The 57671-nt window shown below is 70.4% G+C and carries 47 protein-coding genes and 1 riboswitch (1 of these 48 running past the window's edge); of the genes, 27 read left to right on the plus strand and 20 right to left on the minus strand.

The genetic code is table 11. The features are described 5' to 3' along the window. Positions 1–202 precede the first annotated feature (202 nt). Positions 203–934, minus strand: coding sequence for a class II aldolase/adducin family protein (locus tag CLM62_RS22725; protein ID WP_095751750.1), 732 nt, complete (start codon positions 932–934; stop codon positions 203–205). 196 nt (positions 935–1130) lie between these two features. Between CLM62_RS22725 and CLM62_RS22730 the strand changes: the two genes are divergently transcribed. The 10 genes from CLM62_RS22730 (at position 1131) to cobI (ending at position 14980) form a co-directional block, all read left to right on the plus strand. After that, a complete protein-coding gene (locus CLM62_RS22730; protein ID WP_095751751.1) occupies positions 1131–1880 on the plus strand; it encodes a lysozyme in 750 nt (249 codons plus the stop codon). Between the two features lie 153 nt (positions 1881–2033). Next, positions 2034–3281, plus strand: a complete 1248-nt coding sequence (locus CLM62_RS22735) for an inorganic phosphate transporter (RefSeq protein WP_095751752.1) — start codon at positions 2034–2036, stop codon at positions 3279–3281. 44 nt (positions 3282–3325) lie between these two features. After that, positions 3326–3547, plus strand: a complete 222-nt coding sequence (locus CLM62_RS22740; RefSeq protein ID WP_095751753.1) for a hypothetical protein — start codon at positions 3326–3328, stop codon at positions 3545–3547. 109 nt (positions 3548–3656) lie between these two features. Continuing rightward, a riboswitch (cobalamin riboswitch) is annotated at positions 3657–3799 on the plus strand. A gap of 99 nt (positions 3800–3898) precedes the next feature. Further along, on the plus strand, positions 3899–4921 hold the full coding sequence (locus CLM62_RS22745) for a cobalamin biosynthesis protein (RefSeq protein WP_095751754.1): 1023 nt from the start codon (positions 3899–3901) through the stop codon (positions 4919–4921). Further along, complete coding sequence (locus CLM62_RS22750; RefSeq protein WP_095751755.1) at positions 4918–6453, plus strand: cobyric acid synthase; 1536 nt, start codon at positions 4918–4920, stop codon at positions 6451–6453. Before CLM62_RS22745 ends, CLM62_RS22750 begins: the two co-directional genes overlap by 4 nt. Beyond that, the gene (gene cobN / locus CLM62_RS22755) at positions 6450–10106 is read left to right on the plus strand and encodes a cobaltochelatase subunit CobN (RefSeq protein ID WP_095751756.1); all 3657 of its coding nucleotides are present in this window, start codon (positions 6450–6452) and stop codon (positions 10104–10106) included. The genes CLM62_RS22750 and cobN overlap by 4 nt, the downstream gene beginning before the upstream one ends. Further along, positions 10103–12100, plus strand: coding sequence for a putative cobaltochelatase (locus CLM62_RS22760; protein WP_095751757.1), 1998 nt, complete (start codon positions 10103–10105; stop codon positions 12098–12100). Before cobN ends, CLM62_RS22760 begins: the two co-directional genes overlap by 4 nt. Then, positions 12100–12699 (plus strand): cob(I)yrinic acid a,c-diamide adenosyltransferase, encoded by a 600-nt coding sequence (gene cobO, locus CLM62_RS22765; protein WP_095751758.1) that lies wholly within the window; start codon positions 12100–12102, stop codon positions 12697–12699. The genes CLM62_RS22760 and cobO overlap by 1 nt, the downstream gene beginning before the upstream one ends. Beyond that, complete coding sequence (locus CLM62_RS22770) at positions 12696–14252, plus strand: cobyrinate a,c-diamide synthase (protein WP_179382193.1); 1557 nt, start codon at positions 12696–12698, stop codon at positions 14250–14252. Before cobO ends, CLM62_RS22770 begins: the two co-directional genes overlap by 4 nt. Next, complete coding sequence (gene cobI, locus CLM62_RS22775) at positions 14249–14980, plus strand: precorrin-2 C(20)-methyltransferase (RefSeq protein ID WP_095751834.1); 732 nt, start codon at positions 14249–14251, stop codon at positions 14978–14980. The genes CLM62_RS22770 and cobI overlap by 4 nt, the downstream gene beginning before the upstream one ends. Positions 14981–15003: 23 nt before the next feature. Here the strand turns inward: cobI and CLM62_RS22780 are convergent, their stop codons facing one another. Then, positions 15004–15732 (minus strand): ZIP family metal transporter, encoded by a 729-nt coding sequence (locus CLM62_RS22780; protein ID WP_095751760.1) that lies wholly within the window; start codon positions 15730–15732, stop codon positions 15004–15006. A gap of 115 nt (positions 15733–15847) precedes the next feature. Between CLM62_RS22780 and cobM the strand changes: the two genes are divergently transcribed. Genes cobM through cobC form a run of 6 tightly spaced genes read left to right on the plus strand, consistent with a single transcriptional unit; the run spans position 15848 to position 22180 of the window. Next, entirely contained in the window at positions 15848–16666 is an 819-nt protein-coding gene (gene cobM, locus CLM62_RS22785; protein ID WP_095751761.1) for a precorrin-4 C(11)-methyltransferase, read from the plus strand. After that, positions 16663–17907 carry a precorrin-6y C5,15-methyltransferase (decarboxylating) subunit CbiE gene (gene cbiE, locus CLM62_RS22790; protein ID WP_179382194.1) on the plus strand — a complete coding sequence of 415 codons (1245 nt, stop codon included), beginning with the start codon at positions 16663–16665 and terminating at the stop codon, positions 17905–17907. The genes cobM and cbiE overlap by 4 nt, the downstream gene beginning before the upstream one ends. Then, positions 17904–19616 (plus strand): precorrin-3B C(17)-methyltransferase, encoded by a 1713-nt coding sequence (cobJ, locus tag CLM62_RS22795; RefSeq protein WP_095751762.1) that lies wholly within the window; start codon positions 17904–17906, stop codon positions 19614–19616. The genes cbiE and cobJ overlap by 4 nt, the downstream gene beginning before the upstream one ends. Then, on the plus strand, positions 19613–20203 hold the full coding sequence (locus CLM62_RS22800) for a precorrin-8X methylmutase (RefSeq protein ID WP_095751763.1): 591 nt from the start codon (positions 19613–19615) through the stop codon (positions 20201–20203). The genes cobJ and CLM62_RS22800 overlap by 4 nt, the downstream gene beginning before the upstream one ends. Then, positions 20200–21129: a sirohydrochlorin chelatase gene (locus CLM62_RS22805; RefSeq protein ID WP_095751764.1), complete on the plus strand. Its 930-nt coding sequence runs from the start codon at positions 20200–20202 to the stop codon at positions 21127–21129. Before CLM62_RS22800 ends, CLM62_RS22805 begins: the two co-directional genes overlap by 4 nt. After that, a complete protein-coding gene (cobC, locus tag CLM62_RS22810; RefSeq protein WP_095751765.1) occupies positions 21104–22180 on the plus strand; it encodes an Rv2231c family pyridoxal phosphate-dependent protein CobC in 1077 nt (358 codons plus the stop codon). Before CLM62_RS22805 ends, cobC begins: the two co-directional genes overlap by 26 nt. Here cobC and CLM62_RS22815 read toward each other — a convergent pair. From CLM62_RS22815 to CLM62_RS22840, 6 genes are all read right to left on the minus strand, one after another. Then, on the minus strand, positions 22128–24071 hold the full coding sequence (locus tag CLM62_RS22815) for a DUF2264 domain-containing protein (RefSeq protein ID WP_095751766.1): 1944 nt from the start codon (positions 24069–24071) through the stop codon (positions 22128–22130). The genes cobC and CLM62_RS22815 overlap by 53 nt on opposite strands. Positions 24072–24213: 142 nt before the next feature. Next, positions 24214–25287 carry a LacI family DNA-binding transcriptional regulator gene (locus CLM62_RS22820; protein ID WP_373559179.1) on the minus strand — a complete coding sequence of 358 codons (1074 nt, stop codon included), beginning with the start codon at positions 25285–25287 and terminating at the stop codon, positions 24214–24216. Positions 25288–25324: 37 nt separating this feature from the next. Then, complete coding sequence (locus tag CLM62_RS22825; protein WP_095751767.1) at positions 25325–26974, minus strand: extracellular solute-binding protein; 1650 nt, start codon at positions 26972–26974, stop codon at positions 25325–25327. 59 nt (positions 26975–27033) lie between these two features. After that, on the minus strand, positions 27034–27921 hold the full coding sequence (locus tag CLM62_RS22830; RefSeq protein ID WP_095751768.1) for a carbohydrate ABC transporter permease: 888 nt from the start codon (positions 27919–27921) through the stop codon (positions 27034–27036). Continuing rightward, on the minus strand, positions 27918–28772 hold the full coding sequence (locus CLM62_RS22835; RefSeq protein WP_095751769.1) for a sugar ABC transporter permease: 855 nt from the start codon (positions 28770–28772) through the stop codon (positions 27918–27920). Before CLM62_RS22835 ends, CLM62_RS22830 begins: the two co-directional genes overlap by 4 nt. A 255-nt stretch (positions 28773–29027) precedes the next feature. Further along, positions 29028–29939, minus strand: coding sequence for an SCO1860 family LAETG-anchored protein (locus tag CLM62_RS22840; protein WP_179382195.1), 912 nt, complete (start codon positions 29937–29939; stop codon positions 29028–29030). A gap of 263 nt (positions 29940–30202) precedes the next feature. On the opposite strand from CLM62_RS22840, the gene CLM62_RS22845 reads away from it, so the two are divergent. Then, positions 30203–37153, plus strand: a complete 6951-nt coding sequence (locus CLM62_RS22845; RefSeq protein ID WP_095751771.1) for a polymorphic toxin-type HINT domain-containing protein — start codon at positions 30203–30205, stop codon at positions 37151–37153. Positions 37154–37162: 9 nt separating this feature from the next. After that, positions 37163–37459 (plus strand): hypothetical protein, encoded by a 297-nt coding sequence (locus CLM62_RS22850; protein ID WP_095751772.1) that lies wholly within the window; start codon positions 37163–37165, stop codon positions 37457–37459. Between the two features lie 29 nt (positions 37460–37488). Here the strand turns inward: CLM62_RS22850 and CLM62_RS22855 are convergent, their stop codons facing one another. From CLM62_RS22855 to CLM62_RS22870, 4 genes are read right to left on the minus strand one after another with little or no spacing between them, the layout of a single operon-like run. After that, positions 37489–38580 carry an amidohydrolase family protein gene (locus CLM62_RS22855; protein WP_095751837.1) on the minus strand — a complete coding sequence of 364 codons (1092 nt, stop codon included), beginning with the start codon at positions 38578–38580 and terminating at the stop codon, positions 37489–37491. Positions 38581–38590: 10 nt separating this feature from the next. Beyond that, positions 38591–39403, minus strand: a complete 813-nt coding sequence (locus CLM62_RS22860; protein ID WP_095751773.1) for an amino acid ABC transporter ATP-binding protein — start codon at positions 39401–39403, stop codon at positions 38591–38593. After that, entirely contained in the window at positions 39400–40233 is an 834-nt protein-coding gene (locus tag CLM62_RS22865; RefSeq protein WP_095751774.1) for an amino acid ABC transporter permease, read from the minus strand. Before CLM62_RS22865 ends, CLM62_RS22860 begins: the two co-directional genes overlap by 4 nt. Beyond that, positions 40230–41099, minus strand: coding sequence for a transporter substrate-binding domain-containing protein (locus CLM62_RS22870; RefSeq protein WP_095751775.1), 870 nt, complete (start codon positions 41097–41099; stop codon positions 40230–40232). Before CLM62_RS22870 ends, CLM62_RS22865 begins: the two co-directional genes overlap by 4 nt. A 216-nt stretch (positions 41100–41315) precedes the next feature. Here CLM62_RS22870 and CLM62_RS22875 point away from each other — a divergent pair, with 216 nt between their 5' ends. The 6 genes from CLM62_RS22875 (at position 41316) to thpD (ending at position 46580) form a co-directional block, all read left to right on the plus strand. Then, positions 41316–42416: an alanine--glyoxylate aminotransferase family protein gene (locus CLM62_RS22875; protein WP_095751776.1), complete on the plus strand. Its 1101-nt coding sequence runs from the start codon at positions 41316–41318 to the stop codon at positions 42414–42416. A gap of 94 nt (positions 42417–42510) precedes the next feature. After that, entirely contained in the window at positions 42511–43038 is a 528-nt protein-coding gene (locus tag CLM62_RS22880) for a DinB family protein (RefSeq protein ID WP_095751777.1), read from the plus strand. A gap of 306 nt (positions 43039–43344) precedes the next feature. Then, positions 43345–43887: a diaminobutyrate acetyltransferase gene (ectA, locus tag CLM62_RS22885; RefSeq protein WP_095751778.1), complete on the plus strand. Its 543-nt coding sequence runs from the start codon at positions 43345–43347 to the stop codon at positions 43885–43887. Between the two features lie 34 nt (positions 43888–43921). Then, the gene (ectB, locus tag CLM62_RS22890; protein WP_095751779.1) at positions 43922–45193 is read left to right on the plus strand and encodes a diaminobutyrate--2-oxoglutarate transaminase; all 1272 of its coding nucleotides are present in this window, start codon (positions 43922–43924) and stop codon (positions 45191–45193) included. A gap of 60 nt (positions 45194–45253) precedes the next feature. Beyond that, positions 45254–45658 carry an ectoine synthase gene (locus tag CLM62_RS22895; protein ID WP_095751780.1) on the plus strand — a complete coding sequence of 135 codons (405 nt, stop codon included), beginning with the start codon at positions 45254–45256 and terminating at the stop codon, positions 45656–45658. A gap of 22 nt (positions 45659–45680) precedes the next feature. Further along, complete coding sequence (gene thpD, locus CLM62_RS22900; protein WP_179382197.1) at positions 45681–46580, plus strand: ectoine hydroxylase; 900 nt, start codon at positions 45681–45683, stop codon at positions 46578–46580. Positions 46581–46635: 55 nt separating this feature from the next. Here the strand turns inward: thpD and CLM62_RS22905 are convergent, their stop codons facing one another. The 7 genes from CLM62_RS22905 to CLM62_RS22935 all read right to left on the minus strand — a co-directional run bounded on the left by CLM62_RS22905 (position 46636) and on the right by CLM62_RS22935 (position 53412). After that, positions 46636–47658 (minus strand): maleylpyruvate isomerase family mycothiol-dependent enzyme, encoded by a 1023-nt coding sequence (locus CLM62_RS22905; RefSeq protein ID WP_095751782.1) that lies wholly within the window; start codon positions 47656–47658, stop codon positions 46636–46638. A gap of 43 nt (positions 47659–47701) precedes the next feature. Then, entirely contained in the window at positions 47702–48316 is a 615-nt protein-coding gene (locus CLM62_RS22910) for a sigma-70 family RNA polymerase sigma factor (RefSeq protein WP_257004025.1), read from the minus strand. Positions 48317–48598: 282 nt separating this feature from the next. Beyond that, positions 48599–49648 carry an aminotransferase class V-fold PLP-dependent enzyme gene (locus CLM62_RS22915; protein WP_095751784.1) on the minus strand — a complete coding sequence of 350 codons (1050 nt, stop codon included), beginning with the start codon at positions 49646–49648 and terminating at the stop codon, positions 48599–48601. A 107-nt stretch (positions 49649–49755) separates the two neighbouring features. Further along, complete coding sequence (locus tag CLM62_RS22920) at positions 49756–50472, minus strand: DsbA family oxidoreductase (RefSeq protein ID WP_095751785.1); 717 nt, start codon at positions 50470–50472, stop codon at positions 49756–49758. Positions 50473–50570: 98 nt separating this feature from the next. Continuing rightward, positions 50571–51086: a GNAT family N-acetyltransferase gene (locus CLM62_RS22925; RefSeq protein WP_179382196.1), complete on the minus strand. Its 516-nt coding sequence runs from the start codon at positions 51084–51086 to the stop codon at positions 50571–50573. Between the two features lie 57 nt (positions 51087–51143). Next, positions 51144–51752 (minus strand): DUF1349 domain-containing protein, encoded by a 609-nt coding sequence (locus CLM62_RS22930; RefSeq protein WP_095751786.1) that lies wholly within the window; start codon positions 51750–51752, stop codon positions 51144–51146. Positions 51753–51882: 130 nt separating this feature from the next. Beyond that, positions 51883–53412, minus strand: coding sequence for an aldehyde dehydrogenase (NADP(+)) (locus CLM62_RS22935; RefSeq protein ID WP_095751787.1), 1530 nt, complete (start codon positions 53410–53412; stop codon positions 51883–51885). Positions 53413–53558: 146 nt separating this feature from the next. Here CLM62_RS22935 and CLM62_RS22940 point away from each other — a divergent pair, with 146 nt between their 5' ends. The 3 genes from CLM62_RS22940 (at position 53559) to CLM62_RS22950 (ending at position 56361) form a co-directional block, all read left to right on the plus strand. Beyond that, a complete protein-coding gene (locus CLM62_RS22940; RefSeq protein WP_095751788.1) occupies positions 53559–54332 on the plus strand; it encodes an IclR family transcriptional regulator in 774 nt (257 codons plus the stop codon). Positions 54333–54335: 3 nt separating this feature from the next. After that, positions 54336–54806, plus strand: a complete 471-nt coding sequence (locus CLM62_RS22945) for a GNAT family N-acetyltransferase (protein WP_095751789.1) — start codon at positions 54336–54338, stop codon at positions 54804–54806. A 106-nt stretch (positions 54807–54912) separates the two neighbouring features. Then, positions 54913–56361, plus strand: a complete 1449-nt coding sequence (locus tag CLM62_RS22950; protein WP_095751790.1) for a penicillin-binding protein 2 — start codon at positions 54913–54915, stop codon at positions 56359–56361. Positions 56362–56412: 51 nt separating this feature from the next. Here the strand turns inward: CLM62_RS22950 and CLM62_RS22955 are convergent, their stop codons facing one another. After that, positions 56413–57671 carry the 3' portion of an NCS2 family permease gene (locus tag CLM62_RS22955; protein WP_095751791.1) on the minus strand. The gene runs 199 nt beyond the window's last position, so the window shows 1259 of its 1458 coding nt (coding positions 200–1458); its start codon lies beyond the right edge, outside the window — the gene reads right to left on this strand; it ends in the stop codon at positions 56413–56415.

Raw genomic sequence — 57671 nt, forward strand, 5'->3', positions numbered from 1 at the left:
TGGCGAGCCGGCCGGCCGCGATGCCCGCCGCGCCGGCCGCCAGGGCCGCGGAGAGGGCGGCGGCCGTTGCTTTGACAGTGCGCACGGCTCCAGTGTCCTGTCGGACCCGGCCGCCGGCCAGCGGGAGGACGGCTCGGTGTGACGCCGCCCGCCGGGATGAGTCAGCCGGTCGCGCCTCCCGCCCGGAGGGCGCGGCAGAGCCTCACCCCCGCTGCCCGTACCCCCGCAGCCGCTCCCCCACCTCCGCCAGCTGCGCCTCGGACAGCAGGGTCGGCGACCGTCCCGGTACCGCGGACGCCGTCAGCCACAGGCGGCACATCCACTCCAGCTGGGCGGTGCGGTCGTAGGCCTGGTCCAGGGTGGCGCCGTAGGTGAGGGTGCCGTGGTTCTGGAGGAGGCAGCCGGAGCGGTCGGCGAGGGCGTGGAGCATGTTCTCGGCCAACTCGTCGGTGCCGTATGTGGCATACGGGGCAACCCGGACGGGCCCGCCGAGCGCGACGGTCATGTAGTGGATCGCCGGGAGCTCGTGCACGAGCGTCGAGACGGCTGTCGCGTGTACGGCGTGGGTGTGGACCACGGCGCGGGCGTCGGTGCTGCGGTAGACGGCGAGATGCATGGGCAGTTCGCTCGTGGGGACGAGTGTGCCGAGGACCTGCCGGCCGTCGAGGTCGACTCCGGTGACGTCGTCCGCCGTGAGCCGGTCGTAGGGGACGCCCGACGGTGTGACCAGCACGGTGTCGCCGACGCGCACCGAGACGTTGCCGGAGGTGCCGACGACCAGTCCGTCGGACACGGTCCGGCGGGCCGTCGCGACGAGCGCCTCCCACGCGTTCGCCTCCTCGGCGCGCACACCCCTCATCCGCGACTCCGGCACATCCTGTGCGCCCTCCCGTACACCCCGTACGCCCCGGGGGTCCCGCTGCTGCTCAGCCATACGGCGATCCTGCCAGGCACGGCGTCAACCCGCCGCCGGGCGGGGGCACTTTAGGCCGGAATCAGGCCCTCCGAAAGAACGCATATACGCAAATATGACCTTCTTCGATCGCTTGGCCGGAGATCGCCGAAGATCCGATGATCTTCCAGTAATCTCTGGGAGATTTGTCGTGCACGTCGCCATTCCGGGGGGACATATGGCCCGTGATCGCAAACCGTTCCGCCGCCACAGCCGCGCCTTAGCGGCGTCCGTGGCGGCTCTCACCGTCGGGGGGGTCGCACTCGCCGAGACGCCGGTCTCGGCGGCGAGCCTGCCGAAAGGACACGACGTCTCTTCCCATCAGAAGAACGTCAACTGGCAGAAGGCCAAGTCCAAGGGCGCCAAGTTCGTCTACGTCAAGGCGACCGAATCCACCACCTACCGCAACCCGTACTTCAGCCAGCAGTACAACGGCGCCCGCAACGTGGGCATCATCCGCGGCGCGTACCACTTCGCGCTGCCCAACAAGTCGTCGGGCAAGGCACAGGCGGCGCACTTCGTGCGCAACGGCGGCAACTGGAGTGCGGACGGCTGGACGCTGCCGCCCGCGCTCGACATCGAGTACAACCCGTACGACAAGAAGCACAAGTGCTACGGCCTGAGCAAGGCGAAGATGGTCAGCTGGATCAAGTCGTTCAGCGACGAGGTCAAGCGGCGCACCGGCCGCCGTCCCGTGATCTACACCACCGCCCACTGGTGGAACACGTGCACCGGCCGCAGCGGCGCCTTCGCCTCGAACCACCCCTTATGGGTCGCCCGTTACAGCTCCGCGGGCGCGGGCGCGCTGCCGGCCGGATGGTCGGCCTGGACGATCTGGCAGTTCGACAACGGCGGCAGCCTGCCGGGTGACCAGAATCTCTTCAACGGGTCCCTGACCCAGCTGAGGAAGTTCGCCCGAGGCTACTAGCCGTGCGGCGTCTGGGCCGCACGGCACCGAGCAAGCTGGGCGGTGCGCGAACCGCCGACCTCGGACACCGTGCGGCCCCCCTCAGTTCATCTTCCGTTCATTCAGGTTACCTACGTTCGTCCGGCCGATGACCTCGAACGATTGCCTGGGTAAATGGAAAACTTCTCGCTGATCCTCGCGATTGTGGTGGTAACCGCACTCGCGTTCGATTTTACGAACGGTTTCCACGACACCGCCAACGCGATGGCCACCACCATCTCGACCGGTGCGCTCAAGCCCAAGGTCGCGGTGGCCATGTCCGCCGTACTGAACCTGGTGGGCGCCTTCCTCTCCGTGGAGGTCGCCAACACGATCTCCAAAGGTCTCGTCGACGAGACCGGCATCCGTCCCGAGGTCATCTTCGCCGCCCTGGTCGGTGCCATCCTCTGGAATCTGCTGACGTGGCTGGTGGGCCTGCCCTCCAGCTCCTCGCACGCCCTCATGGGCGGCCTGATCGGCGCCACCATCGCCTCGGCCGGCCTGGGCGCCGTCCATGGTGACGCGCTGGTCACCAAGGTCCTGATCCCGGCGATAGCGGCCCCGCTGGTCGCGGGTCTCGCGGCGATGTTCGCCACCCGCCTTTCCTACAGGCTGGGCAGGAAGGCCGACGGCAAGGCCGCCGAGAAGGGCTACCGGGCCGGCCAGATCGCCTCGGCCGGTCTCGTGTCCCTCGCACACGGCACGAACGACGCGCAGAAGACGATGGGCATCATCACCCTCGCCCTGGTCGCCGGCGGCGCCGTCGCCCCCGACTCCGACCCGCCCATGTGGGTCATCCTCTCCGCGGGCCTCGCCATCGCCCTCGGCACCTACCTCGGCGGCTGGCGCATCATCCGCACGATGGGCAAGGGCCTGACCGACCTCCAGCCGCAGCAGGGCTTCGCCGCCCAGACCAGCGCGGCCACGGTCATCCTGGCCTCCTCCCACCTCGGCTTCTCCCTCTCCACCACGCACTCCGTCTCCGGCGCGGTGATGGGCGCGGGCCTCGGCCGCAAGGGCGGGGTCGTCCGCTGGTCCACGGCGACGCGCATGTTCGTCGCCTGGGGCCTCACGCTCCCCGCCGCCGCCCTGGTCGGCGCGCTCGCCGAGTACGTGACGGGCTTCGGCGCCGGGGGCACGGCCGTCGTCGCCGTCTTCCTCGTCGCCTCCAGCGCCGCGATCTGGAAGCTCTCCCGCCGCGAGGTCGTCGACCACACGAACGTCAACTCCAGCGATATCAACGACCGCGAGGAGCCGGCCGGCGTGGTGACCACGGCGATGGCCGCGGTGACGCCGCCTCCGGCGGGCACGGTGACCGAGGACCTCACGGCCACCGTCCCCGCCTCGGCCTCCGAGCCGACGCGTTCGCAAGCCACTGTCTGACCCCACCCAGTTACTCAAGGACAGTTACTCAAGGAAGAAGAAGCATGAAGATCGACTGGGCGGCTCTCGGTTCCGTCTTCGGCGTCAGCCTCGTGGTCACCGTGGCCCTGGTGGGCCTGTTCACCCTCGGCATCGCGGGCCTGTCGCGCCGCGAGCGGGCGGACGTGCGGGGCGACTCGGCCACGCTCGCGGTCACGGGCGCGTACGCGTGCTTCGCGGCGTGTGCGGTGGCCGTGGGGTACGGGATCTATCTGATCATGGCCTGACGCACAGCGCGTGAGAACACGTGAGGTGCGGGACGGGTCACCGTCCCGCACCTCACGCATGTGTGGGCCTTCGCACACTCTCCCGTCGCAGGTCAACGGCAAGTTGACGGCCCTTCCAACCCCGTGGTGGACTGCCGGAGCCATGTACGGCGGCAGGAGAGGAAGCCGGTGAGAATCCGGCGCGGTCCCGCCACTGTCACCGGGGTAGGAAGCCCCGGGAGCCAGGAACTCTCACCGCCGGTCTCGTCGAACCAGGGCGTGGACACCCTGAGTGAGGACCTATCGCCATGCTCGGCTGCCGATTGAGGTTCAGTACCAGCGCGTTGTCTGACCCCGCGGTCGGCTGAGCCGATGCGGGCCGATCGCGTTTTCGCGTACGGCGCCGCCGCCGGCCTCCTCGGCGACCTGCTTCTCGGTGATCCGCGCCGTGGGCATCCGGTCGCCGTGTTCGGACGGGCCGCGGGTGCCGTGGAGCGGGTGTTGTGGCGGGACCATCGGGGATGGGGCGCGCTGCACGCCGTCGTGTGTGCCGGTGGCGCCGTCGCTCTCGGGGCCGTGGCCGCTCGTGCCGTACGTACGTCCCCTGCCGCGTCCGTCGCGCTGACCGGCGCGGCCACCTGGGCCGTCGTGGGCGGGACTTCGCTCGCCCGGGAGGCCCGGGTCATCGGGCGTGCCCTGGAGGCGGGGGACATCGAGGGTGCGCGGGCGCGTCTGCCGCATCTGTGCGGGCGGGATCCGCAGGCGCTCGACGCCGACGGGATCGCTCGGGCCGTGGTGGAGTCCGTCGCCGAGAACACATCCGATGCCGTGGTGGGAGCCCTGGTGTGGGGGGCCGTCGGTGGGGTGCCGGGGCTGGTCGGGTTTCGGGCCGTGAACACGCTTGATGCGATGGTCGGGCACAAGTCGCTGCGCTACCGGAGGTTCGGGTGGGCTTCCGCTCGGCTGGACGACCTTGTGGGGTGGCCGGGAGCTCGGGTGACTGCGGTTCTGGCCGCGGTTGCCGGGGGTGATGCCCGAAGTGCCATACGAGTCTGGCGTGCCGACGCCGCGAAGCACCCGAGTCCCAACGCCGGGCCTGTTGAGGCGTCGTTCGCGGGGGCGCTGGGTGTGCGGCTCGGGGGGACGTTGTCGTATGGGGGGCGCGTCGAGCATCGGCCAGTGCTGAACGACAGGGGGCGTTCTGTGGAAGTGGGAGACATCGAGCGGGCTGTTCGGCTGTCGCGGCGGGTGGGGTGGCTGGCGTTCGGGGTCGGTGCGGCTGGGGCGTTGCTGCGAGAGCGGGTCGCGAGGCGCCCGGCGCTGCGGGCTGTGCCCACCGGTTCCGCCCTGCGGAACGACTGCCCACAGCAGTACCGAACGGGGCGTGTCTCATGACCGGCGGTGGGCTTCTCGTCGCCGGAACCACCTCCGATGCCGGCAAGAGTGTCGTCACCGCCGGGATCTGTCGGTGGCTCGTGCGGCAGGGTGTGAAAGTGGCGCCCTTCAAGGCGCAGAACATGTCCCTCAATTCGTTCGTGACGCGGGAGGGCGCCGAGATCGGGCGGGCGCAGGCCATGCAGGCGCAGGCCTGTCGTGTCGAGCCGACCGCGCTGATGAATCCCGTGCTGCTCAAGCCAGGGGGCGAGCAGAGCAGTCAGGTCGTGCTGCTCGGTAAGCCGGTCGGCGAGCTGAGCGCGCGTGGGTATCACGGGGGGCGGCAGCAGAAGCTCCTCGGGACGGTGCTGGACTGTCTCGCCGAGTTGCGGGGCACGTATGACGCGGTGATCTGTGAGGGGGCCGGCAGCCCTGCCGAGATCAATCTGCGGCGGACCGACATCGTGAACATGGGGATCGCGCGGAACGCGCGACTGCCTGTGCTTGTCGTCGGGGACATCGACCGCGGTGGTGTGTTCGCATCCTTCTTCGGGACCGTAGCGCTCCTTTCGCTCGAGGATCAGGAACTCGTCGCCGGGTTTCTGGTCAACAAGTTCCGGGGGGACGTCTCCCTGCTGGAACCCGGGCTCGACATGTTGCACGGGCTCACCGGACGGCGGACCTACGGCGTCCTGCCCTTCCGGCACGGGCTCGGCATCGACGAGGAGGACGGGCTCAGGGTCTCCCTGAGGGGGACGGTCAGGGAGTCGGTCGTCGCCCCGCCCGTCGGGGCGGACGTGCTGCGCGTCGCCGTCTGTGCCGTCCCCCTGATGTCCAACTTCACCGACGTGGACGCGCTGGCCGCCGAGCCGGGTGTGGTCGTGCGGTTCGTGGACCGGCCGGAGGAGTTGGCCGACGCCGACCTCGTGGTGATTCCGGGGACCCGGGGGACCGTACGGGCGCTGGAGTGGCTGCGGGAGCGGGGGCTTGCCGATGCCCTCGTCCGCAGGGCCGCGGAAGGGCTGCCGATCCTCGGCATCTGTGGCGGTTTCCAGATCCTCGGCGAGCACATCGAGGACGACGTCGAGAGTCGGCAGGGGCATGTCGACGGGCTCGGGGTGCTTCCCGTACGGGTGCGGTTCGCGCGGGAGAAGACCCTCACCCGGCCGGAGGGCGAAGCCCTCGGGGAGCACGTCGCGGGGTACGAGATCCATCACGGGGTCGCCGATGTCGCAGGCGGGGAAGCGTTCATCTCTGATGACGAAGGACACAGCCTGGACGGCTGCCGGGTCGGCCAGACCTGGGGCACGCACTGGCACGGCTCGCTGGAGTCGGACGGTTTCCGGCGGGCCTTCCTGCGCGAGGTGGCGGCCGCCGCGGGCCGCCGGTTCGTGCCGGCCGCCGACACCTCGTTCGCCGCGCTGCGCGAGGAGCAACTCGACCGGCTCGGCGACCTGATCGAACAGCACGCGGACACGGACGCGCTGTGGCGGCTCATCGAGTCGGGCGCGCCGCAAGGACTGCCTTTCATTCCACCGGGAGCGCCCGCATGAGCACAGTGTTGTTGTTGTCGACCGCCGACACGGATCTGCTGGCGGCTCGGGCCGCTTCCGGTGCCTCCTACCGGATCGGCAACCCGACCCGCGTGGATGTCGAGGGCGAGCTGCCCTCCCTCGTCGCGGGCGCGGACATCGCCGTCGTACGACTGCTCGGCGGCAAGCGGGCCTGGGAGGACGGGCTCGCCGCGCTGAAGGCGTCCGGGATTCCGACCGTGCTGCTGGGCGGAGAGGCCGTGCCCGACGCTGAGTTGATGGCCGAGTCGTCCGTGCCGGCGGGGGTCGTGGCGGAGGCGCTGCGGTACCTCGTCGAGGGCGGGCCGGCCAACCTGACCGAGCTGGCGCGGTTCCTGTCGGACACCGTGCTGCTGACCGGTGAGGGGTTCGTCGAGCCGCAGAAGATGCCCGAGTACGGCGTCCATGGTGAGCGTCCCTTCGTCGAGGGGCGCCCGACCGTCGGCGTGCTCTTCTACCGAGCGCACGAGCTCAGCGGCAACACCGCCTTCGTGGACACCCTGTGCGACGCGATCGAAGCGCGGGGCGCCAACGCCCTTCCGGTGTACTGCGGTTCGCTGCGCGGTGCCGACCCCGGGCTCTACGAACTCCTCGGCAAGGCCGACGCCCTCGTCGCCACCGTCCTCGCCGCCGGCGGCACGCACGCCTCGCAGGCGTCGGCCGGTGGTGACGAGGAGGCGTGGGACATCGGGGCGCTCGCCGACCTCGACGTCCCTGTGCTGCAGGGGCTCTGCCTGACCTCGTCGCGGAGCGCCTGGGAGGAGTCGGACGCCGCCCTCTCCCCCATGGACGCGGCGATGCAGGTCGCCATCCCGGAGTTCGACGGGCGGCTGATCACCGTGCCGTTCTCCTTCAAGGAGCAGGGACCGGACGAGGTCCCGGTGTACGTCGCCGACCCGGAACGGGCCGCGCGGGTCGCCGGAATCGCCGTACGGCACGCGGAGTTGAAGCACAAGCCGAACTCCGAGAAGAAGCTCGCGCTCGTCTTCACCGCCTACCCGACCAAGCACTCGCGGGTCGGCAACGCGGTCGGCCTGGACACGCCCGCTTCGGCGGTGCGCGTGCTGGACGCGCTGCGGGACGCGGGATACGGGGTCACCGCATACCCGTCCGAGGGCGACGAGTTGATCCACCGGCTCATCGAGGCCGGCGGCCACGACGTCGAGTGGCTCACGGAGGAGCAGCTGGCCTCCGCACCCGCGCGCGTGCCGCTCGCCGACTACCGGGCGTGGTTCGACAAGCTGGACCCCGAGCTGCGGAACGCCATGCTGGAGGCATGGGGTGAGCCTCCGGGCGGCCTGTACGTCGACGGCGACGACATCGTGCTGGCCTCGCTCCAGTTCGGGAACGTCGTCGTGATGATCCAGCCGCCGCGCGGCTTCGGCGAGAACCCGATCGCGATCTACCACGACCCGGACATGCCGCCGTCCCACCACTACATGGCCGCGTACCGGTGGCTGGACAACAGCTTCGGCGCCGACGCGATCGTGCACATGGGCAAGCACGGCACGATGGAGTGGCTGCCGGGCAAGGGGCTCGGGCTGAGCGGCGGGTGCGCTCCGGACGCCGTCCTCGGGGACCTGCCGTTGATCTACCCGTTCATCGTCAACGACCCCGGCGAGGGCACCCAGGCCAAGCGGCGCGGGCACGCCACCGTCGTCGACCACCTGGTGCCGCCGATGGCGCGCGCCGACACCTACGGCGACCTGGCCAAGCTGGAGCAGCTCCTCGACGAGTACGCGCTCGTCTCCGACCTGGACCCGACGAAGGCGCCGGCCGTGCGCGCGCAGATCTGGACGCTGGTGAAGGCGGCCGAGCTGCACCATGACCTGCATGTCGACGAGCAGCCGGACGACGAGGCGTTCGACGAGTTCGTCATGCACATCGACGGCTATCTGTGCGAGATCAAGGACGTGCAGATCAGGGATGGCCTGCACATCCTGGGCGGCGGTCCGGTCGGCGAGCCTCGCGTGAATCTGGTCCTCGCCGTGCTGCGCGCCTCGCAGGTGTGGGGCGGGCAGGCGAACGCGCTGCCGGGGCTCAGGGCCTGTCTGGCGGCTCATTTCGGGCTGGTGGAGAAGGAGTTGCTGGCCGAGCCGGGGGCGCCGGTGAAGGTGCCGGTCGAGCTGTCGGATCTGGTGGAGGGGCCGGCGCGTACGGCGGCGGATGCGATCGATCTGCTGGAGCAGCTGTGCCGGCGGGTCGCGGAGGGCATGGAGGCGCGGGCGTGGGACGTCACGGCCGCACCGGCCCTCGTCCGAGAGGTCCTCGGTACCGAACTCCCCGACGCCGTCGCGGTGGTGGAGTTCGCGTGCCGGGAGGTCGTACCGCGGCTGGAGAGGACGACCGACGAGATCGGGCACATCCTCAAGGCGCTCGAGGGTGGTTACGTCCCGGCCGGTCCGTCCGGTTCCCCGACGCGTGGGCTGGTCAACGTGCTGCCGACCGGCCGGAACTTCTACTCCGTCGACCCCAAGGCCATTCCCTCCCGGCTGAGTTGGGAGGTCGGGCAGTCGCTCGCCGACTCGCTCGTGCAGCGGTACCTGGCCGACACCGGGGATTATCCGAAGTCGGTGGGCCTGACGGTGTGGGGTACGTCGGCCATGCGCACCCAGGGTGACGACATCGCCGAGATCCTGGCGCTGCTGGGATGCCGGCCGGTGTGGGACGACGCGTCGAGGCGGGTGACGGGCTTCGAGGTCGTCGGGCTGCAGGAGCTCGGGCGGCCGCGCATCGATGTCACGGTGCGTATCTCCGGATTCTTCCGGGACGCGTTCCCGCACGTGGTCGGGCTGATCGACGACGCGGTGCGGGCGGTGGCGGAGCTGGAGGAGCCCGCCGAGTCGAACTTCGTGCGGGCGCACGTGGACGAGGATGCCGCTGAGCATGGGGACCGGCGGCGGGCGACGGCTCGTATCTTCGGGTCCAAGCCCGGGGCTTACGGGGCCGGGTTGCTGCCGTTGATCGATGCGCGGAACTGGAGGTCGGACGCCGACCTCGCCGAGGTGTACGCGGTGTGGGGCGGGTACGCCTACGGGCGCGGGCTCGACGGGCGGGCGGCGCGCGGGGACATGGAGACGGCGTTCAAGCGGATCGCTGTGGCGGCGAAGAACGTCGACACGCGTGAGCACGATCTTGTCGACGCCGACGACTATTTCCAGTACCACGGCGGCATGGTCGCGATGGTGCGGCACCTGACGGGGGCGAGTCCGGAGGCGTACGTGGGCGACTCCGCCACGCCGGACCAGGTGAAGACGAGGACCCTCGGCGAGGAGACCCACCGCGTCTTCCGCGCCCGCGTGGTCAATCCGCGCTGGATGGCGGCGATGAGGAGGCACGGTTACAAGGGTGCCTTCGAGATGGCGGCGACCGTCGACTACCTCTTCGGATACGACGCCACGGCCGGGGTCGTGGACGACTGGATGTACGAGAAGCTCAGCGCGGAGTACGTCTTCGACCCGGAGAACCGGGACTTCATGAAGAAGTCCAACCCGTGGGCGCTGCGCGGCATCACCGAGCGGCTGCTCGAGGCCGCCGACCGCGGTCTGTGGGCCGAGCCGGACGCGGACACGTTGGAGCGGCTGCGGGCCACCTACCTGGAGCTGGAAGGCGACTTGGAGGGCGAGGACAAGTGAGTACCCCGTTTCCGTTCACGGCCGTCGTGGGCCAGGACGACCTGCGGCTCGCGCTGCTGCTGAACGCCGTGTCCCCGGCGGTCGGTGGTGTGCTGGTGCGGGGCGAGAAGGGCACCGCCAAGTCGACGGCCGTACGCGCGCTTTCGGCGCTCATGCCGGAGGTCCCTGTCCTGCCCGGGTGCCGTTTCTCGTGCGACCCCGACTCGCCCGACCCCGCGTGCCCGGACGGGCCGCACGAGCCGGGGGCCGGTGTCCAACGGCCCGCGCGGATGGTCGAGTTGCCGGTCGGCGCCTCCGAGGACCGGCTCGTGGGTGCGCTGGACATCGAGCGTGCCCTGTCCGAGGGCGTGAAGGCCTTCGAGCCAGGACTGTTGGCCGACGCGCACCGCGGGATCCTCTACGTCGACGAGGTGAACCTCCTCCACGACCACCTGGTCGACCTGCTGCTGGACGCGGCCGCGATGGGTGCGTCGTATGTGGAGCGCGAAGGTGTCTCCGTACGGCACGCCTCGAAGTTCCTCCTCGTCGGGACCATGAACCCCGAAGAGGGCGAGCTGCGGCCGCAGTTGCTCGACCGGTTCGGGCTGACCGTCGAGGTCGCGGCCTCACGGGAGCCCGACCAGCGGGTGGAGGTCGTACGGCGGCGGCTCGCCTACGACGACGATCCGGCGGGTTTCGCGGCGCGGTGGGCGGACGAGGAGGCCGCCGTACGGGCGCGGATCGTGGCGGCGCGGGAGCTGTTGCCGTCGGTGCGCCTGGGCGATGGGGCGCTGCGGCAGATCGCCGCGACCTGTGCGGCCTTCGAGGTGGACGGCATGCGGGCCGACATCGTGATGGCTCGGACTGCTACCGCGCTGGCGGCCTGGGCCGGGCGGAACGATGTGCTCGCCGAGGATGTGCGGCAGGCCGCGCTGCTCGCGCTGCCGCACCGCAGGCGTCGTAACCCGTTTGATGCGCCCGGGCTGGACGAGGACAAGCTGGACGAGACGCTGGAGGAGTTCGGGGGGCAGAGCGAGGACGACGATCCGGATCCGGACGGGCCCGGTGGGGGTGGTGGGCAGCCGCCTTCGGAGGGGCCTGAAGGGGGCGACACCGGTGCGCGGCCCGAGGCCGGGGAGGGTGGCGCGCCGCAGCCTTCCGGTGCCGGGTCGGGTGAGCAGCAGGCCGCGCGGGCCGCTGAGCCGTTCCGGACGAAGGTGCTGAGCGTGCCGGGGCTCGGTGAGGGTGCCGCCGGGCGGCGGTCGCGGGCGCGGACCGAGCACGGGCGGACTACCGGGGCGCGGCGGCCCCGAGGGGCACTCACCAAGCTGCACTTGGCGGCGACCGTGCAGGCGGCGGCGCCGCATCAGCGGGCGCGGGGGCGGTCGGGGCCGGGGCTCGTCGTACGGAGGGACGATCTGCGGCAGGCGATCAGGGAGGGGCGCGAGGGGAATCTCGTGCTGTTCGTCGTGGATGCCTCGGGCTCGATGGCTGCCCGGCAGCGGATGAGTGCGGTGAAGGGGGCCGTGTTGTCGCTGTTGCTGGACGCGTATCAGCGGCGGGACAAAGTGGGGTTGGTGACGTTTCGGGGGTCGGCCGCCGATGTGGCGCTGCCGCCGACCTCGTCCGTCGACGCGGCGGCCGCTCGGCTGGAGTCGTTGCCGACCGGTGGGCGGACGCCGCTGGCCGCCGGGCTGCTCAAGGCGCATGACGTGCTGCGGGTGGAGCGGCTGCGGGACCCGGCTCGGCGGGCGCTCGTCGTGGTCGTGACCGACGGGCGGGCCACGGGGGGCCCGGAGCCGGTCGCGCTGGCCGGACGGGCGGCTCGGTTGTTCGCGGCCGAGGGGGTCGCCTCAGTGGTCGTGGACTGCGAGTCCGGGCCCGTGCGGCTGGGGCTCGCCGGGCAGCTCGCGGGTGAGCTGGAGGGTACGGCGGTGACGTTGGACGAGTTGCGGGCGGACTCGATCGCCGGGCTGGTCAAGGATGTTCAGGGGACTTCGAGGAGGGTCGCGTAATGCCGCAGGGGCAGCCGAGTGTGATTCCGGACGATGGGCTGACGACTCGGCAGCGGAGGAATCGGCCTCTTGTCGTGGTGCACACGGGGGTCGGGAAGGGCAAGTCCACCGCCGCCTTCGGGCTCGCGCTGCGCGCCTGGAACCAGGGATGGCCGATCGGGGTGTTCCAGTTCGTCAAGTCGGCGAAGTGGAAGGTCGGCGAGGAGAACGCGCTGCGGGTGCTGGGGGCGTCCGGGCAGGGCGGCACCGTCGACTGGCACAAGATGGGCGAGGGCTGGTCGTGGGTGCAGCGCGACGATCAGATGGACAACGAGGAGAAGGCCCGCGAGGGCTGGGAGCAGGTCAAGCGGGATCTGGCCGCCGAGACGTATCAGCTGTACGTGCTGGACGAGTTCGCCTATCCGATGCACTGGGGGTGGGTCGACACCGATGAGGTCGTCTCCGTGTTGCGGGATCGGCCCGGGACCCAGCATGTCGTGATCACCGGGCGGAACGCGCCCGAGAAGCTGGTCGACTTCGCGGATCTCGTGACCGACATGTCCAAGGTCAAGCATCCGATGGACGTCGGGCAGAAGGGGCAGAGGGGCATCGAGTGGTGAGCTCTTCCGTCCCTCGGCTGGTCATTGCCGCGCCCTCGTCGGGCAGCGGCAAGACCACCGTTGCCACGGGGTTGATGGCCGCGTTCGCCGCGCGGGGGCTTGCCGTGTCTCCGCACAAGGTGGGGCCGGACTACATCGATCCCGGGTATCACGCGCTCGCCACCGGGCGGGTGGGGCGGAATCTCGACGCGTATCTCTGTGGGCCGGAGTTGGTCGGGCCGTTGTTTCTGCATGGGGCGCGTGGGTGTGACATCGCCGTCGTCGAGGGGGTGATGGGGCTGTACGACGGGGCTGCGGGGGAGGGTGAACTGGCGTCCACGGCTCATGTGGCGAAGTTGCTGCGGGCGCCGGTGGTTCTTGTCGTGGACGCCTCGTCGCAGTCTCGGTCGGTGGCGGCGCTGGTGCATGGGTTCGCGTCCTGGGATCCGGAGGTGCGGGTCGGGGGCGTGATTCTGAACAAGGTCGCCTCGGTTCGGCATGAGGAGTTGCTGCGGGAGGCGTTGGGGGCGGCCGGGGTGCCTGTGCTGGGGGTGTTGCGGCGGGCGGCTCAGGTGGATACGCCTTCGCGGCATCTGGGGTTGGTGCCGGTTGCCGAGCGGCGGGGCGAGGCCGTGGAGGCGGTTGCCGCGATGGCGGAGCAGGTGCGGTCGGGGTGTGACCTGGAGGCGCTGGTCGCGCTGGCGCGGAGTGCCGGTGCGTTGTCGTGTGCGGCTTGGGATGCGGCTGAGGTCTTGGGTCCCGCGGCGGAGCCGCTGATGGATGCAGCGCCCCCTCCGCCCCTTCCCGTCCCGTCCCTGGGGGCTGCGCCCCCAGACCCCCGCTTTCGGCCCGAAGGGCCTCGTCCTCAAACGCCGGACGGGCTGAGAGAAGCGGACCGGCGCTCGAAAGTGCCGGACAGGCTGGATGATGCGGACCAGCGCCCGAAAGTGCCGGCCGGGCCGGGCCTGGAAGCTCCCGTCATTGCCGTTGCCGGCGGTCCCGCCTTCACCTTCTCCTACGCCGAGCACACCGAGCTGCTCACCGCCGCCGGGGCCGAGGTCGTCACCTTCGATCCCCTCCGGGACGAGCAACTGCCCGACGGGACCGACGGGTTGGTCATCGGTGGCGGGTTCCCCGAGGTGTACGCCTCCGAGCTGTCGGCCAACGAGCCTCTCCGCAAGGCCGTTGCCGCCCTCGCGGAGGACGGCGCTCCCGTCGCCGCCGAATGTGCCGGGCTGCTGTACCTGTGCCGTGAGCTCGACGGGCGGCCCATGTGCGGCGTGCTCGACGCCACGGCCCGTATGGGCGAGCGGCTCACCCTCGGGTACCGGGACGCCGTGGCCGTGAGTGACAGTGTGCTCGCGGTGGCCGGAACGCGGATGCGGGGGCACGAGTTTCATCGGTCGGTCGTCGAGCCCGGCTCGGGGGCCGCTCCCGCCTGGGGCGTGCGCGCACCGCGGCGGCGGGTCGAAGGTTTCGTACAGCGAGGTGTGCACGCGAGTTATCTGCACACGCACTGGGCCTCGGAGCCCGGTGTCGCCCGTCGGTTCGTGGAGAGGTGCCGGACGTCATGAGCAGCAGGCTGATCGGAGTCGGGGTCGGGCCCGGTGATCCCGAGCTGGTGACCGTCAAGGGCGTGAATGCTCTGCGGGCGGCCGACGTGGTCGTCGTACCCGTGATGGACACAGGCGAACGCGGCCGGGCCGAAGCGACCGTGTTGCACTACGTGCCCGAGGAGAAGGTCGTCCGGGTCGTGTTCGCGCTCAACGAGCGCAGCGACCGGGCGCGGCGGGAGGCCGCGTGGGACGCGGCGGGTGAGCGGGTCGCCGGGCTGCTGAAGCAGTACGGCAGCGTCGCCTTCGCGACCATCGGCGATCCGAACGTGTACTCCACCTTCACCTACCTCGCGCAGACCATCGGCGAGGTGGTGCCCGGCGTCGTCGTGGAGACCGTGCCCGGGATCACCGCCATGCAGGACCTCGCGGCGCGGTCGGGGGCCGTGCTGACGGAGGGCACCGAGCCGCTGACCCTCGTTCCCGTCACTGCCGGGGCCGCCGTGCTCAAGGACGCCCTGAACGGGCCCGGGACCGTCGTCGCCTACAAGTTCGGGCGGCAGGCGCGGGAGGTGGCCGAGGCGTTGCGGGAGACCGGGCGGATCGACGATGCCGTATGGGGGTCGGCGCTCGGGTTGCCCGAGGAGTCCGTCCGGTCGGCCGCCGAGCTCGACGGTGCGCCTCTCCCCTACCTCTCGACGCTCATCGCGCCCGCGCGGCGGGACGGCGGGCGGGGCGGCAAGCTGTGACGACCCCCGGATCAACCCCCGGATCATTCGGCCACGGCCACGACCAGCCAGATGAACGCCGCGCCCGCGATCGTGCACAGCACGGTCGAGCGGGCGGGGTGTTCATGGTGGGCTTCCGGGAGGATCTCGGCCGCCGCCAGATACAGCAGCGCGCCGCCGAAGAGACCGAGATAGCCGCCGAGCATCGGCTCCGGGATCGTGAAGAGGAGCGTGGACGCCGCGCCCGCCACGGGGGCCAGGGCATCCGCGAACAGCATGGCGAGCGCCCGGCGCCGGGCGTTCCCGTACAGGCTCGTGATCGTGTACGTGTTGAAGCCGTCCGCGAAGTCGTGGGCGACGACGGCCAGCGCGACCGCGGTGCCCATGCCGCCGCCCACCTGGAAGGCCGCGCCGATCGCCACGCCGTCCATGGCGCTGTGGCCGACCATCGCGGCGGCCGCCGTCAGGCCGACTTCGGGCGTACGGCCGTCGCTCTCTTCGGCGCCGTGGGCCGCCTGCCTCACGGCCAGCAGGCGCTCCACCAGATGGGCCAGCAGGAAACCGGCCACGAACAGGAGCAGCGCCGCGGGTACGGCGAACACCTCGGTGTCCGCCGCCTCCAGCGCCTCCGGCAGCAGGTCCAGGCCGACCACGCCCAGCATCAGGCCGCCTGCCAGGCCCAGCACCAGATGGCGGCGGTCGGTCACGCGCAGTGCCGTCCAGCCGCCGGCCAGCGTCATCAGGAACGCGCCGAGCGCGACGAAGACCGCCATGTGCCCTTGGTATCCGATCAAGCCGCCCCGTTCACGCACATCCGGCGGCGCCGCATGGCGCTGAGCACACAGCGCGGCTCTGTCCGTAGTACTTCGTAGGAGAGGACCGATTCCCATGGCCGATGCCCCCACCGGCAAGGTGACCTTCGTCGGTGCCGGCCCCGGCGCCGCCGATCTGCTGACGTTCCGTGCCGCGCGTGCCATCGCGGAGGCCGACGTGGTGATCTGGGCGGCCAGCCTGGTCCAGGCGGAGGTCCTCCAGCACGCGCGCGAGGGCGCGCAGATCCTCGACTCGGCGACGATGTCGCTGGAGGACGTCGTCGCCGTGTACGAGCGGGCGCGTGAAGAAGGGCTGAAGGTGGCCCGGATTCACTCCGGCGACCCCGCCCTCTGGGGCGGTACGCAGGAGCAGCTCGACCGGTGTGCCCGGATCGGCGTCGAGACCGAGGTCGTTCCCGGTGTCTCCGCCTTCTCCGCCGTCGCCGCGCTCGCCCAGCGTGAGCTGACGATCCCCGAGGTCGCGCAGTCCGTCGTGCTGACCCGGCTCGGCGGCGGCAAGACGCCGATGCCGCCCGGGGAGGAGGTGCGGGAGTTCGCCAAGCACGGCACCACCATGGCGATCTTCCTGTCCGCCGCCCGCAGCGGGCAGCTCGTGCGGGAGCTGCTGGAGGGCGGCTATCCGACGACCACGCCGGTCGTCGTCGCCTACCAGGCGACCTGGCCGGAGGAGCTGGTGGTGAAGTGCACGATCGGCACGCTGGAGGAGACGGTCAAGGAGCACAAGCTCTGGAAGCACACGCTGTTCCTGGTCGGCCCGGCCCTCGACGCGCACGGCACCCGCTCGCACCTCTACCACCCCGGCCACTTCCACGGCTACCGCAAGGCCGACCCGGAGGCCCGGAAGGCGCTGCGCTCGCGGGGTGCGAGCACGTGATCACCGTTGTCGGCGCGGGGACTGGGGCGCCGGTCGCGGCTGACGTGCTGGCCGGTGCCCGGCTGGTCGTGGGCGGTCGGCGGCATCTGTCCGCCGCGCCGGTTCCGGAGGGCGCCGAGCAGGTCGTCCTCGGTGCGTTGGCTCCGGCGCTGGACGTCATCGAGCGGCACCTGGACGAGCAGGGCCGTGTCGTCGTGCTGGCCTCGGGGGATCCCGGGTTCTTCGGGATCGTGCGGGTCCTGGCCGAGCGGTTCGGTGCCCAGCGGCTCGATGTCCGGGCGGGGGTGTCGTCCGTCGCCGCCGCCTTCGCGCGGCTCGGGGTGCCGTGGGACGACGCCGTCGTCGTCAGCGCGCACGGGCGTGACCTGCGTACGGCGGTGCATGTGTGCCGGGCGCGGCCGAAGGTCGCCGTGCTGACGGGGCCGGGGGCGGGTCCGGCGGAGCTGGGGGCCGCGCTCAGGGGCGACTCGCGTGTTCTGGTCGTCGCCTCCGCGCTGGGCTCGGCGGACGAGCGTGTGGAGCGGGTGACTCCCGCCGAGGCCGCCGCCCGTGACTGGGGTCCGGCGGTGAGTGTGGTGCTGTGCCTGGACGAGGCGCGGGCGGTGGGCGGCGTGCGTTCGGTCGCCGGGCCGCCGCCCGGGCCTGCCCAATGGGCCCTGGACGAAGGCGAGTTCACCCACCGAGACTCGATGATCACCAAGTTCGAGGTGCGGGCGCTGGCGCTGGCCCGGCTCGGGCCGCGGCTGGGCGATCTGGTGTGGGACGTCGGCGCGGGCTCCGGGTCCGTGGCCGTGGAGTGCGCGCGGCTCGGCGCCGCCGTGACAGCGGTCGAGAAGAGCCTGGACGGGGTCGAGCGGATCGGCGCGAACGCCGCCGCGCACGGGGTCGACGTACGGGTGGTGCACGGGGCGGCGCCCGCGGTGCTGGCCGAGCTCGATGCTCCCGACGACCCCGACGCCGTGTTCGTCGGCGGTGGGGGGCGTGAACTGCCCGAGGTCGTCACGGTGTGCGCGCGGCGGGCCCGGCGGACCGTCGTCGTGGCGATGGCCGCGCTCGACCGGGTGCCGGCCGCGCGGGCGGCGCTCACCGGCGCCGGGTTCGACTGCGACGGGGTGCTGTTGCAGTCGTCCCGGCTCGCGCCGCTGCCGGGGGACGTGACCCGGCTCGCGGCGACCAACCCCGTTTTCCTGCTGTGGGGCGTCCGGTCTCCAGTACGTACCGAAGAAGGAGTTCCTCTGTGATCGGCCTCATTTCCGCCACCGCGGCGGGCGCGGCTGCGCGGGACCGGCTGGCCGCGGCGTGGCCCTCCCGGGCCCGGGTGTACGACGGGCCCGTCGGGGACGCCGTACGGCGGGCGTTCGCCGAGTGCGAGCAGCTCGTGTGTTTTCTGGCGACGGGGGCGGTCGTACGGCTGATCGCCCCGCTGTTGGGTGACAAGGCGTCCGACCCGGGTGTGGTGTGTGTCGACGAGGGCGGGCGGTTCGCTGTCTCGCTGGTCGGTGGGCATGGTGGGGGTGCCAATGAACTGGCCCGTGAGGTGGGTGAGTTGCTGGGGACCGAGCCCGTGGTGACCACGGCTACGGATGCGGTGGGGGTGCCTGGACTGGATACGCTCGGGTTTCCGGTCGAGGGGGATGTCGCCGGGGTTTCCCGGGCCGTGCTCGACGGTGAACCGGTGGCGCTGAAGGCGGACTTCGCCTGGCCCCTTCCGGCGCTCCGGGTCACCGAGGAAGGGGCGTACGTGATCCGGTTGACGGATCGTCTCGTCGAACCCGCCGAGCATGAGGTCGTTCTCCGCCCGCCGTCCCTCGTCGTGGGCGTCGGCGCCTCCAAGGGCGCCCCCGTCGGCGAAATCCTCGGGCTCATCGAGGACGCGCTGCGCGATGCGGGACTGTCCCCCCGCAGCATCGCCGAGCTCGCCACCGTCGACGCCAAAGCCGAGGAACCGGGGATCGTGCGGGCGGCCGACCGCCTGGGCGTTCCCCTCGTCACCTACTCCGCCGAGGAGTTGGCGGCCGTGGACGTGCCCAACCCCTCCGATGCCCCCCTCGCCGCCGTAGGCACCCCTTCCGTCGCCGAGGCCGCCGCCCTGGTGCGCGGTGGCGAACTCCTCGTACCCAAGCGGAAGTCGGACCGGGAGGACGGCCGACCGGCCATGGCGACCTGTGCCGTCGTACGGCGGCCCGCGCGCGGTCGGCTCGCGGTGGTCGGGCTCGGTCCCGGCGCCAGGGACCTTCTGACGCCCCGCGCGAAGGCGGAACTGCGGCGTGCTTCCGTGCTGGTCGGGCTCGACCAGTACGTCGACCAGATCCGCGACCTGCTGCGGCCCGCCACCCGGATCCTGGAGTCGGGGCTCGGCGCCGAGGAGGAGCGGGCGCGGACGGCCGTGGAGGAGGCCCGCAAGGGGCAGGCCGTCGCGCTGATCGGCAGCGGGGACGCCGGCGTGTACGCCATGGCCTCCCCCGCGCTCGCCGAGGCCTCCGACGACATCGACGTGATCGGCGTGCCCGGCGTGACGGCCGCTCTCGCCGCGGCCGCGATCCTCGGTGCGCCGCTGGGCCACGACCACGTGTCCATCAGCCTCTCCGATCTCCACACGCCCTGGGAGGTCATCGAGCGACGCGTGCGCGCGGCGGCCGAGGCGGACATCGTCGTGACCTTCTACAACCCGCGCAGCCGGGGCCGCGACTGGCAGTTGCCCAAGGCGCTGGCGATCCTCGCCGAGCACCGGGAGCCTGCGACGCCCGTCGGTGTCGTACGCAACGCGTCGCGGCCGGACGAGTCCGTCGTGCTGACGACGCTGGCCGCCCTCGACCCGGCGACGGTCGACATGATGACGGTCGTGACCGTGGGCAACACCGCGACCCGGCGGATCGCGGGCCGCATGGTGACCCCGCGCGGCTACCGCTGGCAGGAGAGCCGGCCGGAGAAGCAGGAGGAGGCCCGGTGAACCGCGTGGTGCATCCCATCGAGCAGGAGTCCTTCCGGCGGCTGCGCGCCCGCCTGGACACCTCGCACTTCCCGCCGCTGACCCGGGCGGTGGTGGAACGGGTCATCCACTCCGCGGCCGATCTTGAGTACGCGAGCGATCTCGTCATGGACGAGGGCGAGTTGGCGAAGGCGCACGCCGCGCTGCACGCCGGGGCGCCGGTGGTCGTGGACGTGGAGATGGTGGCCGCGGGGATCACCCGGCGGGAGACCGTCTGTCGCCTCAAGGACGCCGAGTCCGCGCCCGGGCTGACCCGTTCGGCCCACGCCGTACGACTCGCCCACGAGCAGGTCGGGCCCGGCGCCCTCTGGGTGATCGGCTGTGCCCCCACCGCGCTGGAGGAGTTGCTGACCCTGGACGCCTCGCCCGCGCTCGTCATCGGGCTGCCCGTCGGTTTCGTCGGGGCGGCCGAGTCCAAGGCCGCGTTGCGCGAGAGCGGGCTGCCCGCCGTGAGCAACGTGTCCGAAAAGGGCGGGTCGGCGGTGGCCGCCGCCGCGCTCAACGCCCTGCTGTACCACCCCCTTTCGACGTTCGAGGAGAAATCGTGACCACCCCGCCGCCCGCCCTGCTCATCGCCGGCCATGGCACCCGGGACGATGCCGGAGCCGAGGCGTTCCGCGACTTCGTACGGGAGTTGGGCGACCGCCATCCCGACCTGCCCGTCGCGGGCGGCTTCATCGAGCTGTCCCCGCCGCCGCTGGGCGACGCGGTCACCGAGCTGGTGGAGCGGGGCGTACGCCGTTTCGCCGCCGTACCGCTGATGCTGGTGTCCGCCGGGCACGCCAAGGGCGACATCCCGGCGGCGCTGGCCCGGGAGAAGGAGCGGCATCCCGGGATCTCGTACGCCTACGGCCGTCCGCTGGGCCCGCATCCCGCGCTGCTGTCGGTCCTGGAGCGGCGGCTGGACGAGGCCCTCGGCGGTGCGGCGCGCACGCCGGCCGACCGGGCCGACGTGACCGTGCTGCTGGTCGGGCGCGGCTCGACCGACCCGGACGCCAATGCCGAGGTGCACAAGGCGGCCCGGCTGCTGTGGGAGGGGCGCGGCTACGCGGGTGTGGAGACGGCGTTCGTGTCGCTGGCGGCGCCGGACGTGCCGAGCGGCCTGGACCGGTGCGTGAAGCTGGGGGCGCGGCGGATCGTCGTACTCCCGTACTTCCTGTTCACGGGCATCCTCCCGGAGCGGGTGCGGCAGCAGACGGAGGGCTGGGCGGAGGCCCATCCGGAGGTCGAGGTGCGTTCGGGCGATGTGATCGGGCCCGAGCCGGAGCTGCTCGATCTGGTGATGGAGCGGTACGAGGAGGCCGTGAAGGGCGATCTGCGGATGAACTGCGACTCGTGCGTGTACCGGATCGCGCTGCCCGGGTTCGAGGACAAGGTGGGGCTGCCGCAGCAGCCGCACTTCCACCCGGACGACGACGGCCACCATCACCACCACGGACACCACCACCATGGCGCACACACCCATGCCCGCTGAGGCGCACGATCTGCGGCATCACGGAGATGCCGAGGTGCGGGACGACGGGGCGGCCCTCGTCGACCTCGCCGTGAACGTCCGCGCGGACACGCCCCCGGCGTGGCTGCGGGAGCGGATCGCCGAGTCGCTCTCCGGGCTGGCCGCCTACCCGGACGGGCGGGACGCGCGGGCCGTGGTGGCGGCGCGACACGGGCTCCCGGCGGAGCGGGTGCTGTTGACGGCGGGTGCCGCCGAGGCGTTCGTGCTGCTCGCGCGTGCCCTGAAGGTGCGCCGGCCGGTCGTCGTGCACCCGCAGTTCACGGAGCCGGAGGCGGCGCTGCGGGACGCGGGCCACACGGTCGACCGGGTCCTGCTGCGTGAGGCGAACGGCTTCCGGCTGGAGCCGGCGGCGGTCCCGGAGGACGCGGACCTGGTGGTGATCGGCAACCCGACGAATCCCACCTCCGTCCTGCACCCGGCCGCCGCGATCGCCGAACTCGCCCGTCCGGGGCGGACGTTGGTCGTGGACGAGGCGTTCATGGACGCGGTGCCGGACGAGCGGGAGGCGCTGGCCGGGCGGACGGACGTGCCCAGGCTGGTCGTCCTGCGCAGCCTGACGAAGACCTGGGGGCTGGCCGGGCTGCGGATCGGGTACGTGCTGGCCGACCCCGAGACGATCGCCGCCCTGGAGCGGGCCCAGCCGCTGTGGCCGGTGTCCACGCCGGCGCTCACCGCCGCCGAGGCGTGCGTGGAGCCGCGGGCACTGGCTGAGGCGGCCGACGCGGCCCGCCGTATCGCCGCGGACCGGGCTCATCTCGTCGCCGGGCTGGAGGAGTTCGCCGCCGACGGACTGCGGGTGGTCCAGCCGGCCGAGGGCCCCTTCGTCCTCGTACGGCTGCCACGAGCGACCGCCGTGCGCCGGCATCTGCGCGACCTCGGTTTCGCGGTGCGGCGCGGGGACACGTTCCCGGGCCTTGGTGAGGAGTGGCTGCGGCTGGCGGTGCGGGACCGGGTGACGGTCAACTCCTTCCTTCAGGCGCTGGACCGGGCGCTGGCTCTGGCGCATCGCTGAGCCGGGGCGCCACCCGCTCCCGGGTGCCGTCCGGGAAGCGGATCTCCACGGTGCCGTCGGCGGCGACCGACGCGCTCGCTCCCGCGCGCAGCGCGTGCGGGTCGGCGCTGAGCACCACGAGGGTGACCAACAGGCGGGCGCCGTCGCCCAGTTCGAGGACGGGCGTGGCGGAGTGGTGTCCGACGGCGTTGGCGCCGAGGGCCGGTACGACCCTGCCCTCGGCGTCGCCCCAGCCGTAGAGGCCGATGATCGCGCTGGTCAGTCCGTCCGCGCCGCGGGCCCATGCCCGGCCCGGGCCGGTCCGGGCGACCGGCGGCGCGAGGTCGTCGGCGACGGCCCAGCCGCCTTCCCGCACACGGGTGCCGGGCGGTACGTCGAGGCGGTGCACTCGCACCTCCCAGGGCCCGCGCACCACGCTCACCGTCTCGATGCGATGCCCCAGCGCCCGGTGCCAGGAGGCGGCACGGCTGCCGGAGGCGCCGAGGGGGTGGATACGGCCGCGGGGGGACGGTGTGCCGTCGGGGGTGAGCAGGGCGATGTGGTTGTCGGGTCCCGGCGTCGTCTCGGGAGTTTCGGGGGCTGTGGCGCTGGAGTAGGCGAAGCGCGCGTAGTGCGGGCTGTCGTCAGCGGTCGCGGGTGGGGGCGGGAGGCGGTCGCTGCCGTGGTTGACCAGCCGTACGATCCCGTCGGCCGAGGTGGAGTGCAGCAGCCAGCCCGGCGCGGGCAGGGCCAGGCAGACGTCCTCCTTGTCCACGGGCGCGGGCTCCTCGGTTGCCGTCCAGACGGGGTGGTCGGCCGGCAGGAGCAGGCCCAGGAATGCCTTGCTCGCCCAGTAGGGGGAGGCGGGGCCCGAGTAGCGCTGGGTGACGGGGAGGAAGGGGCGGTACCAACCGAGCGTGAGCAGGCCCCGCTCGTCGGGCACGCCGTGCTCGGCGAAGTGCTTCAGGGCGCCCGAGGCCAGGCGGCGGGTGCGGCCGGGCGGCAGCGGGGTGGCGTCGGCGAGGACGCCCGCCCACAGCGGGGCGGTGGTCGCGAAGCGGTAGGTGAGGGAGCGGCCCTGGTGGACCGGGGCACCGTCGGAGCCGAAGAAGTGCTGGTGGACGGCGAGGAATTCGCGCAGTCGCGCCCGGTGCCGGGCCACGGTCGCCTCATCCGCACGAGGGCCCGCGATGCGCTGCCACAGCACCGGATACAGATGCAGCGCCCAGGCGTTGTAGTAGTCGAACTTCCGGCCGTCGCCGTCGGTGTACCAGCCCCCGCCCCGGTACCAGTCGTCCAGGCGGGCGAGCCCCGCGTCGATCTCGGTACGGCTGTGCGGGGCGCCGACGGAGGCCAGGAACTCCTCCGAGATCACCTGGAAAAGCCGCCAGTTGGAGTCGTTGACGTCCGCGCCGACGAACCCGCCCAGCCAGTCGGCGACCTGCCCGCGCACGCGGTCGTCGAGGTGGTCCCACAGCCACGGCCGTGACTCGTGCAGGGCGATGGCGATCGACGCGGCCTCCACCATGGGCTGGGCGCGGTCGGTGATGGGCGGCCAGTGTTCGGGGTGGCATGGGTCGGTACCGGCGGCGAGACCGGCGGCGTAGCGCTCGATGAGGGCGGGACCGACGCGACCGTCCGAGCCCGCGATGCGTAAGGCGGCGAGGAGGAAGGAGCGCGCGAAGCCTTCCAGGCCGTCGGACCAGGGGCCGGAGTGGCTGGGCGGGCCGGGGAGCCGGTACTGGGCGAAGCCCGGGGAGGCGTACGGCAGCAGTCCGTCGAGGAGCCGGTCGGCCAGCGCCTCCCAGTGGGCGCGGGCCCAGCCGGTGATCGGCGAGAGCACGGGGTCGGGTCCGGGCAGGCCGGGAAGGTGCGTCGGGTCGTCGGGGAGCGACACATGCGGCGCGGTCATACGGGACTGAGTCCTCCATGTCGGTCAAGGGGCGGTCGGGCAGCATGCTTCAGGGGCGCGGGCCGCATCGATATGCGGCTCTGCCGCGATGGGGGTCCCCCGCTCGAGCGAAGCCGAGAGTGGGGGAGCGACCGGCCACGAATCACCCGCCGTCGCCGGACGGCCTCGGCGGCGCGGCGACACTGCGACGAACAACGATGTGCGTGCCCAGCAGATGGTGGCTCCCGGCGGCGTTGTCGGGATCCCGCAAAGCGATCCGCACGGCCGCGCGACCAAGCTCCTCCGCGGGAGTCCGAACCGTGGTGAGCGGCGGATTGAAGTCCTCAGCGAGCGGAATGTCGTTGTACCCGACGACCGACACATCGTCAGGCACGCTCAGCCCAGCGTCGGCGACAGCGCGCAACGCGCCCGCAGCAACCATGTCGTCCCCGGCGAACACGGCAGTGAACTCCCGTGTCTCCTTGAGAAGTTCAGCCATCGCACGCAGACCCGCCGCACGACCGAGGCCGCAGTCGACAACCCGCGCAGCCGCCGGAGGCAACCCGTGTTCGGCGAGCGCGGCCCGGTACCCGGCGACACGGGCATCCAGAGCCGTGTTGCCAGGCAGCCCACCGAGGAACACGATCCGCCGGTGCCCGGCGGAAAGCAGGTGCCCGGTGATGGCCCGGGCACCGGCCTCGTTGTCGAACTCGACGACCAGCGCCGGGATGTCAGGATCCGGAGCGGGCCGGCCGCACAACACCAGCCGCGCCCCCGACGCATCCAGCGCCTGCGCATAGTGGGCCACGCGCGAGCGATACGCGTCGTCCTCGACGACCCCACCGACCAGGATCACCAGCCGCGCCCCCTCCTCCCGCATGAGCTGCACGAACTCCATCTCGCGCTGCGGATCCCCGCCGGTCGCCCCGACCACGCACAGCCAGCCCCGGTCGGCGGCCTCCGCCTCCACGCCCTCGGCGACCTGGGCGTAGAAGGGGCTGGTGACCTGGCGGACGACGACAGCGGCCATCTTTCGGCCACCGCCCACAAGGGCACGCGCATGAGCGTTGGCGACGTAGTCCAGGTCACGCGCGGCACGCAGCACACGAGCCCGGGTCGCGGCGGGCACGGGATGGTTGCCGCTGAGCGCACGCGACGCCGTGGCCATCGACACGCCCGCCCGCTCGGCGACCTCCCGGATCGTGACCCGCCGCTTGGACTCCATGTCGTTCCCCATCCCCCGCGTCTCCTGTTCTCTTCCGCCCGGCGGCCGTTCACGTGTTGGCCGCGTGGTCCTTCGCCAACTCGTCGGCCATTCTGTCGCCGCCGCGGGCCCGCCACTTCTTCACCGCGCCGTCCCACTCCGACAGCGGGACGCGGCCGGCGACGATGCCGGTGACGGTGTCGTCGAGAAGTGCCTTGAGTGTGGTGCCCTGGGAGTTCTTCGTCCGGGACTGCAGGCCGTGGGAGGCGTTGCGGATGGCGTGCGGGACCGTCTTCTGCTGCCAGGCGTGCAGGGCCCGTACGGCGTCGGGCATGCCCGGCACGAACAGCACCTGGGGTCCTTCGGCGAGGTACTTCAGCGGCAGGTTGGTGTTGTTCTCCACCTCGCCCAGCTTGGTGGGCTGCGGGGAGCCGTCCTTGCCGCGGGTGAAGTGGGTGCCCTCGACGCCGTAGTGGACGAGCTCCCACTCCTGGCTGCCGAAGGGGGCGGCGAGGTAGTCGAGGATGCGCAGGAGCAGCTGTATGCGTTCCTTCTTCGCCTTCTTCAGCACGGTGTAGCCGAAGGAGCGGCGGGCGGCGACGATGCCGCCGGGTTCACCGCCGACGCTGTACGGGAGCGCCGCGGCCGGAGTCATCCCGTCCGGCGCCTCCCGGTACTTGGGCAGGTAGGCGCCGAAGCCGTCCTGCATGGAGCCGACCGTGCCGTTGTAGTAGAGGGTGGTCAGGTCGATCTGGGAGATGGACGTGGCGTCGGGGTGGTACGAGCCGTTCTTGCGCAACTGTGCCTGGAAGGCGATGGAGGCCTTGTAGCGTTCGTCGGCGACGCCCGGAAGGAAAATGCCGTCGTCGGTGACGGCCCACTCGTTGGGCGCGCGGTGGGCGGCGGAGTGCACGGCGTTGCCGAACAGGGAGCCCTGGGCGGCGCCGAGTGCGTAAGTACGGCCGCTGGTGGCCTTCTTGGAGACGGCGGCGAAGTCGTCGGAGGTCCAGCCCTCCTTCATGCCCGCGTCCGTGAACATGCCCTGGTTGAGCCAGAGGGTGGAGCCGGGCAGCGGGCGCTCCAGGGGGATGCCGTAGATCCGGCCGCCGATGCGGCCCATGTCGTGCCAGGCGTGGGTGGGGATGTTCGCGAGGTTGGGGTAGTCGGCGATCGCCTCGCCGGAGAGGAACGGCGTGAGGTCCTCGGCCCGCCGCTGTACGAACTCGGCCTCGCGGGGCAGGACGAACCCGTGGAAGAGGTTGATGATGTCGGGCAGGGTGTCGGCGTCGCCGGCCATCACCGTGGCCATCTTCTTCTGGTAGTCGGCCTGGGAGATGATCGTGTACTCGATCTTCACGCCGAGGGCCTTCTCCACGGCGGCCCAGAACCGGTTGGCGGAGGCGGGCTTCGGCGGGGTGCCGAAGGACATCGACATGACCTTGATGGTGGAGCCGTCGCCGGGGGTGCGGGAGACGGACTTGACCAGGTCGGCGGGGTAGCTGGTGTATCCGGCCTGGACGCCCGCCTCGGTGGGCGCGAGGTCCGGCTTGGGACCGCTCGCGGGCTTGTACGCGGGCCAGGGGGCCAGCTTCTTGCCGGCGTTGGAGACGTCGCTGTCGCCGGAGCTCGTGGAGCAGGCGGTCAGCAGACCGGGGACGGAGACGGCGGCGCCGCCTGCCGCCACTGAGCGCAGGAGGGTGCGTCGGGACATGCGGGACATGGGCAGGTCACCTTTCTACACGCGGCTCTTGATGACACGTCAGCTTCTGACGGGTCGCGTCAGCTCTTGATGGCGCCCGTGAGCACGCCCTTGGTGAAGTACTTCTGCAGGAACGGGTAGACGAGCAGGATCGGCACGGTGGCGATCACCAGCACCGCCATCTGCACGGTCTGCGGGGCGGTGATGGTGGCCTCGCCGGTGGTGGCGTCGGTGAGGCCGGAGCCGGCCACCACGTAGGTGCGCAGGACCTGTTGCAGGGGCCAGTGATCGCTCTCCAGGTAGAGCGAGGCGTAGAACCAGGAGTTCCAGTACGCCACCGCGTAGAAGAGGCCCACGACGGCGAGCGCGGCCTTCGACAGAGGCAGGACGACCGACCACAGCACCCGCCAGTCCCCCGCCCCGTCCAGGCGCGCGGCCTCGTAGAGCTCCTCGGGGATGCCCTGGAAGAAGCCGCGCAGGACGACGAGGTTGAAGACGTTCACCAGGACGGGCAGGACGATCGAGGCGTAGTTGTCCAGCAGGCCCAGTTCCTTGACCAGCAGGAAGCTGGGGATCATGCCGGGCGGGAAGAGGAACGTGAACAGGATGAGGAGCAGGACGGGTTTGCCGCCGAAGACGCCGGGGCGGGAGAGGGCGTAGGCGAGGGTGACCGTGCAGGCGAGGCTGAGCAGGGTGCCCACGATCGTGACGCCGGCGCTGACACCGAGGGCGTGGGTGACGATGCCGCCGTCGAGGATGTCGCGGTAGGCGTCGAGGCTCGGCTCGGTCGGCCACAGGACCCAGCCGCCGCCCGCGACGACCTCGTCGGTGGAGGCCAGCGAGGTCGAGACGATGACGAGGAACGGCACGCAGACCAGGAGCACGACGGCGGCGAGGGCGAGGACCTTGCCGACCTGCGTCACCGGCCTCGGCTTCTCCATCCAGCCCGGACGGACGTGGGTGCTCACTTGTAGACCCCCTGTTCGCCGAGGCGGTGGGCGACCTTGTTGGCGGCGTAGACGAGGAGGGCGCCGATGACGCCCTTGAACAGGCCCGCGGCGGCGGCGAATCCGTAGTCGCCGCCGACGATGCCCTGGTAGTAGACGAAGGTGTCGATGATCTCCGCGGCCTCCGGGCCGACCGCGTCGCGCTGGAGCAGCATCTGCTCGAAGCCGACGGAGAGGATGTCGCCGAGCCGCATGATGAGCAGCAGGACGATCACCGGGCGGATGGCGGGCAGGGTGACGTGCCAGAAGCGGCGCCAGGGGCCCGCGCCGTCGATCGCGGCGGCCTCGTACTGCTGCTCGTCGACCTGCGCGAGCGCGGCTAGGAAGATGATCGTGCCCCAGCCGGCGTCCTTCCAGATGACCTGGGCGACGGTGAGCGGCTTGAAGGCGTCCGGGTTGCCGATGATGTCGACGGTGTGCAGCCCCATGCCGTCCAGCGAGGAGTTGAGCAGACCGGTGTCGCCGAGCACCTGCTGGAAGAGGGCGACGACGATCACCCACGAGATGAAGTGCGGCAGATACGCCACCGACTGCACGAACCGGCGCACCGAGCTCCAGGTGAGGCTGTGCAGCAGCAGGGCGAGGGCGAGCGGCACCGGGAAGTAGAAGACGATCTGGAGTACGGCGATCCAGACGGTGTTGAGCACGGAGTCCCAGAAGGCGCCGTCCTCGAACATCCGCTGGAAGTTGCCCATGCCGACCCAGGGGCTGCCCAACAGGCCGTCGAAGGGCACGTACTCCTTGAAGGCGATGACGTTGCCGACCAGCGCGCCGTAGTGGAAGAGCAGGAAGTAGGCGAGGCCGGGCAGCATGAGCAGGAACAGCGTCCGGCTTCGGCCTCGACCTCGGCTTTGGAAGCGTTTTCGCCGTAAACGAGGGTCGCTCGCCCGTGGCCGAGCCGTGCCGACCTCCTCTACACCTGCGTGTTCCCGTAGTACAGCGGCCACGGGGCCCCCTCACATCTCGGAGTCGGAGTGAGGGGAAGTTAAAAGGTTTTCATTCGGCAGTCAACAGCCCTGACACAGATGGGCTGTTGACTGCCGAACCGGAAGGGGTGCCTCGGCGGGTCAGCTCCTGCGGCGCCGCGCCAGGGCCAGCGCTCCCCCGCCCGCGACGACCAGCGCGATCGCGCCGCCCGCGATGTACGGCGTCGTCGAGCTGCCACCGGTATCGGCCAACCCTGACTCGTCCGGGGCGCCTTGGGGCTTCACATCGCGCGCCGGACCTTCACTCGGCGCGGCCGGCTCCTGTGCCGGCGCCGCCGGTGCCTCGCAGGTGGCCTCGGCCAGGGTCAGCGTCCCCTCCACTTCGGCGACGTTGAGCTTCAACGGATTGATCGAGACCTTGAGTTCGAGGGCGGTCGCGGCGGCCGTGCGCGAGGCGGTCTCCTCCTTCGACAGGTCGAGGCGCACCTCGCCGACACCGGGCACCTTCACGTCGGTCGTGCCACCAGCCGTCAGCGTGACCTTCTTGCCGAGTACGGTCACCGCCCCCAGCAGGTTCGAGGAGGCGACCGGGGCCCGGCCGGCCTCGCAGGTCGCCTTGGACGTGACCTGGTCGAGCTCGATGAGGGAGAGCAGCGGCAGGCCGGGGACATGCAGTTTGGCGTGGGCGAGGACGGCGGAGGCCTCGGCCCCGGTCGCGGAGACCGTCGCCTTCGCATCCGCCACGTTCGCGCGCAGCACGTTGAAGGCCTTTCCGCCGTCGACCCCGTCCAACTGGGCGGTCAGCACGGTCTCCTGGGCGCTCTGCGGGGCCTGGACCTCGTTGAGGGAGACCGCGAGGGGGACGTTCACGGTCTTGTTGAGCAGGGACACGTCGAGCCCGGTGCGCAGGACGACGGCGTTCGCGCGGCCTTGGTCATCGGTCGCGTGGGCGGATCCCGCGGCGGCCAGGGCGGCGGGACCGGCGGCCAGGGCGGTGGCCGTGGCGATGACGGCTAGACGGCGTGCGGGCATACGGAAGGTGTTGCCGTTCAAGGGTGGGACTCCCAGAGAGAACAAGCGTCGGGACCCGGAAAGGATGTCGCACCGAGGGACAACCGGCAGTAACCCCTTGGGAGTTCACACGATCGTGGCGCATCGTGCACGTTTTCGAGATGTCGTGCACAGTCCGGAACTCGCTCCTTCATTTTGGCATGTCATTGACACGCCTTTGAAGGAGCTTGGTAGAAGAGTGTGCCCGCCGATTCCTGTGCGACACCTGTGTCCACAGGGAACCAGGCGTCCTCCCTAGGAGCCCCATGGCAGCCTTAGGCCACACCCGCGTCCGCCTCCGCCACATCCGCCTCCGCAGCCTCCGCCTCCGCGCCGCCGTGGTCGGTGCGGTCGCCACGGCCTTGATCATCGGCACCGCGCCTGCGACCCCCGCCCGCTCGGGCGAGGCGAGACCCGCGGCCGCCTCCGGACCCGACACCAGCGACCCGCGCGAAGGCTGGCGTCCCAACAGCGAACGCGCGAAGGACGACGACGGCTTCTGGAGCAACCTCTTCGGAAGCGACGACGACAAGAAGGACGACCAGCGCGACGACGGCGAGAAGCCGCGCCGCCTCACCCTCGACCGCACTCGCGGCGCCGCCTCCCTCACCCACCCGCGCATCGCGGGCGAGGCCGACGGCGTCCGTATCGGTGCGCCCCGCACCGCGCACGCCACCGGTGCAGACCTCGCCTGGACCGCGTACGAGGGCAAGGACCTGCTGGAGTACGAGGTCCACCGCTCCACGGCGAAGAACTTCACGCCGACCGCCGAGACCCTGGTCGCCCCGGTCGACCGCGACAGACGCACCTTCACCGACCGCACCGCGCCTCCCGCGCTCAAGGGGGACGGCCCGGCCTACCACTACCGGATCGCCGTACGCACCAAGAAGGGCAAACTGCTGACCGGCCCGGCGCGCACGGTCGAACTGCCCGCCGTCGGCCAGGTCTCCCGGGGCGCCAAGCTGCTCGCCGCGCCCGAGGGCGAGACGTACTTCCTGCCCTACACGCCCGCGCGGATGATCCCCGGCGAGAAGGCCACCGTCGAGGCCACCCTCACCAACACCACCTCCGCGGTGTGGAAGAAGGGCGAACGCGTCCTGTCGTACCGCTGGACGCTGGACGGCAAGGACGTCACCAACCTCCTCAACAAGGACGCCACCCCGCTGCCGAGGGACGTGCCGCCCGGCGACACCGTCACCTTCGACGCGGAGCTCAAGGCCCCGGTGCTGATCGACCCGCTCGACAAGCGGCTGACCTTCGGCCTGGAGTGGGACCTGCGGGAGAAGGCCACCGGCAAGTGGCTCTCCGAGACCGACGCAGTGCCGCCGTCCAAGCACCAGGTGACCGTCGAGTACCCGACCTCCGACCAGCTGGGCCTGGAGGATTTCTACTCCTACGCGGGCAAGAACACCGGCGCGGGTTCCTCCGTGATGAACAACCTGTACGCGGGCAACGCGGTCTGGTCGTACAACGCGTTCACCAACCCGTCGCTCGGCTTCTCGACCTTCCTGCGCCTGGCCTACAACTCGCAGGACGCCTCCAGCACTCCGGCCGGCCCCGGCTGGTCGCTGCAGGCCTCCTCGCCGGTACGGCTCGGCACCCCGCTGGACTTCCACCCGGCCGCCCTGCTGCCCAAGCAGATCACGCTGACCGACGGTGACGGCACCAGCCATGTCTTCAGCAAGAACAAGAAGGGCGAGTGGGACTCCCCGGCCGGGGTCCACTTCCGGGTCAAGCAGCTGGAGAAGTCCTGTCTGCTCCACCCGCACGAGCGGGAGGCCTGGGAGTTCCTGCGCCCGGACCGCACCCGGTTCCTCTTCGACTGCCAGGGCTATCCGAGCGCCCAGGTGGACAAGAACGGCAACCGGATGGAGTTCACGTACGAGGACCGGCTGCTCGGGCCCAAGCTGCTGAAGTACGTCACCGACGCCGAGGGCCGGCGCACGCTCAGCATCGACTACTGGGAGAAGGGCGAGGCGTACACCTACGTCGACGAGGACGGGAAGGTCCGTGAGGGCAAGCACCTCCTCAACCCGTTCATCATCGACAACGTCCGCTCCGCCACCGACATCTCCGGGCGGCGGATCGACTTCACCTACACCGAGAAGGGCCTCCTCGCGCTGCTGACGGACGGCGCGAACGCCGCCGAGGACAAGCGCAAGGTCTTCAAGTTCGGCTACGGCAAGGAGTTCGACCACCCGGGCCTGAAACTGGCCCAGGTCACCGACCCGGAGGGCAACGCCACCAAGCTGGACTACGTCGGTCCGCACGACGACAAGGACCAACTGCACTACCTGGGGTACACCAAGACGGTCACCGACCGGCTCGGCGGCCTCACCCGCTACCGCTACGAGGACGCCGACGGCCACGACGGCAAGGCGATCCAGACCGTCGTCACGGACGCGGAGAACCACCCGGCCACCCAGCTGATGGACGGCTACGGCCGCCCGGTGAAGCTCACCGACGCCAAGAAGCGGACCACCAAGCTGGCCTGGGACGCGGACAACAACGTCACGCGCCTGGAGGAGAACAACGGCGCGGCCCGCACCTGGAAGTACGACCCGAAGACGGGATATCCGCTGGAGTCGAAGGACGCGGAGTCGGTGAAGAACGACCGGCCCGCCGCCACCTTCGCCTACGCCACCGGCGAGAACGGCTACATCGCCGACCTGGTCCGGCGCGTCAGCCCGGAGGGGCGCACCTGGACCTTCGGTCACGACGCGCGCGGCAACCTGACGTCGGTCACCGACCCCAAGGGCGTGCAGAGCGAGCCCGAGGGCGACTACACCTCCACCAACGCCTATGACGACCGGGGCCGGATCACCGCCGCCACCGACGCGGGCGAACACACCACGAAGTTCGAGGACTACGACCCCTCCGGCTATCCGCGGGTCATCATCGACGCGCTCGGCAACCGCACGGAGACCACGTACGACGAACGCGGCAACGTCACCAAGCTGCAGGAGGCCGACGGGGCGACGACCACGCAGACGTACGACGTCTTCGCGCGTCCGCTGGAGAACCGCCGGCCCAAGGACCAGAAGGCCGGCGTCTTCATCGTCACTCCCGCCCCGGAGTACGACGAGAACGACAACACGACCGAGTTCACCGCCCCGAACGGGGTGAAGACCACCAGCGTGTTCGACGCGGCGGACCAGCTCGTGAAGTCCGTCCAGCCGGGCGACGAGGAGGGCTCACCGGAGCGGGTGTCGACCTTCGCCTACGACAAGGTCGGCAACCAGCTCACCGCGACCGAGCCGAAGGGCAACCTGACCCAGACGCCCGGCGACTTCACCTCGACGACGAAATACGACGAGGTCTACCAGCCGGTCGAGGCGGTCAACGCGGTGGGCAAGCGCTCGTCCGCCTTCTACAACGACGTCGGTGACCTGGTGAAGGTCGTCGACGCCCGCAAGAACGAGACCGAGGACCCGGACGACTACACCACCAAGTTCCGCTACGACCTCGACCACCGTCTGCTGGAGACCACCGACGCGGTCGGCGAGTCGACGACCAGCACCTACGACTGGGACGGCCTGACCACCGCCACCACGGACGCGGACGGCAATCGCACCGAGATGGTCCTGGACGCCCGAGCCGCCCTGGTCGAGGCACGCGTCCCGCACGAGGGGGACGGCGACGACGCGGTCGTGCGCACCACCCGCTTCGAGTACGACGAGGTCGGCAACCAGACCCGGGTCATCACCCCGCGCGGCGTGGAGACCGGCGACGACCCGCAGGACTTCGCCGCCGAGACCGTCTACGACGAGCTGAACCGGGTCAAGGAGACCCTGAGCCCCTACGACCCGGACGACGGCCGCTACAACACCCCGGACCGTACGACGTACGAGTACGACGCGCTGAGCCGGGTGAAGAAGGTCAGCGCGCCGCCGTCGGAGGGCCAGAGCGTCCGCAACGAGACCGAGTACACCTACTTCGACACCGGCTGGATCCGGACGTCCACCGACGCCTACGACATCGAGAACACCTACGAGTACAACGACCTCGGCCAGCAGATCGAGAACACCCTGAGCAGCGCGGGCGGCTCGGTCACCCGCACCCTCAACTCCTCGTTCTACCCGAGCGGCGCTCTCAAGTCCCGCTCGGACAACGGGGTCCCGGTCGGTCTCCAGGTCGCGCTCGTCGACAACTCCGACATCAACAACACGGCGACCCAGGGCACCTGGGACGAGGCGGCCGTCGCGGGCTCGTACGGCTACAACACGCAGACCCACGGGGCCGGTTCGGGCGAGAACCGCTTCGTCTGGCAGCTGACGATCCCGCAGAGCGGTGACTACACGGTCTACGTCCACTACCCGAAGGTCGACGGGGCGGCCAAGGACGCCACGTACGAGATCAAGCACAAGGACGGCACGGAGACCAAGACCCTCGACCAGACCGAACTCCCGGGTGAGTGGCGGTCGCTGGGCAAGTACGCCTTCACCGAGGACACCGGACAGGCCGTCACCCTCACCGACAAGGCGACCGGCACGGTCGTCGCGGACGCGGTCCGGCTGGTCCGCGACAACGAGGGGGACGCCGACAACGAGGAGAAGGACTTCTCCTACCGCTACGACGCCAACGGCAACCAGATCGAGATCATCGACCGCAGCCCCGGCGTCGAGGTCGACCGCTACGCCCTGGAGTACAACGAGCTCAACCAGCTCGGGAAGGTCGTGGAGCACGACGGTGACGCCGTGCGCAACACCACCGAGCTGACGTACGACGCCAACGGCAACACGCTCACCACCAAGCACGACCTGACCTGGAGCAAGCTGGACTACGACCCCTTGGACCGGGTCGAGCGCATCACCAACGCCGCCTCGCCGACGGCCGGGGACCAGCAGATCACGAAGCTGGAGTACACCGCCCGCGGCGAACTGGCCGAGCAGACCAAGCCCAACGGCAACGTCGTCACCGTCGACTACTACCTCGACGGTTCGACGAAGAAGACCAGCGAGAAGCAGTCCGACGACACGCTCGTAGCCGAACACGCCCTGAAGTACAACGCCAACGGGCACAAGGTCGAGGACGTCCTGAAGCTGATGGACGCCGACGACCACGGCGACACCATCGACAACACCTACGCCTACACCTACGACCCGCAGGATCGCATCGCCAAGGTCGCCAAGACAGGTGACGACGAGGCGACGGAGGAGTACCGGCACGACGCGGCCGGCAACGTGGTCTGGCAGAACGTGGACGACACGACCACCACCCACCGCTACGACCGCAACCGCCTGCTGACCTCCACCGCCGACGGCGCGTCCTCCACCTACAACTACGACCCGCTGGGCCGCCTCGACACCGTCTCCTTCGGCGGCGAGACGATCCAGAAGTACCGCTACGACGGCTTCGACCGCCCGGAGTCGATCACGGCGGGCTGCGGGGACGCGGCGAAGACGACGCGCATGACGTACGACGCCTTCGACCGCACGGTGAAGGAGGCGGTCGGCAGCGGCGACGACGCCAAGACGACCCTCTTCACCTACCTGGGTATCACCTCGCACTCCTTGAAGGAGGAGGTGACGGACGAGTCAGTCACGTCCTTCCAGTACGCGTCCTGGGGCCAGAAGCTGACCCAGATCAAGGACGAGGAGGACAAGGACCCGGAGACCACGCAGTACCTGTACCACCCGCACGGCGACGTCGAGGCGCTGACCGACAAGGACGGCAACACCAAGACGACGTACGGCTACACGGCGTACGGCAAGAACGACGCGGCGCAGTTCACGGGCGCCGACAAGCCGGGGGCGGGCGGCGAGGAACCCTCGGATCCCTACAACTCCTACCGCTTCAACTCCAAGCGCTACGACACCACATCCGGCACCTACGACATGGGCTTCAGGACCTACGACCCCGGCCTCAACCGCTTCCTGACCCGCGACATGTACGGCGGGGCACTGGCGGACATGGGCCTGTCGACCGACCCGTTCACCGGCAACCGCTACGCCTTCGCGGGCGGCAACCCGGTCTCCTTCGTCGAGATCGACGGCCACCTGTTCGGCCTCTCCTGGTCGGACATCGGCCACGCGGCCCTCGACGTGGTCGGCCTGATCCCGGTCGTCGGCGAGGCCGCCGACCTGGCCAACTGCGGCTGGTACGCGGCCGAGGGCGAGTACCTGGACGCGGCCCTGTCCTGCGCCTCCGCGATCCCGTTCGCGGGGTACGGGGCGACGGCGGCGAAGGCGGCGAAGTACGGGGACGAGGCGCTGGAGGCGCTGGACACGGCGAGCGACGTGGGCCGCCAGGTGGACAACGCGACACCGCCGAGCGCGGCGACGCCGTCCACGGGCAATCCGCCGTCGACCAACACCCCCGACGCACCGTCCACGAACGGCAACCCGCCGGCGGCGGACCCGGCACCTGCCCCCGCCGCCCCGGCACCGGCACCGGCCGCGCCGAAGGTCCCGGACGCCCCGCCGGCCAGCGGTGCGGCCTGCAAGATCGGCAACAGCTTCACGTCTGGCACGAAGGTCCTGATGGCCGACGGCTCCACGAAGCCGATCGAGGACGTCGAGATCGGCGACAAGGTCGCGGCGTCGGACGTGGAGACGGACGACGCCCAGACCCGGACGGTCACTCGCACGATCAAGGGTGACGGCACCAAGAACCTGGTCACCCTGACCGTCGACACCGACGGTCGGGCGGGCGGCAAGACGTCCAAGATCACGGCCACCGACGGCCACCCGTTCTGGCTGCCGGACGTGGGCCGCTGGGTGGACGCCGGGGACCTGAAGCGCGGGCAGTGGCTGAGTACGGGGAGCAGCAGTTGGGTCCAGGTCACAGCAGTCAAGGCGCGCGAGGCGAAGGCGACGGTGCACAACCTGACCGTCGACGGGGTGCCCACGTACCATGTGCTGGCCGGAGCCACTCCCCTTCTCGTCCACAACTGCGGGAGTGGGGACATCTCGGACGAGGTGATGAACACGCACATCCTCCCGAGGCATGACGCCAGCCATGCGGATGCCTGGACAGTGTGGCCGAACAAGTCGAAGTTCGAGGACTGGGTCACACCGGGCCACATTCGCAACTGGGCCAAGCTGGCGATGAAGAAGCCGATGGACAACATGAACCTCGGCACCGGCTCCGCCCATCGGCATCTCCTCGAGATAAGGAGCAACCACCCGGTTGGCTACGACGCAAAGGGCAACGACCTGTTCTCCATCGCGGTGTGGGTGAAGAACGGCGCTGTCGAGAGTGTCCACCCGCAGTGACGAGGACTGATGATCAACCTTCAGGTGCGCTCGGAAAACGGTGACATCGTGTCGAGCGGGTCTTGCGGACTGGAGTGGACGGAGAGTCTTGGGCGCATAGACGCCGACGAGTTTCCGTTCCTGGGCAGCCTGCTGCCGTACGCGGACACCATGTTCAATTCACGGCAGACAGAACGGCTTCGACGGGAGATCGCCCACCAATCCGTCCGTGAGCTTCTTGGGCCGGACACGGTGGCGGAGATCGAAAGACTCTGTTTGCAGGTGGAGGAAGGATCGCATCTCTACCTGTGGTTCCTGGGAGACTAGGGCACCTCATGGGGTGACGGGGCAACCAGTCACCCCATGACCCTCCCGTTCACCACCACCCGCAACGGGGCCCCCAGCACGCGTACATCCGTGCGGGGGTCCCGTTCGTACACCACCAGGTCCGCTGCCGCCCCCTCCTCCAGCCCGGGCCGCCCCAGCCACTTCCGCGCGCCCCATGTCGTCGCCGACAGGGCCTCCACCGGGCGGATGCCGGCGGTGACCAGCTCCGCCACCTCCTCCGCCACCAGCCCGTGCGGCAGCGAGCCCCCCGCGTCCGTGCCGACATACACCGGAATCCCGGCGTCGTACGCGTTGCGCACCGTGTCGTAGCGGCGTTCGTACAACCGCCTCATGTGGGACGACCACTGAGGGAACTTGGTCTCGCCGCCGGCGGCGAGCTGGGGGAACGTCGCGATGTTCACCAGCGTCGGGACGATCGCCACGCCGCGCGACGCGAACAGCGGGATCAGGTCCTCCGTCAGGCCCGTGGCGTGTTCGATGCAGTCGATGCCCGACTCCACCAGGTCGCGGAGGGAGGACTCCGCGAAACAGTGGGCCGTCACGCGGGCGCCCAGGCGGTGGGCCTCCCTGATCGCCGCCTCGATCGCGTCCCGCGGCCAGCAGGGCGACAGGTCGCCCACCTCCCGGTCGATCCAGTCGCCGACCAGCTTCACCCAGCCGTCGCCGCGCCGGGCCTCCTGGGCGACGTACGCGACGAGGTCCTCCGGCTCGATCTCCCACGCGAAGTCACGGATGTAGCGGCGGGTGCGCGCGATGTGCCGGCCCGCGCGGATGATCTTCGGGAGGTCCTCGCGGTCGTCGATCCAGCGGGTGTCGGAGGGGGAGCCCGCGTCGCGGATGAGGAGCGTGCCCGCGTCGCGGTCGGTCAGCGCCTGCTTCTCCGCGACGTCCTGGTCGACCGGGCCGTGCGGGCCGAGGCCCACGTGGCAGTGCGCGTCGACCAGGCCGGGCAGCGCCCAGCCCTTCACCGTGCGGATGTCACGGGCGTGAGCGGGACGGTCGTAGGAGATACGGCCGTCGACCATCCACAGCTCGTCCCGGACGTCCTCGGGTCCGACCAGGACCCGTCCCTTCACATGCAGCACCGCGGGATCGCTCATGTACCGCACCTTAGTCAGGCGTGCCGCCCACCTGATCGGAGGCCTCCTCTTCCACATCCGCCATCGCCGGGTCGAGCAACCTCGACAGGAAGTGGCGGGTGCGTTCGTGACGGGGGTCGCCGATGACCTGCTCGGGGGTGCCGTCCTCGACGATCACTCCGCCGTCCATGAAGACGACACGGTCGGCGACCTCGCGGGCGAAGGTCATCTCGTGGGTGACGACCATCATCGTCATGCCCTCGTTCGCCAGCATGCGCATCACCGCCAGTACGTCACCCACCAGCTCCGGGTCCAGTGCCGACGTCGGCTCGTCGAACAGCATCACCTCGGGGCCCATCGACAGCGAACGGGCGATCGCGACGCGCTGTTGCTGGCCGCCGGAGAGGGAGGCGGGGTAGGCGTCCGCCTTGTCCGACAGGCCCACCCGCTCCAGGTTCTCGGCGGCCACCTTTGCGGCCTCCGCCTTGTCGCGCCGGAGCACCCTGCGCTGCGGCAGCGTCAGGTTCTCGGTCACCGTGAGGTGCGGGAAGAGGTTGAACTGCTGGAAGACCATGCCGATACGGCGGCGTACGGCGTCGATGTCGACGTCGGGGTCCGTGAGTTCGACGCCGCCGACGAAGACCTGGCCCTTCGTCGGCTCCTCGAGGAGGTTCACGCAGCGCAGCAACGTCGACTTGCCCGAGCCGGACGGGCCGATCACGCACACGACCTCGCCCTGGGCGATCTCCAGGTCGATGCCGCGCAGCACCTCGTTGTCGCCGAACGACTTGTGCAGGCCCTGGACTTGGATCTCCGGCCGCCCGCCGAGAGTCTTCTCGCTCATTTCACGGCCTCCTGGGCCTTGGCCTCCATACGGCGTACGACGAAGCCGAGCGGGATCGTCACCAGCAGATAGCACAGGCCGGCGACGAGGATCGGCGTGGAGTTGGCGGTCGTACTGGCCAAGTCACGGCCGTACTTGGACAGTTCACGCTCCCCCAGGGTGACGCCGAGGAACAGCACCAGCGAGGAGTCCTTGAAGAGCAGGACCAGTTCGTTGGTGAGCGGAGGGAGGATGATGCGGAACGCCTGCGGGATGATGATCGAGATCATGGCGCGGGCGGGAGAGAAGCCCAGGGAACGGGCCGCCTCCATCTGGCCCTTGGGGACGGCCTGGATACCCGCTCGGATCGTCTCCGCCATGTACGCCGCCGCCACCAGACCGAGCGCGAGCGCGACCTTGCCGTACGTGCCGCCGATGATCTCCGTGCCCGGGAAGGCGAGCGGGACGGCGACGCCGATGAAGATGAAGATCAGCAGGGCGGGCAGGCCGCGGAAGATCTCGATGTACACGCCGGCGAACCAGCGGTACGGCCCCACCGACGACAGCCGCATCAGCGCGATCACCATGCCGAGCACCAGGCCGACGACGAAGCCGGACACGGTGTAGAGCACGGTGTTCTTCAGCGCCAGCGTGATGACGTCCGGGAACATCTGGTCGGCGATGTCCGCCTGCGCGAACTGGTTCTGCAGCCGGTCCCAGTCCGCCGAGACCGCGAAGGCGATCACGGCGGCGAGGAAGACGGCGTACTGGACGCCCCGCGACAGGCGGCGCTTCTGACGCCGGGTCAGGCCCTTCCTGCGAGGCGCGGCTTCCAGCTTCGTATCACTCATGAGGCGGAGGGCGACGCCGCGGACTCACCCTTTGCCGTAGAAGCGTCGTACGGGCCGATCCACTGCTCGTAGAGCTTCTTGTACGTGCCGTCGGCCTTGGCGTCCGCGATCGCCTTGTTGATGGCGGCGAGGAGCTCGGTGTTGCCCTTCTTCACCGTGAAGCCGTACTGCTCACCGGTGTTGAGGTTGTCGACCACCTCGAAGGCGTCGGCGTTGGCCTGGTCCTTCAGCCAGCCCTGGACCACCGGGTAGTCGATGATGACGGCCTTGACCTGGCCGGTGCGCAGGCCGTTGAGAACGGCGTCGGAGGACTCGAAGGAGACCGGGTCGAAGCCCTGCTTCTTCGCGTAGTCCTCGCCGGTGGTCTGCGCCTGGGCGCCCAGCTTCACGTTCTTGGACTTCACGTCGGCGAGGGAGCCGACGCCGGCTTTCTTGTCGACCAGGACGGCCTGGGTGGCGTCGAAGTACGGATCGGAGAAGTCGACGTTCTTCTTGCGCTCCTCGGTGATGGTCATGCCGGCCGCGGCGAGGTCGCACTGGCCGGAGTTGAGGGACCCGCCGGTCTTGAAGTTCTCGAAGGGCTGGTCGAGGATCTCCTGCTTCACGCCCAGGTCCTTGGCGACCAGGTCGATCAGCGAGACGTCGAAGCCCTGCACCTTGCCGTCGATCTCCGACTGGAAGGGCGGATACGGCAGGTGCGTGCAGGTGGTGAGCTGCCCGCCCTTGACCAGTTCGACCCCGCCTGCGGCGGTCTTCGAGCCGCTGCCGCCGTCGTCGCTGGAGGTGCATGCGGACACGAGCATCAGCCCGGCCGTCGCGGTGATGGCGGCCAGGACGCGGGTCCGGCGCCCGAGGAGCGTGTTCACGGCGGGCCTTCCTTGAGCCTTTGAGGAAACTGTGGGTTCCGATTATAAGGAGATGTTTGAGTCTCTCAAACCAAACTGATGGCCGCGAGGCCGCCTGACCTAAGAACCTGGCCCAAGAAGTCGCCAGTCCCCAGGGTGCTGGGACAGCCGGTGGGCCCTCGACGACCGCCGGTTACCCTCGACTCGACTACCCCGTGAGTGAAGAGAGCACCTGTCGTGGCGCATCCGTTTCTGGACCTGGCCCCGTTGACCGCCGCGCACTTCGCGTCGATCGAGGACCGCGTGGCGCGGCTGCTGAGCACCGAGCAGGACGTCGTGATCATGCAGGGCGAGGCCCTGCTGCCGCTGGAGGGGGCGATCCGTGGGACGGCCGGTCCCGGCACGACCGCGCTGAACGTGATCACGGGTCCGTACGGGCAGACCTTCGGCGACTGGCTGCGGGACTGCGGCGCGACGGTGATCGACCTGGCGGTTCCCTTCCATACGGCGGTCACGGCCGAGCAGATCCGGGAGGCCTTCGCCGAGCACCCGGAAATCGACTTCGTGTCACTGGTGCACGCGGAGGCGGCGACCGGCAACACCAACCCGGTCGCGGAGATCGGCGAGGTGGTACGGGAGCGGGGCGCGCTGTTCTACCTGGACGCCGTCGCCTCCGTCGGGGCCGAGCCGGTGCTGCCGGACGCGTGGGGCGTGGACCTGTGCGTGATCGGGGCACAGAAGGCGATGGGCGGGCCTGCGGGCGTCTCGGCGGTGTCGGTGAGCGAGCGGGCGTGGGCGCGGATGGCGGCGAATCCGGGGGCGCCGCGACGGTCGTACCTCTCCTTGCTGGACTGGAAGGAACGGTGGATCGACGGCGGCCGGAAGGTCCTGCCGCACGCGCCGGCGCAGTTGGAGATGCTGGCGCTTGAGGCGTGTGTGGCGCGGATCGAGGCGGATGGGTTGGACGCGGTGATGACTCGGCACGCGTCGGCCGCGGCGGCCACTCGGGCGGGGGCGGTGGCCTTGGGCGGGGGGCTGGAGCCGTATGTGTACGAGGCGGTGGATGCGGCGCCGGTCGCTACGACGCTGAGGGCGCCGTCGGCGGTGGTGGCGTCGGAGTTGGTGGCGCGGGCGGTGGCGGCGGACCCGGGGGTGCCGCTGGCGGCGGGTGGGGGTGCGTTGGCCAAGGAGATGATCCGGGTGAACCACTACGGGGTCGACGCGACTCGGGGGGCGGTGCGGGCGAGTCTTTCGGCGTTGGGGGGCGCGTTGCGTGAGAAGGGGCTGGGTGTGGATGTGGAGGGGGCGCTGCGGGCCGTGGAGGGGGCGTGGCGGTGACCCCATCGGCCTGAACGGCCCGGACCCCATCGGTCTGAACGGCCTCGTCCTCAAACGCCGGACGGGCTGAAATACCCCATGTCATGCTCCCCCTATGACCGCCAACACACCCCTCACCCTCCCCGACGGCCGCCCCATCCCCCTCCTCACCGGCGACGAACGCCCCATGCTCGAAAGCTGGCTTGCCTTTCATCGCGGCACCCTGGAGCTGAAGTGCGCCGAGTTGGACGACAAGCAGGTGCGGACCGCGTCCGCCGAGCCGTCCTCGCTGACGTTGCTCGGGCTGGTGCAGCACCTCACGGAGGTCGAGCGGAACTGGTTCCAGCGGGTGGCCGCGGGGCTGGACGTGCCGCCGGTGTACGGGAAGGGGAACGGGTACGTCCTCGAACCGGAGCGAGGGCTCGACGAGGCGTTGGCCGTGTGGAAGCGGGAGATCGCGCGAGGGAAGGAGCTGTGTGCCGGGCGGGCGCTGGACGACGTCGGGCGGATCGCCGACGGTCCGATGGCCGGTCTTGAGGTCAGTCTGCGCTGGGTGTACGTGCACATGATCGAGGAGTACGCGCGGCACAACGGGCACGCGGACATCTTGCGGGAGCGGATCGACGGAGTAACCGGAGCCTAATTCCGCGGTAATTCTGGGAATTCATTCGAGAGCAGCTTCCCGTATTCTTCTGCCCGCTTTCTCTCGACCTAAACGCGTAGATTCTGCGAACGCCAACCGGAGTAATTCGGGTGGGTCTCGTGGTGGTTACATGCCTGTGACGCGTTACACATCGTGATCGATTTGCGCTTTATGTACCGGACAAGCAGGTAGAAATAGGGTCACTTCCACACGTCCGCCCGCGCACGCGCGATAACACAGACGCCGCCCGTGCGTAACCCCGACCGGCGATGCAATTTTGAATTTCTCTCGGTAAATTCAATTCGCATGACTGCCGCACAAGCAGACCTGCAAGGCGATCTGCGAGCCAGCCTGCGAATCGACCGCCCGACGGTGGCGGACGGAGCCGCGTTGTGGCGGATGGCCAGGGACTCGAAGGTCCTCGACCTCAACTCGTCGTACAGCTATCTGCTGTGGTGTCGCGACTTCGCCGCCACGTCGGCCGTCGCGCGCGACGGGCACGGCGAGCCGGTCGGCTTCGTCACCGCGTACGTCCGGCCCGACCGCCCGGACACCCTGCTCGTCTGGCAGGTGGCCGTGGACGAGGCGTACCGCGGGCTCGGGCTCGCCGCCGCGCTGCTGGACGGGCTGGTCGCACGGACCGCCGCGGAGCACGGGCTGACCACCGTCGAGACCACGATCACGCCGGGAAACACCGCCTCAGAGCGGCTGTTCACCTCGTTCGCCGAGCGCCACCGCGCCGGCCTGGAACGCGAGGTGCTGTTCGAGACGGGTGTCTTCCCCGACGGCCCGCACGACCCCGAAGTCCTGTACCGCATCGGTCCCCTCTCCCTCACGACCTCTGCCTGACCCCCCACGCAAACGCAACGAGGAGCGATTCGTCGTGACCATCACCCAGCCCGACCTCAGTGTCTTCGAGACCCTCGAGTCCGAGGTGCGCAGCTACTGCCGCGGCTGGCCCACCGTCTTCGACCGCGCACAGGGCAGCCGCATGTACGACGAGGACGGCCATGAGTACCTCGACTTCTTCGCCGGAGCGGGGTCGCTGAACTACGGGCACAACAACCCCGTCCTCAAACGGGCGTTGATCGACTACCTGGAGCGGGACGGCGTCACGCACGGGCTCGACATGTCGACCACGGCCAAGCGCGCCTTCCTGGAGTCCTTCCAGAACCTGGTCCTCCGGCCGCGCGACCTGCCGTACAAGGTCATGTTCCCGGGACCGACCGGCACCAACGCCGTGGAGTCCGCGCTGAAGCTGGCGCGGAAGGTGAAGGGGCGCGAGGCGATCGTGTCGTTCACCAACGCCTTCCACGGCATGTCGCTCGGCTCGCTCGCCGTGACCGGCAACGCCTTCAAGCGGGCCGGCGCGGGCATCCCGCTGGTGCACGGGACCCCGATGCCGTTCGACAACTACTTCGACGGCAAGGTCCCGGACTTCCTGTGGTTCGAGCGGCTGCTCGAGGACCAGGGCTCCGGCCTCAACAAGCCCGCCGCCGTGATCGTGGAGACCGTGCAGGGCGAGGGCGGCATCAACGTCGCGCGCCCGGAGTGGATGCGTGCGCTCGCCGAGCTGTGCGAGCGCCAGGACATGCTGCTCATCGTCGACGACATCCAGATGGGCTGCGGCCGTACCGGCGCCTTCTTCTCCTTCGAGGAGTCCGGGATCACGCCGGACATCGTCACCGTCTCCAAGTCCATCAGCGGCTACGGCCTGCCCATGTCGCTGTGCCTGTTCAAGCCGGAGCTGGACATCTGGGAGCCGGGCGAGCACAACGGCACCTTCCGCGGCAACAACCCCGCCTTCGTCACGGCCACCGCCGCCCTCGAGGCGTACTGGGCGGACGGGTCCGCGATGGAGAAGCAGACCCAGGCCCGGGGCGAGCAGGTCGAGCAGGCCCTGATCTCCATCACCGAGGAGAACCTCGCCGATGTGAAGGAGTACCGGGGGCGCGGGCTGGTGTGGGGCATGGAGTTCCACGACAAGGAGCGCGCGGGACGCATCGCGCAGCGCGCCTTCGAACTCGGGCTGCTCATCGAGACGTCGGGCCCGGAGAGCGAGGTCGTCAAGTTGCTCCCGGCGCTCACCATCACACCTGAGGAGCTGGACGAGGGACTGAGCGTCCTCGCCCGCTCCGTGCGGGAAACCATCTGAGTAGGACCATCCGAGCAGAACCATCCGAAGAAACATCTAAGTAGGAGGCATCGCAGCACCGTGATCGTCCGTTCGTTCAAGGACATCGAAGGCACAGACCGGCATGTGAAATCCGCGTCCGGCACCTGGGAGAGCAAACGCATCGTCCTCGCGAAGGAGAAGGTCGGCTTCTCCCTCCACGAGACCACCTTGTACGCGGGTACGGAGACGTCGATGTGGTACGCCAACCACGTCGAGGCCGTCGTGTGCGTCGAGGGCGAGGCCGAGCTCACCGACGACGAGACCGGGCAGAAGTACACGATCACGCCCGGGACCATGTACCTGCTCGACGGGCACGAGCGGCACACGATGCGGATCAAGAAGGACTTTCGCTGCCTCTGCGTCTTCAACCCGCCCGTGACCGGACGGGAGGACCACGACGAGAACGGCGTCTACCCGCTGCTCACCGAACCCGAGGAGGTGTGACATCCCCATGACGACCACGCCCATCACCACCACGCCCACCACCGTCACGGATCTCTACCCCAGCCGCGGCGCCACCGAGGTGGCGACCCCGCGCCAGGACCCGGTCGTCTGGTCCGCGCCCGGCACCCCCGGGCCGATCTCCGACACCGATCTCCAGGGGTTCGAGCGGGACGGCTTCCTGGCCATCGACCAGCTCATCCGCGACGACGAAGTAGCCGTGTACCACCAGGAGTTGGAGCGGCTCGTCACGGATCCCGCGATCCGGGCCGACGAGCGGTCGATCGTCGAGCCGCAGTCCAAGGAGATCCGCTCCGTCTTCGAAGTGCACAAGATCAGCGAGGTGTTCGCGCATCTCGTGCGCGACGAGCGGGTCGTCGGCCGGGCGCGGCAGATCCTCGGCTCGGACGTGTACGTCCACCAGTCGCGGATCAACGTCAAGCCGGGCTTCGGGGCCAGCGGCTTCTACTGGCACTCCGACTTCGAGACCTGGCACGCCGAGGACGGTCTGCCGAACATGCGGACGGTGTCGGTCTCGATCGCGCTCACCGAGAACTACGACACCAACGGCGGGCTCATGATCATGCCGGGGTCGCATCGGACCTTCCTCGGGTGCGCGGGGGCCACGCCGAAGGACAACTACAAGAAGTCGCTGCAGATGCAGGACGCGGGCACGCCGTCGGACGAGGCGCTGACCGCCATGGCCTCCGAGTACGGCATCAAGCTGTTCACGGGCAAGGCCGGCTCGGCGACCTGGTTCGACTGCAACTGCATGCACGGCTCGGGCGACAACATCACGCCCTTCCCGCGCTCCAACGTGTTCATCGTGTTCAACAGCGTGGAGAACAAGGCGGTTGAACCGTTCGCGGCACCGGTACGGCGGCCGGAGTTCATCGGGGCTCGGGACTTCACGCCGGTGAAGTGAGCCTTCCGGCGAGGTGAGCCGGCGGGAGCGGGCGGTGTCACAAGGGCGACAGGCTTCACAGCCACGCCAGTGACGCCGCCCGCTCCAGTACGTTCCGTACGGCTCCCGCATCCCCGTTGACACCCCGCGGCACCTCGTCCGGCGCGTACCGTCCGCCGACGAGGAGGCAGAAGTCGACCGGATCCAGGGCGAGTTCGGCCGCGACGGGTTCGTCCTCCGAGCCCAGCACCCATTCCTCGCCGCCGGTGACCGAGAACAGCACCGGCGGCGCGGTGGGTCCCAGGGCCAGGCCGAGGACGCGGACGGCGAGGCGGACCAGTTGCCACAGGTGCGCCTCGGGCGGCGGCGGGACGGACAGGCCGAGGGCGCGGCCGATGTCGTCGGTGTGGATCCACACCTCGAAGGCGCGCACCAGGAAGTGGTCGGCGACCGGCAGCCGCATTCCCATCAACGTCAGGGCCGGGGCGGCGGGTTCGGGGTCGCGGGCCTCGGGCGTGGCCAGCAGCGCGTCCGCCTGCGCGGCCCAGTCGGCGACGGTCTCCTCGGGCGTACGGCGGTACTGATGGGCGATGACGTCGGCGGTACGGCGGTTCCAGGCGTCCTCCCAGGACGTCCCCTCCCCCGCCGGTGTGGCCGGCACCCGCGCCTCGATGCCGAGCAGACCGGCGAGCGGTTCGTCGGCGGCGAGCAGGTGGGCGACGATCGCGTGCACGTCCCAGTCGTGCACGACCGGCGTACCCCAACGGCCTTCCGCCTCGGGCAACAGCGCGTGCAGTCCGGCGACTGCGGAGGCGTAGGGGGCGGCGTGCGGGGCCACGCGGGGGGCGGGGCGGCGTGTGCGCAGGGCACGGGACAGCACGCCGTCGGTGAGCGGTGGTGGTGCGGGGGCGCTGTGCCGGGGCGGCTCGTCCGGCGGCCCGTCCAGCAGTCGTACCGTCTCCCGCAGTCGTTCCGCCTCCGCCGCGCAGCTCTCGCACGCGGCCAGGTGCGGCGGAACCGTCTTCTCGTCGGCCGGTTCCAGGGCGCCGAAGGCCCACGCGGCCAGCATGTCCCGTACTCCGTCGTGATCCGCGGTCACCGTACGCCTCCTTCCGTGGCTTGCCCGGCTTCCCTGCTCGTCATCATGCGCCCTTTTCCCACGCCGGATCGGGTGGGTCGGGTGAATCCGCCAAGGATGCGGCCAAGGTGCGTAAGGCCCTGCGCATGCGGGTCTTGGCGGTGCCCTCGGGGATGCCGAGTTCGATGGCGGCCTGCCGGTAGGTGCGGCCGGCGAAGTAGGCCAGGTGCACCACCTCCCTTTCGGGCTGCGGGAGTTCGGCGAGCGCGGAGTGCAGCAGCAGGGAGCGTTCCCGGTCCACGACCGTCTCGTCGGGGCCGGGGGCCGCGTCGGCGATCGCGTGCAGCGCCAGGTCGTCGGCGTGGGCGTCCTTGCGGTGCCGGGCCTCGCTGCGCACCCAGTCGACGGCCCGCCGGTGCGCGAGCACCGACAGCCAGGTGCGCAGGCTGCCGCGGCCCGCGTCGAAGGCGTACGGTCTGCTCCACAGGTGGGCGAAGACCTCCTGCGCCACGTCCTCGGCGGCGGCCGGACTGCGGGTGACCCGCACGGCCACGCGTCGCACCAGCTCGCCGTACGCCGTGTACACCTCGGCCAGCGCGGACTCGTCGCCGTACACCAGCCGCCGCCGCAGCTCCGCGTCGGCGGCCGGTTCGACGGACGTCTTGCCCGTGGACTCCAACGGCACCACCCCACCCCTGGTGCCCTTCCTAGCGCCCCGGACGGGCCCGCGCCAGTGGTTAGGGCCTGTCCGGCGGATCCTGCCGGAAGTCGCGGGGTCTGGCACGCACATCTGCCGCGTTGTCGTCGGTCCCCGACTCCCCCACGCTCGAACAACCTCGCGCGGGGGGACCCCCATCGCGTCGACTCCCTCCTCCGCCTTGCAGCTGTACGCACCAGACCCCGCTCAGCCACGTTGGTCAGGAGCCGTCGCTTTCCTCCGGCAGGATCCGCCGGACAGGCCCTACGAAGACAGGACGTCCAGCAGGCGGTCGACGTCCGCGATCGTGTTGTAGAGGTGGAAGGCGGCGCGCAGGTTGCCCGCGCGGTCGGAGACCTCGACGCCGGCGCTGCTCAGGCCGGACTGCCGGTGGCCGAGGCCGGGGACGGAGACGATCGGCGAGCCGGGCGCCGGGACCGGCTGGTGTCCGAGATCGTGCAGGCCGTCGCGGAAGCGGTCGGCGAGGGCGAGGTCGTGGGTGCGTACGGCGTCCACGCCCAACTCCTCCAGCAGGGCGAGGGAGCGACGGGCGCCGGCGTAGGAGAACAGGGCGGGGCTTTCGTCGAACCGGCGGGCGGAGTGGGCGAGATCCTCGACCGGACCGTAACAGGCGTCCCAGGGGCGCTCCCCCGCCACCCAGCCGGCGAACAGCGACGGGAGTCCGCCGAGGTCCTCCGGGACGACCAGGAAGGTCACCCCGCGCGGGCACACCAGCCACTTGAAGGCGACGGAGGCGACGTAGTCGTAGGCGTCGGCGGTGAAGTCCAGCCATCCGGCGGCCTGGGACGCGTCGACGTACGTACGCGCCCCGTGCTCGCGCGCCGCCGCCCGGACGGCGGTCAGGTCGGCGACCCGGCCGTCCGCCGACTGGGCGGCGCTGACCGCGACCAGCGCCGTTCCGGGCCGCACCGCCTCGGCGACGCGCTCCAGCGGCACGCTGCGGACCTTCAGGTCGCCGCGGACGTGGAAGGGGTTCACCAGGGAGCTGAAGTCGCCCTCGGCAGTGAGGACTTCGGCACCCGCGGGCAGGGATGCGGCCACCAGCCCGCTGTAGACGGCGACCGAGGCCCCGGCGGCCACCCGGCCGACGGGAACCCCGGCCAGTCGGGCGAAGGAGGCCCGGCTCGCCTCGACGTCCGCGAACATGTCGGTCGGCTGCCCGGCTGCGGCGGCCTCCACGGCCGTATGCATGGCCGCGACCGTACGGGCGGGCAGCAGCCCGGTGCTCGCGGTGTTCAGATAGGTGTTCTTCGGGGCGAACTCGGCACGGACGAGGCTCTCGAAGGTCTCCATAGGAACCACTGTGGGCCCCTCGGATCCCCTCGTCCATTGCGAATCTTTACGTGGTTCCACTAAGGAACGCTTATACGTCGGCCCTGACCTGCACCGTTCCCAGCTTCTCAGCGCTGCGGCACCGCACAGCCGTCGGGACCACACGCGTCCGCACCACCGTCGTCGATGAGCTTCAGCGGCGGCCGCTCGCCCCAGGCCTGCGTCAGTGCCTGCGCGAAGACCTCGGCGGGCTGGGCGCCGGAGACGCCGTACTTGCGGTCGAGGACGAAGAAGGGAACGCCGTTCGCGCCGAGCTCGGCGGCCTCGCGCTCGTCGGCGCGGACCTCGTCGGCGTACGCGGTCGGGTCGGTGAGCACCTTGCGAGCGGCGTCGGCGTCGAGACCGGCCTCGACGGCCAGCTCCACCAGCCGCTCGTCGCCCTCGGAGAAGACGGACCGCTCCTCGGCGAAGTTGGCCCGGTAGAGGATCTGGATCAGCTCGTCCTGCCTTCCCTGCTCCTTGGCGAGGTGGAGCAGCCGGTGCATGTCGAAGGTGTTGCCGTTGTCGCGGCCCCGGGTGCGGTAGTCCAGGCCCTCGGCGGCGGCCTGCGCGCCCAGGTTCTCCTCGCCCGCCTGGGCCTGCGCCTGGCTCATGCCGTACTTCTTGGTGAGCATCGTGATCACGGGCTGAATGTCACCCTTGGCAAGGCTCGGGTCCAGCTCGAAGGAACGGTGCACCACCTCGACCTGGTCGCGGTGCGGGAACGCCTCGAGCGCCTTGTCGAAGCGGGCCTTTCCTACGTAGCACCAGGGACAGGCGATGTCGGTCCAGATCTCGACGCGCATGTGTCGGCTCACTCCAAGTCGTACGGGTACGGAGACTCCCTCCGATTAGTTGATGAACGTTCAAGCAGCGGGCTTCATTCCCCGGATCACTCTCCGGCTCACTCCCCGGCGACCGCATAGCGCAGGAAGAGATGCTGATCCCCGTCGGCGGGCGGGTGGTACGGGTCCGGTTCCCAGCCCTGGCGGGCGTAGAAGGCCTGCGCCCGCCGATTGCCGACATGCACGTCCAGGACGGCGATGCGGCGTCCGTCGGCCCGCCACTCCTCCACACAGGCCGCGTGCAGGGCCGTACCGACGCCGGAGCGCCAGCGGTCCGGGTCGACATGGAACTGGAACAGCTTGACCATCTCCGCGGCGGCGCCCTCTGGGGTGCGGAAGGAGGCGAGGCCGACGATCCGCCCCTGTTCGACGGCGCACAGCACACGCCCGTCGGGCCGCGCGAGAGCGGACCGCCAGGCGGCGAGCCAGTCGGTGCCGCCGTCCGGGACGACACCGTCCGGGTAATCCGGGTAATACGCCGCCCGGGCCCGCGCGTGCAGCGCGGTCACGGCCTCGGCCTCGGCGGGCAGGACGGTGCGGATCACCCGGCTTCCGGTCACGCGTTCGCTGATCATGCAGCGGAGGACGTGTCCGCGGCGGGCGCGGTTCCCAGCCTGCTACGACGAGTGTGCTCAGCTTCCGTCTCGAAGATCGCTCGGCCAACTGGGCCGGAACTCGAGGTGGTCGTACGTCACCACACAGCCCTCCCCCATCGGCGACTGCGCCATGAAGCCGACCAGGGCGGCGTCGCTCTCCTTCTCGTCCCCCAGCGTGAAGAGCCGGACGAAGGTCCACCGCTCGCCGTCCCGGGAGGCGTGGCAGGCGAAGGCCCGCCCGGTGCGGCTCACCCGCAGCCATACCGAACTCCCGTCCACGGTGAAGGAGTTGGCGTCGTCGGAGTGCCCCCGGGTGACCACCGTGCAGACGGTGGGCACGTCCGGGGAGTACTCCAGGCACAACTTGGCCCAGGCCCGCTCGCCGACGTGGACGTAGAGCACCCCGGCGTCGAAGGCCCCGGCGAACCCGACGGTGACGCGGGCGATCAGCTGGAAGTCCCCTTCGGGGGCGCCCAGGAGACGCGGTGCGTCGGAGGCGGGGTCGAGGGCCTCACCGGTGGGCGGCACGAACCGATCCTGCCGGGGCCCGGCCCATCCGGTGAGGACTCCGCCCTCGTAGGACCAGTTGCCGTCGGGTCCGTAGGTACGGAGGGGAAAGGGCAGTTCGGGAAGTTCCACGTCCATCAAGCAAATATCTCCGGCCAGGTTCGAGTGACTCAGGGGCGCGGGGCTGTATCGATATGCGGCTCCGCCGCGTGGGCGCGACCAACCACGACGGTCCCGCAGTCCGCAATCAACCGCACCCCCAACGGCGCTATCGCTCCAGACGCCCGTTGAATCGCCGAGGCAGCCCCAGCGGGTTGTCATCCTTCAGCTCAGCCGGCAACAACGCCTCCGGCGCATTCTGATACGCAACCGGCCGCAACCACCGCTCGATCGCCGTCCCGCCGACAGAGGTCGACGTCGACGTCGTAGCCGGATACGGCCCCCCGTGATGCTGAGCCGGAGCCACAGCGACACCCGTAGGCCACCCATTCACCAGCACACGCCCGGCAAGCGGAGTCAGCTCGGCGAGCAGCTCAGCGCCGCGCCCCTCACCCGCCGCCTCCTCCGCGGACAGCTGAACCGTCGCCGTGAGATTCCCCGGCAGCCGCGACAGCACGGCCCGCGCCTCGGCGTCGTCCTCGTAGCGGGCGACCACGGTCACCGGCCCGAAGCACTCCTCCAGCAGCAGGTCGTGCTCCCCTTCCCGCGCCAGCTTCTCGGCCGGAACGGTCAGGAAGCCCGCGCTCACCGTGTGCTCGCCGCCCGCCCCCGGCGTCACCGGCGAGTCGACGTCCGGCAGCTCGACGCGCTCGGCGATCCCGGCGACGAAGTTGTCCCGCATACGGTGGTCGAGCAGCACGCCGGCGTCGGTGTTGCTGACGGCGTCCGTGAGCGACTTGACCAGACCGTCGCCCGCGGCGCCGGACGGCACCAGCACCAGGCCCGGCTTCACACAGAACTGCCCGACGCCCAGCGTCATCGACCCGGCCAGCCCGGCACCGATCGTCTCCGCCCGCTCGGCGGCCGCCGCCTCCGTGACGACGACGGGGTTCAGCGACCCCAGCTCGCCGTGGAACGGGATCGGCACCGGACGGGCCGCGGCCGCGTCGAAGAGGGCGCGTCCGCCCCGGATGGAGCCCGTGAAGCCCGCGGCGGAGACCAGCGGGTGCTTGATCAGTTCGATGCCCGCCTCGAAGCCGTGGACGAGGCCCAGGACGCCCTCGGGGATGCCGTGCTCGCCGGCGGCCCGCCGCAGCACGGCGGCGACCAGCTCGGACAGGGCCGGGTGGTCGGGGTGGGACTTGACCACGACCGGGCAGCCCGCGGCCAGCGCGCTCGCGGTGTCGCCGCCGGCGACCGAGAAGGCGAAGGGGAAGTTCGAGGCCGAGTAGACGGCGACGACGCCCAGCGGCACCTTGTAGCGGCGCAGGTCCGGGATCGGCGGGGTCGCGGTGTCGTCGGGGTGGTTGATCACGACGTCGAGGAAGGCGCCCTCGTCGACGATGTCCGCGAAGGCCCGCAGCTGGTAGCAGGTGCGGGCGAGCTCGCCGGTCAGCCGGACCGGGCCGAGCGCCGTCTCGGCGTCGGCGGCCTCGACGAGCTGGTCCTTGGCCGCCTCCAGGCCGTCGGCGGCGCCGCGCAGGAAGGCCGAGCGGACCGCGCGGTCGGCGAGGGAACCGCGCACGTCGTGCGCGGCGCGGACGGCGGCGTCGACCTCCTGGGCTGTGGCCTCCACCGCAACCTGTTCACGCTGCTTCCCGGTTCGGGGGTCGACACTCCAGACTGGTGCTGCTGCCACCGCGGGTCCCTCCACGTATGTATTGCTGCTTGTATGGCTCAGTGTGCCAGGTCATCCACCAGGGTCGTTCGATATACTGAACGCTGTCTCTGATGATGAATATGCTGTTGGAGACTATTTCCCGTCGAACGAAGGGGTCAAGGGCGATGTCGGCAGCCGAGACAGGCGGCGGGGCGCAGGTCAAATCCGCGGTACGGACGGTTGAACTGCTCGAATACTTCGCCGGACGCCCCGGTATGCACTCCCTCGCGGCGGTCCAGGAGGCCGTCGGGTACCCCAAGTCCAGCCTGTACATGCTGCTGCGCACGCTCGTGGAGCTGGGCTGGGTGGAGACGGACGCCACGGGCACGCGGTACGGCATCGGCGTACGGGCCCTGCTCGTCGGCACCTCGTACATCGACGGTGACGAGGTGGTCGCGGCGGCCCGGCCGACGCTGGACCGGCTGTCGGACGACACGACGGAGACGATCCACCTGGCCCGCCTGGACGGCACGAACGTCGTCTACCTGGCCACCCGCCAGTCGCAGCACTACCTGCGCCCCTTCACCCGGGTCGGCCGCCGCCTCCCGGCGCACTCCACGTCCCTCGGCAAGGCGCTGCTGAGCACGTACACGGACGAGCAGGTCCGCAAGATGCTGCCCGAGACGCTGCCCGCCCTGACCGAGAACACCATCACCGACCGGGAGAAGCTCATCGAGGAGCTGCACCAGGTGCGGGAGCAGGGCTTCGCGGTCGACCGCGAGGAGAACACGCTGGGGCTGCGCTGCTTCGGCGTGGCGATCCCCTACCGCACGCCGGCCCGCGACGCGATCAGCTGCTCGGTACCGGTGGCGCGGCTGACCCCGGCCCACGAGCAGATGGTGAAAGACGCGTTGTTCGACGCCCGCGACCGGCTCACGCTCGCCACCAGGAGGCTCTGACCGATGGAAGTCGCGCTCCGCGAGGTCCACGACAGCGACCTGCCGGTCTTCTTCCGGCAGATGAACGATCCGGAGGCCCTCCGCATGGCGGCCTTCACCGCGAAGGATCCCGCCGACTGGCACGCCTTCGACGCACTCTGGAAACGGATCCGTTCCTCGGACGCCGTCGCGCGGACCGTCCTGGCGGACGGTGACGTGGTGGGCAGCGCGGCGGTGTACGGGGAGCCGGGCGAGCGCGAGGTGACGTACTGGATCGACCGCGCGTACTGGGGCCAGGGCATCGCCACCGCCGCGCTGCGCGACCTGGTGGCCGAGGTGCCGGAACGCCCGCTGTACGCCCGTGCCGCCGCGGACAACGAGGGGTCGCTGCGCGTGCTGGAGAAGTGCGGCTTCCGGGCGAGCGAGCGGGCCCGGGGGTATGCGCAGGCCCGGGGCGAGGAGATCGACGAGGTCGTGCTGACGCTGGAGGGGTGACTTCCACCGGCCTGAAGGCCGCGCACATGAACACCCGATGAGAATTCCGGCGGAATTCCGGCGGAAGGGAACGCTCCGCCCGCCCCCGATCGTCTGTCCGAGCGGGATGAACAAGACGATCAGGCGCGCTTCCGTCTTCACGCTGCTGCTGGTGTTCGCTCTGCTGATCAGGGCGACCTGGGTGCAGTTCTACGACGGCACAGCGCTCGCGGACAACAAGAACAACCGGCGCAACGCGATCGAGCTGTACAGCGAGCCGCTCGGCAACATCGTCGTGGGCGGAAAGTCGGTCACCGGCTCGGCCCGCACGACGAGCGGCGACCTCAAGTACAAACGGACGTACACGGACGGCAGTCTGTACGCGGCCGTCACCGGCTACAGCTCGCAGGTGTACGGCGCGACCCAGCTGGAGGGCGTCTACCAGGAGCTGCTCGACGGGACGGACAACCGGCTGAAGACCGTGCTGGACACAGTCACGAACAAGCGCGCCGACCCGGGCGACGTGATCACGACGATCGACCCGGCCACGCAGCGGGCGGCGTACGACGCGCTCGGCGACAAGAAGGGCGCCGCCGTCGCGATCGACCCGGCCACCGGCAGGATCCTCGCGGTCGTCTCCACGCCGTCGTACGACCCGTCGACGATCAGCACGGGCGACACCGACACCTGGTCACAGCTGACCAAGAACCCCGACAAGCCGATGACGAACCGCGCGCTGCGCCAGCCGCTGCCGCCGGGCTCGACGTTCAAGCTGGTCGTCGCGGCGGCCGCGCTGGAGGACGGGCTGTACTCGTCGGTGGACGAGAAGACGGACAGCCCGAACCCGTACCCGCTGCCGCAGTCGACCGACAAGCTGACGAACGAGAACCTGTCGGCTCCCTGCGCGAACGCCTCGATCCGGGTGGCCCTGCAGTACTCCTGCAACAACGTCTTCGGGAAGATGGCCGTCGACCTGGGCCAGGACAAGGTCCGGGCGATGGCGGAGAAGTTCGGCTTCAACGACGCGACGCAGGACGTACCGGTGCGGGCGTACGAGAGCGTGTACCCGAAGGACATGGACGAGGCGCAGACGGCCCTGACGGGCATCGGCCAGTTCGACGTGACGGCGACCCCTTTGCAGATGGCCATGGTGTCGGCGGCCATAGCCAACGGCGGCAAGCTCCTCTCGCCGCACATGGTGTCGCAGATCACCGACAGCGGCGGTGACGTCCTGGAGGACTACGACGACAACACGAGCGCCAAGGAGATCGTCAGCTCCTCGACCGCCGAGCAACTGCAGTCGGCGATGCAGACGGTGGTCGAGAAGGGCACCGGCACGAACGCGCAGATCTCCGGCGTGACGGTGGGCGGCAAGACCGGTACGGCCCAGCACGGCGAGAACAACAGCGAGACGCCGTACGCCTGGTTCACGTCGTACGGCAAGTCCGACGCGACCGGCAAGGAGGTCGCCGTGGCGGTGATCGTGGAGCAGTCGAACGCGGCCCGTTCGGAGGTCAGCGGCAACGGGCTGGCCGCACCGGTGGCCAAGGCCGTGATGGAGGCGGCGCTGAACTAGGAGCCGGGGGACAGCCCCGACAGGAGCTGTACAGGAGCTGTCCCCCAGACCTCACTTGGCGCCCAGGATCTGCTCGATCGGGTCGATCGCGAAGTACACCAGGAACAGCGCCGAGGTCCCCCACAGCAGCCAGTGGATCTCCTTGGCCTTGCCGAGAACCGTCTTGATCACCACGTAGGCGAGGAAGCCGGCGCCGATGCCGTTGGTGATGGAGTACGTGAACGGCATCACGGCGATGGTCAGGAACGCCGGGATGGCGATCTCGTACTTGTCCCAGTCGATGTGCTTGACCTGCGTCATCATCAGGAAGCCGACGGCGACCAGGGCGGGAGCGGCCGCCTGGAGCGGGACGATCGTCAGCAGCGGGGTCAGGAACAGGGCGAGGGCGAACAGGCCGCCGGTGACCAGGTTGGAGAAGCCGGTGCGCGAGCCCTCCCCCACACCCGCCGCCGACTCGATGTAGGAGGTGGCGGAGGAGGACGAGGCCGCGCCGCCCGCGACCGCCGCGGCACCGTCGATGAGCAGCACCCGGCCGAGGTTCGGGACCTTGCCCTCCTCGTCGAGGAGTCCGGCCTCCGCGCTGATGCCGACGACCGTGCCCATGGTGTCGAAGAAGTCGGACAGGATCAGCGTGAAGATCAGCAGGACGACGGTGACGACGCCGACGCCGGGCGCGTCGAAGGCGCCGAACAGGCTGAAGTGACCGATCAGTCCGAAGTCGGGGGTGTCGACGATCTTGTCGGGCCAGTCGGGGGTGGTCAGGCCCCAGGCCTTGATGTCGGCGATCGAGTTGATGATCATCGCGAGGATCGTCATGGTCACGATGCTGATCAGGATGGCGCCCTTGACCTTGCGGGCGAGCAGTCCGATCGTCAGCAGGACGCCGAGGCAGAAGACGAGAATCGGCCACCCGGTGAGGGTGCCGGTGCCGCCGAGCTGGACCGGGACGGTGGTGTTCGCGATGTCCGGGATACGGGTGACGAACCCGGCGTCGACGAAGCCGATGAAGGCGATGAACAGGCCGATACCGACGCTGATCGCCTGCTTGAGGGGCTGCGGAATGGCGTGCATGACCGCCTCGCGCAGCCCTGTCACCACCAACACACAGATCAGCAGGCCCTCCAGGACGACCAGGCCCATCGCGTCGTCCCAGCTCATCTGCGGGGCGATCTGGAAGGCGACGACCGCATTCAATCCGAGGCCGGCGGCGAGCGCGAGGGGCAGGTTGCCGCCCACGCCCATGATGATCGTCATGACCGCGGCCACCAGGGCGGTGGCGGTGGTCAGTTGGACGGCGTCGAGCTGCTGGC

The organism is Streptomyces sp. SA15, assembly GCF_002291145.1.
In the GTDB taxonomy this organism is placed as follows: domain Bacteria; phylum Actinomycetota; class Actinomycetes; order Streptomycetales; family Streptomycetaceae; genus Streptomyces.

What these genes read in the sequence shown, in the direction of transcription:
- CLM62_RS22725 (WP_095751750.1), bottom strand. Translation starts at nt 934, where the DNA reads ATGGCTGAGCAGCAGCGGGACCCCCGGGGCGTACGGGGTGTACGGGAG.
- CLM62_RS22730 (WP_095751751.1), top strand. Translation starts at nt 1,131, where the DNA reads ATGGCCCGTGATCGCAAACCGTTCCGCCGCCACAGCCGCGCCTTAGCG.
- CLM62_RS22735 (WP_095751752.1), top strand. Translation starts at nt 2,034, where the DNA reads ATGGAAAACTTCTCGCTGATCCTCGCGATTGTGGTGGTAACCGCACTC.
- CLM62_RS22740 (WP_095751753.1), top strand. Translation starts at nt 3,326, where the DNA reads ATGAAGATCGACTGGGCGGCTCTCGGTTCCGTCTTCGGCGTCAGCCTC.
- CLM62_RS22745 (WP_095751754.1), top strand. Translation starts at nt 3,899, where the DNA reads ATGCGGGCCGATCGCGTTTTCGCGTACGGCGCCGCCGCCGGCCTCCTC.
- CLM62_RS22750 (WP_095751755.1), top strand. Translation starts at nt 4,918, where the DNA reads ATGACCGGCGGTGGGCTTCTCGTCGCCGGAACCACCTCCGATGCCGGC.
- cobN (WP_095751756.1), top strand. Translation starts at nt 6,450, where the DNA reads ATGAGCACAGTGTTGTTGTTGTCGACCGCCGACACGGATCTGCTGGCG.
- cobO (WP_095751758.1), top strand. Translation starts at nt 12,100, where the DNA reads ATGCCGCAGGGGCAGCCGAGTGTGATTCCGGACGATGGGCTGACGACT.
- cobI (WP_095751834.1), top strand. Translation starts at nt 14,249, where the DNA reads ATGAGCAGCAGGCTGATCGGAGTCGGGGTCGGGCCCGGTGATCCCGAG.
- CLM62_RS22780 (WP_095751760.1), bottom strand. Translation starts at nt 15,732, where the DNA reads ATGGCGGTCTTCGTCGCGCTCGGCGCGTTCCTGATGACGCTGGCCGGC.
- cobM (WP_095751761.1), top strand. Translation starts at nt 15,848, where the DNA reads ATGGCCGATGCCCCCACCGGCAAGGTGACCTTCGTCGGTGCCGGCCCC.
- cobC (WP_095751765.1), top strand. Translation starts at nt 21,104, where the DNA reads ATGGCGCACACACCCATGCCCGCTGAGGCGCACGATCTGCGGCATCAC.
- CLM62_RS22815 (WP_095751766.1), bottom strand. Translation starts at nt 24,071, where the DNA reads ATGACCGCGCCGCATGTGTCGCTCCCCGACGACCCGACGCACCTTCCC.
- CLM62_RS22820 (WP_373559179.1), bottom strand. Translation starts at nt 25,287, where the DNA reads ATGGGGAACGACATGGAGTCCAAGCGGCGGGTCACGATCCGGGAGGTC.
- CLM62_RS22825 (WP_095751767.1), bottom strand. Translation starts at nt 26,974, where the DNA reads ATGTCCCGCATGTCCCGACGCACCCTCCTGCGCTCAGTGGCGGCAGGC.
- CLM62_RS22835 (WP_095751769.1), bottom strand. Translation starts at nt 28,772, where the DNA reads ATGCTGCCCGGCCTCGCCTACTTCCTGCTCTTCCACTACGGCGCGCTG.
- CLM62_RS22845 (WP_095751771.1), top strand. Translation starts at nt 30,203, where the DNA reads ATGGCAGCCTTAGGCCACACCCGCGTCCGCCTCCGCCACATCCGCCTC.
- CLM62_RS22850 (WP_095751772.1), top strand. Translation starts at nt 37,163, where the DNA reads ATGATCAACCTTCAGGTGCGCTCGGAAAACGGTGACATCGTGTCGAGC.
- CLM62_RS22855 (WP_095751837.1), bottom strand. Translation starts at nt 38,580, where the DNA reads ATGAGCGATCCCGCGGTGCTGCATGTGAAGGGACGGGTCCTGGTCGGA.
- CLM62_RS22860 (WP_095751773.1), bottom strand. Translation starts at nt 39,403, where the DNA reads ATGAGCGAGAAGACTCTCGGCGGGCGGCCGGAGATCCAAGTCCAGGGC.
- CLM62_RS22865 (WP_095751774.1), bottom strand. Translation starts at nt 40,233, where the DNA reads ATGAGTGATACGAAGCTGGAAGCCGCGCCTCGCAGGAAGGGCCTGACC.
- CLM62_RS22880 (WP_095751777.1), top strand. Translation starts at nt 42,511, where the DNA reads ATGACCGCCAACACACCCCTCACCCTCCCCGACGGCCGCCCCATCCCC.
- ectA (WP_095751778.1), top strand. Translation starts at nt 43,345, where the DNA reads ATGACTGCCGCACAAGCAGACCTGCAAGGCGATCTGCGAGCCAGCCTG.
- CLM62_RS22915 (WP_095751784.1), bottom strand. Translation starts at nt 49,648, where the DNA reads ATGGAGACCTTCGAGAGCCTCGTCCGTGCCGAGTTCGCCCCGAAGAAC.
- CLM62_RS22920 (WP_095751785.1), bottom strand. Translation starts at nt 50,472, where the DNA reads ATGCGCGTCGAGATCTGGACCGACATCGCCTGTCCCTGGTGCTACGTA.
- CLM62_RS22925 (WP_179382196.1), bottom strand. Translation starts at nt 51,086, where the DNA reads ATGATCAGCGAACGCGTGACCGGAAGCCGGGTGATCCGCACCGTCCTG.
- CLM62_RS22930 (WP_095751786.1), bottom strand. Translation starts at nt 51,752, where the DNA reads ATGGACGTGGAACTTCCCGAACTGCCCTTTCCCCTCCGTACCTACGGA.
- CLM62_RS22940 (WP_095751788.1), top strand. Translation starts at nt 53,559, where the DNA reads ATGTCGGCAGCCGAGACAGGCGGCGGGGCGCAGGTCAAATCCGCGGTA.
- CLM62_RS22945 (WP_095751789.1), top strand. Translation starts at nt 54,336, where the DNA reads ATGGAAGTCGCGCTCCGCGAGGTCCACGACAGCGACCTGCCGGTCTTC.
- CLM62_RS22950 (WP_095751790.1), top strand. Translation starts at nt 54,913, where the DNA reads ATGAACAAGACGATCAGGCGCGCTTCCGTCTTCACGCTGCTGCTGGTG.